The organism is Pseudoalteromonas lipolytica (genome assembly GCF_900116435.1).
Taxonomy (GTDB): Bacteria; Pseudomonadota; Gammaproteobacteria; order Enterobacterales; family Alteromonadaceae; genus Pseudoalteromonas; species Pseudoalteromonas lipolytica.
This window is the reverse complement of record NZ_FPAZ01000025.1, coordinates 1-44,936: the sequence shown is the minus strand read 5'-3', so window position 1 is coordinate 44,936 and position 44,936 is coordinate 1. Positions and strand designations below refer to the sequence as shown.

Below are 44,936 nucleotides of genomic sequence, written 5' to 3'. Positions count from 1 at the left end.
TAATTTTTTCAACATAGCTTTGCAGTTGATTAAACCAAAGCTGCTTATCGTAATCGGGTACAGGAACCTTAATTTTCTCTAATCTTTTCATCGCTAAGGTTCGGTTTCGGTCTGCACTACCTGGCGAAGCGGCCTGTACTTGCTCAATACCCTCTTGAGTCAGAAGATAAAACGCCAGAAAGTTAGCAGTTGTTACTCCTTCTACAGGAACACATGTGATATACCTGTGCGATCCAACTCGACCGTGATCATTGTCTCCAGCAGCAGCAATAGCACCTTCCCAAGCCTTAATATTACTTAAGACCAGATCACCAGAGTGGACGGTATACAGCTTTTGCCAATCGAGTTCCGCACCGATTAACGTCGGCTTGTGGAAAATACCTTTGCCAAAAGACCGAGCGCCCAGTTCTGGATATTCACCATCAACTGTAATTTCAATTTGTCTTCTAACAATCGGAGCCACTTCCGACATCGGCTTATAAACAGCGCCTTCAATTAATTTATTAAAGGCACTACTCAGCATTGCTTGCGCATCATCTAACAATGATGATCTAAGAAGCTTTATCTCTTCAAGCTTGTCCAGTGCGAAGTCGACTTTGTCAATGACTAATTTTTGGACAGCTATGTCAGGTAGGGGTATTTCAATATCAAAGAACCGTGGTTCTTTAAGACGTACTCGGTTTGTCGTTCCCTCACTCGCTCTTTTACACGCATCAACGAAAAAGTGGGTTTTGCTAATCAGTTCAAGATACCTAGGTAAAATCTTATTCTCTTTAGGCGTATAGACAGGAAAATCATTTGTAACCACGGCACCATCAAGGTTTTTTGGAACGAGTCCGCACGCACCATGTCTCGCATCAATACGAGAAATAATGAATTGCCCTTCTGAAACAGAAAGTCGACGAGACGACCCAATTTCACTGCCGATTTTGGTTCCTCGCAAGTTCACGCCTTTACCCCAAAGCCTAACTGTGACTTCGCTATACTCTTTGTCAGGCTGCACTTCGATCCAGTTTTCTGATTTATCGAGCACTGAACCTAATTTCTCAAGGGGCCAAGCTCTCATTGTTTTGAACCTTGTGCTAGTAAATCAGCAATTTCACCAATTAGATCAGTAATTTTTCGCTCTTTTTTCGCCATGCTTGCTAACAACTCTTGAGGGTCTTTATATTCCATCGCCTCAAGACTATTTGGGTTCTTAATATCTAAGTTGACAGAAACCAACTTGCCGCTATCGTCATACAGGATAACGTCTTGTGCTTTCACTGACCAAGCTTGGGCGTTTTCCACACGGCTAGCCCACCACTGTAAGCAGTCTTCAAATTCGAAGTACTCCATTGGTTTAGTCTTGGTGTATTTTTTTCTGCCTTCTGGCGTCGATATTTGGTAATACCAAATATCCTCGGTTGGGCCAGAACGATCGAAGAAGAGTAAGTTGCCTGCAATATCGGTATAAGGCGCGAATACCCCTTCCGGCAAACGAACAATGGTATGCAGATTAAAGTTCTTTAACAGCTCTTCTTTAATGCGTGCGCTGATACCATCACTGAATAACGTGCCATTTGGTACAACAACCGCCGCGCGACCACCATTGTCTGAACCATGACCAGGGCGCTTGAGTTTACGCATGATCAATTGAAGGAACAGCATTGCGGTTTCGGCGGTTTGCATGTCTTCTGGGAAGTTGCCAAGAATGCCTTTCTCCTCCTCACCGCCAAAAGGTGGGTTGGTTAAGATCACATCTACACGATCTTTGTCACCCATCTCTCTTAGTGGAAAGCGCAGGCTATTTTCTGGGTCAATTCTTGGGTATTCCAAACCATGCAGTAACAGGTTCATTTGTACCAGCAGGTAAGGTAACGACTTGGCTTCACCACCAAAGATACTGCTTTCTTGCAATACTTCGCGGTCTTCGACTGTTTTACACTGGCGCTCCAGGTGTTCGAACGCTTCAACCAAAAAACCACCCGTGCCGCAGGCTGGGTCCAATACGGACTCACCCAACTTCGGGTCCATCACCTCTACCATAAAGCGGACCACTGGGCGCGGGGTATAAAACTCGCCGGAGTCACCGGCGGCATCACGCATTTCACGCAGCATGGTTTCGTATAAGCGGCTTAAGGTGTGCATCTCTTCAGATGAGTTGAAATGAATGCCGTTTATTTTGTCGACAACATCACGTAACAAATAGCCGTTGATCATGCGGTTTTGCATGCCTTTAAACACGGTCGCAATCACATCTCTGCGATCACCACCGTTGTCACCTTGCAGGCTACGCAAGTAGGCAAACAAACCGATGCCACGGGTACCATCAGGTCGCATTGCTTCATCATTATTAATAAAGGCAATCAGCTCGTCGCCGGTGATACCACCTTCAATTGCTGCCCAATCTCGCCAGCGGTATGGCGCTTCGATGGCTGGCTGAAAGCTTTTTCCTTCTAGCACGGCTTCGGTTTCTCGCATTTGTTCTAAGTCGTCGAGAAACTTCAAAAACATGATCCAAGTGAGCATTGGCAGGCGATCGAGGTCGCCATTTAAGCCTTTGTCTTTACGCATGATTTGCCGAGACGATTTAACAATCGCACCTAATTGCTGGGCGGTGGTCATCGGCTGATCTGCTTTCTTTGTTCGTGCCATAAATCGTGTCGTCACTTCTGTTATTGCTGGCTATAGAGCAGCGTTTGTAATTGGTCCACGGCGGTTTTCATTTGCAATGCGCCGCCAAAGAGATTGGCTATTTCCATCACATTGCCATATTCAGAAATAGGCGGTACCTGTAGCGAATCCGGAATACTGAATTGCTTGGGGCCGTGGTCGGTGTATTTGTCCAGTAAAGACGTTAAGATCGCGCGGGCCTCTGGGCCGTACTGATCAAAAAAGTCCGGTTTGTTTTTCTTCAAGTAGTCCGCGCGCTCTTTTCTGGTTCGCAGCGGCACGTTGAATGCAATATGGCAAAGTAAATCCAATGGATCTGCATCGGTTTTGCCCGACTCTGCGACCAAATCATCAAACTGGATCCCGCGTTCTTGTAATTCGAGAATGATCTCTTCTCTCTTTAACGGATTAGCCCAGCTATCTTTTAGTTCGTCCAGTGAGGAAAAGAGGGTCTTTACCTTTTCTGCGGTGTAGTCGGTATATTGGATGACGCGAAGCTGTTTACCGTCTTCGTCTAGCTCATAGACCAAATGAGACGTAATTTTAACGCTGCCACCGTCTACGTAGTACTTTCTCGGTTCGTGCTCCTCTTCATCATCAGCGCCTTCACCTTCAGTGTTCACTTCGTATTCACTCGTCTCTTCAGCAACCTCTAACTCTTCACTCTCTGGTGTTAAAGTGTCATCTACCACTTCTTCACCGTCTTCATCAATCACCACTTCATCTTCAATTTCTGGGTAACCGTCAAAGTCAGGATCAGCAAAATTTTGTGTGGCGGAGCCGGTATAATCAATGATGTTGAACCACAGCTTGCCGTAATCTTCGCGCAGGCGAGTACCACGACCAACAATTTGCTTGAACTCACTCATTGAGTTCACAACACGCGCAAGCACAACATTTTTACAGGTTGGCGCATCGACCCCCGTTGTTAATAACTGTGAAGTGGTCAGTATCACTGGAGTACTGGTTTCCAACTCTTGAAAACGACTGAGGTGCCCTTTGCCAATTTTCCCTTCTTCTGATGTCACGCGTGCAACGTAATCTGGATGCTTGCGTGAAAGGTCAGAATTCAAGTTATTAAGCGCCCGACGCATTTCATCGGCGTGTTCTTGGTCGACACAAAACACGATCGTTTTTGCAAAACGATCGGTTCGCTTCATAAAGTCGGTGAGATGCTTAGCAAACGCATCTGTTCGAGCCTTTAACGCAATAACCCGTTCAAAGTCCTTGGTTTGGTATTCACCATCTGGGATTTCTCGTCCAAAGCGGTCTACATCGCCTTTGCTTGGTCGCCAACCTGCCGCATCGACTTCCGAAATAACTCGGTGTACGCGGTATGGCGCAAGAAATCCGTCATTAATACCTTGGCGCAAACTGTAGGTGTAGATTGGGTTGCCAAAATAACGATAAGTATCGCGGTTATCTTCACGCAGCGGCGTCGCCGTCATACCGATTTGAAAGGCTGGCTCAAAATACTCCAGAATTTCTCGCCAGTTACTGTTGTCGCGGGCACTGCCTCGGTGACATTCATCAATGATAATTAGATCAAAGAAGTCTTGCGGAAATTCTTTATACAAGCCTGGACGACGCTCATCACTGGCAATGGACTGATAAATGGCAAAATAAATTTCACGACTTTTAACAACTTTGCCACCTTCAATTTTGTGCCTTGCATCACCAAACGGAGTAAATGTTTTATCCTTTGGATCATCGACCAACACATTTCTATCTGCCAGAAATAGAATCCTAGGCTTTCTGTAGTCTCCCGTACGATTCCAGCGAGCACTCCACAGCTTCCAACTAATTTGAAAAGCGACGACAGTCTTACCCGTACCCGTTGCCATCGTAATTAATGAGCGCTTTTTACCTTGAAGCACCGACTGAACTGCGCGGTTTATAGCTATTTGTTGGTAGTAGCGCGGGGAATATCCCGAAACATGGTGGTAAGGGGACAGCAAGGTATCAAGATCTTCATCCTTTAAACCTTCATCGCCACAAAGACGCTTGAATAACTCATCAGGGGTTGGAAAGCGCGACAACAATTGCTCTTCACCAGTGGTGTAGTCAAATTCTAAGATCTCATGGCCATTGGTTGAGTAAGCAAACTTTAGCCCTAAGATTTCTGCGTAATCTTTTGCCTGTTGCATCCCTTGGCCGACAGGGCTGTTTTCAGGTTTAGCCTCAACAACAGCAATAGGAAAGTCGCGAGTGTACTTAAGTAAATAATCCGCTCGCTTTTGCTCCCCACGTTGAACTTTACTGCCCTTAAACTGAACACGACCATCGGTAAATGTGTACTGTTCAGTTATTGTGCTAGGATTGTTTTCCCATCCAGACTCTTTGAGCTTTGGCGTCACGTAGACCCGGCAAGTATCTGCTTCGTTTAAGGCCATACTATTTTTCTTCCTTGCTGTCATCTGATGCGCCACCAGATCTAACCCACTGATCCACCTCATCTGCTTTAAACTTCCAAGGCCGACCAATTCTATGAGCTGGCATACCCTTTTTACTTATCCATGAGTACACAGTATCTTTGCTTACGCCAAGATATTCGGCTATTTCTTCAACAGATAACCAGCGGTCTGAATTCACAAAAGGTACCTAACGTTATGAGCTTGAGGCTTTAGTAAAATAGTCACATATTCGCTCAGCAAAGTAAACTTGATTTAAGCTGAATAGTGAGGATTTAAGAGGATTAAAAAGTAATCCATTTTACCTTGGCGGTACACAACCAGTACACTAGCAGTATTGTCCGCCTTAGCCTTTAATCCTCGCCCAGCCCTTAGGTTGACTGTCGGCACACTGCAAGGCGACAAGCCTACACAGGATTCATCGCCATTTTAGTCATCCAAGATGCTGCCTTTCACGCAGTACATTCGTGGGCGGGTGTTATCGGGGAGGCTGACTTTGCGCTGTGGCCGATTACCATCGGGGACTAGGTAGCCTGCGGCCATCAGTGCTTTGGCGGCGCGATCTGGGCTTAGGCCTTCGGTGGCTTCACGCCAGCCAGTTGGGTAAAACAGGTAGAGGGTTTGTGGGCCAGAAGTATCAAGCCAACCCGCGCGCTGGCGTACTTGGCTGCTGTAACCGGTTTGTTTAGGCGTAAAGCGGCTTTCGCCATGCTGCTCAATAAAGCTACGCACTTGGCGAATGGCTTGTTGGTCTTCATTGGCGGCCACACCACCGCGGGCAAGTATCCATTGGTTAAGCTGGCTTAAACAGGCAGCTTCGACACTTTGAGCTGGCCAATCAAGTACTTCGGCTTGAATGGCTAACAGGCCTGCGCTGGCCAGTAAGGCAAATTTTTCGGCGACTCGGCGCACTTGGCCGTCAGCCTCGGGTGGTAAACTGGCTAAAAAGCGTTGGCGTACGTTTTGGAAAACGGGTCGCACCTGCGCGCTGTGCTGCGTTAAATAACGTAACCAGTCCAAGGCCAAGCAGCCGTAGTGTTGGCGACTTTGTTGTTTTAGGTGGTCGGCTAAATCGGCGGCGTTCATACCATGACTCTGGTTAAACACGCCCATTTGCGATCCGGCATCGGCACTGAGATCAATTACGCGCACTTGCTGGCCAGCTTTTACGCGCTTGCCGATACTGGCAAGATGGCTTTCAAGCGTCACTTCGCCAGTGGATAAAAACACTAAACGCCAACGCGCGGGTAAGCGCATTTCACCGTATTTGCCTGCACGGGTTTTACCTTGGCCATTGGCAAGCATATAAGCGACATCGCCCGCCTCTTTTGGGTCAACTTCGCCCATTTCATCGAGCGCCAGCAAGGCATCGTTATGCGCTAAGGCTGTGCCTTCTAAACCGTTGGCCGTGGCGCGCCAACTGTGGCGTAGCTGATTAGGCTCTCCCCACACCGATAATGCTGGATACAGCGCTGCGGTTTTACCAGTACTGCTGGCACCGTAGAGGTGTAAACCAAAACCATCCACCCCGCACAAATGCAACAAAGGCGCGGCCAGTGCAGCGCAGACACCAACAATTAATAACGGGTTATCTAGGCAATAGCGGCCAACGTGCTGCCGCCAACTGTCGCTACTACCTTGCTGAATAAAGCCTTCTATCGGGTGCATGGTTTGCAGCACCATGCGCGGGTTGTTGCTGTGTTCGCTTGGGTAAAAGGTGAGGCGCGGATGCACATAAGCGTTATGATGCCAGCCAATGCAGTTGACGCTGATGGCCTTTTGCGTGGCCAGTTCGCCCATTTGTTGAATAAACAGGGAGAGCAACTGCCGCGCTTTGACACTGTTACTTAGCCGCATGCCTCGGCTGAGTAGGGTTCGACGGTACTCGCTGCCGTCTCCGGCCAATAGTTCTGCGGGCATAGCCCAATAGCGATGGCGATTGTCATCGTCTAACCAGTGCAATAAATAGCCGTAGTTGTCCCCTTGCGGATCGCGAGTACGGGCGGCCACTTGCAACCAAGAGCAGATTTTAACTGGGCTATCTTGCCCCGCAGGTTGCATCACCAGCCAGTTTTGCGCGTTATAGGCAAAACCTGGCGGTAATGTTGGCGCGTTGTTATGCATATCACTGGCAGGTAATTGGTTTGATGCTGATGGTTTATCCACGGCCATAAGCAGCACCGATACGGCGGGTTTCAATCCACTGGTCGATATCGCTTTCTAACCAGCCCACGGCACGCGCGCCAATACGAATGGAACGGGGAAATTCACCATTGGCCATCAGGGCATAAATGGTACTGCGGCCAAAGCCTGTTTTTGCCTTTACCTCGGGCAAGCGCAAAATCCGCTGCTGACGCGCTGGGTGTAATGTGTTTGTGGGTGATTGTGTGGTTGGGTTCATCGTTTGCTTCCTCACTGATCTGTTAAGTTCAGTTAGGAGTTTGCCAGTACTAAACGGACGCAGTAGGCAGATAAATGCCCGGATCGTGCAGCTTTCTGAGGGTACAAGTAGCTACTTGCCCCAGAATTGACATAATGCCCCAAGTCATAAATACCGTATGGGCAGGGTTAGTGTGTGCCTAAGTGGCGTGAACTAAGGCTTTGCCCAGACTGCCCCAAAAGCCCAAGGGATGAGTGCCAAAAGCTTTTTCAAAAAGGGAGAGTCTTGCTCAATTAGAACGCCACAACACTTTTACGCGCATAAAAATGTAAAATTCCTCACTTTTCTGCGCGTAAAAGTGTAGACTGAGTTATACTACAGGCAGTTAACAGTCTTAATTGGCGGGAAATGACAATGCAGCGCAACTTACTAAACGCCCTAATAGCATGGAAAAATCAACCGGTGCGCAAGCCATTATTGATCGATGGTGCAAGACAAACAGGTAAAACCTATCTGCTACAAGAGTTATTTGGGAACACCTTTGCCAACATCCTTCGTATCGACTTCCTTGAAAACCCAGCTTACAAAGAAGCGTTCGATGGCTCGTTGTCACCTGACGAGCTAGTAATGAACATTGAGTTGTTAACCAACCAAGCGTTCAACCCAGAAACCGACTTGCTGATATTTGATGAAATTGGCGAGTGCGAACGTGCCGTTACTTCGCTTAAGTATTTTGCCGAAAAAGCACCGTCTTATTTTGTCGCAGCCAGCGGCTCAAATATTGGCTTGCTCAACACCTTCCCTGTGGGCAAGGTAGAACAGTACAATTTACGACCACTGACCTTCCAAGAATTTATTTACGCATCCAACGAGCAAGCACTGATCAAAGCATTTGATAGTCAAGCAAGCACACCGGCGGTGCACACTAAATTGATGGATAAACTAACCGACTATTTTTTTACCGGTGGTATGCCGGAAGCCGTTTCTGCTTGGTATCAGTATAAGGATTCAAGCATTCTAGAGCGTGTTGAAAAAGTCACAAAAATTCATGCCGACTTAGTTGAAGGTTATCGCCGCGATTTCGGTAAGTACGCGGGCAAGGTCGATGCCACACTGATTGAATCGGTGTTTAATAGCATTCCAGCCCAGCTATCACTTGTCAGCGATGAGTCAGTTAAACGCTTTAAATTTAAGCATGTGCATGAGCGTAAATCTCGTTATAGCGATTTTGAAACCGCGATCCATTGGCTTAACTGCTGCCGCTTAGCTTTGCCAAACTACCCTATTGAAGGATTACCGAAGTCTCCGTTGGCGGCCTATAAAAAAGACAATATGGTTAAACTATTTCTGTTTGATGTGGGCCTGCTCAATCATATGCTGGGCAGCAGTTATAAAGAGATTAAGCAACAAAACTATGAATACAAAGGCTATGTGGCTGAAAACTTTGTGCAACAAGAGCTCACAGCTATTGGCGTTGACCCAAGCTATTCATGGAATGACGCCCGCGCCGAAATCGAATTTATTTTGGCGACCGATGAAGGCGATATCATCCCTGTGGAAGTCAAAAGTGGTAAACGTACAAGAGCAAAATCGTTGGCATCCTACGTTGAAAAATGTACTCCAAATAAAACCTTTAAGTTAACGGGTACACAAGGCTCTTCAGCGTTAGAACAAACCAATATCGTGATGCCTTTGTATTTCACGCAGTATTTACCAGAGAGATGGTAAAGGCGCGTTGCCTAGCCCCGAAGGTCTACACAAAGTTACCTTAGGGATAACAATTTGTAGACCTGATGCTTATCATTCGACACTCAGTCTTATCTCTCTTGGATACCATAGTATCCATATTGAGCTTATTCCTATTAAAATGGACACCATAATGTCCATTTCAGGCTAAGTGAGCTTTCTGCTGACTCATTACTATTGTGTAGAACCAGTGAAAAAATGGCAAAGCTATATTGACAGAAATCGTGCTCGATAAAGCCTTTCAAAACTGCTATTTTTAAACCCTAACAGCAGCATAAAAACGGCACTGTTTTTCCATTGCTAACCACTAAGATTTCGTAAAAGCCATAGACAAGTGGTGGGCAGTTTGGTGGGCAAACAGGCATTTTTGAACGGTTTATTCTCGGTAAGTTATTGAGTTTGTTAGGGTCTAGGCCGCTACTCAATGAGCAAATTCAGAATATTGAATAGTATTTCAAGTCATATCTAGTCACTACATAACTGGCTAAAATCATTGTACTTAGCCAGTTTTACACTTCTAATCATTTCCATTCACTTCATAAATCATCTAAAATTTCGGTCACCTAACTGGTTACCTAATTTTTAGTTATGACTGATAAAAGACAAACACGTAAAAGAAAAGCAAACGGCGAAGTTAATAAAGGGCCGCTAACGCAAGCTGAGATACAGTCATATATAAAAGATGGTCGCCCAGCACAAATCTCAGATGGTAATAGTTTCTACTTTGTTATTAACGATGCAGGACACCCTTTTTGGGCGTTAAGGTACACAAAGCCAAATGGTAAACGCGCCTGGACTTATTTTTCATCACCGAAAGAAATGTCTTTAGCTGAGGCTCGAGCTGAGGCCGCAACTATAAAATTAAAGATAAAGCGTGAAGGCTTAGACCCTGCATCTGAAAAGAAGAAAGCTAAGTCCCAGAGACTTCATACCGTAGCGGACTTATGGGATGACTTTTATGAAAGAGAATCGAAGCGCATAGAAAACCCGAACATTATCGCCTCACTGTATAAGCGTGAAATCCAACCTGTTATCGGTAAGTATGAATTAGCAAAAGTAGAGCCTACTGATATTCGCTTTATCATCGAAAGAATTAACGAAGGTTATGGAAGCAAAAAGCCACGTAAAACAGTTGCAAATAAAACCTTGTACCTGCTAACCAAGATCTTTAACCATGCTCAAAAGCTCAATTTAGTCCAATATAATCCAGCCTCTATCTTTACAGCAAAAGACGCTGGAGGCACTGAAAAGCCTAAGGAGTTTTCCCTTAACGTTGAGCAGGTAGCTGAACTTTTTAATGCTTTACGTAAAAACATTGGAAAAATTGCCATCCAAGACTATTGGGGGTTAGCATTACTTCTCTCTACAGGGGTACGCAAAATGGAACTATATGCAGCTCAATGGAGTGAATTTGATTTAGACAATGGAACTTGGCACCTTCCAGCTGAAAGAACAAAGTCAAGACGAAGGTTTACCCAGCCCTTAGCACCACAAACTATTGAGTGGCTGCTACAAATTAAAGCCTATTCAGGGAACTCAACCTACTTATTCCCCAGTAGAAAAAAAGGCAAATTAGATAATACGCATGTGTGTGAAAACACAGTTAATCACTCTTGCTTGAAGTTAAAGAAAGAAGGGAAAATTCCTTGGCCAGAATTTGACCCTCACTCGCTTAGACATACCTGCCGCTCTTTACTGTCAAAGTTAAAAGTTCCTACTGATGTTGCTGAACGTTACATAAATCACTCGTTTGTTGGGTTACAAAAAGTGTATGACAACCATGATTATTATGAGGAACGCAAAGAGGCAGCTGTTAAGTTAGCTGATATCTTGGCCCCTCTTATAAATATAGATAACTTGCATAGGAAGTAGTAGAGGTAGTAGAGAGGTAACTTTAGCACAAGAATAACCTGTATTGCTTCGCCTACAAAAAATACAAAAGATAATTAGGTAAGTGCTACCCACATATTAAGTGCGTGATCGAATATGAATTATTACAAAGTATTGTACAATGATTTGAAATGTTATTAATAAGGACTTGAAAAAGATGACCACAGCCAACCAGATCAATCAGGATGATATCAACAAGGCGGTATGGGCTGCTTGTGACACCTTCCGTGGTGTGATCAGTGCCGATACTTATAAAGACTTCATCCTCACCATGCTGTTTTTAAAGTACATCTCTGATGTTTATAAAGACGAATATAAAAAACTAGTTGCGCAGTATGGTGATAACCCTGAGCTTATCCACGCCATGATGTCGAAACAGCGCTTTGTACTGCCAGAAGGCGCAAGTTTTTGGGATCTATATGAAAAGCGTTATGAAGCAGGTAATGGTGAGCGCATCGATAAAGCCTTACACGCTATTGAAGAAGCTAACGGAAGTAAGCTTAAAAACGTATTCCAAGACATCAGTTTTAACACTGACCGATTAGGCCAAGAAAAACAAAAGAACGACTTACTTCGCCATTTACTGGAAGACTTTGGTAAAGATATTTTAAACCTAAGCACAGAGCGTGTGGGTAGCTTAGATATCATCGGTAATGCCTACGAATACCTTATCAAGCACTTTGCTGCTGGCAGTGGCGCTACCGCTGGCGAATATTATACCCCGCCAGAGGTTTCTACCCTTTTAGCAACCGCTTTAGAGCCAGTTGAAGGCGACCAAATATGTGACCCATGTACAGGCAGTGGCTCGCTGCTATTAAAGTGTGGTGCGATGGTACGTAAAAACTCTGGCTCAAAAAAGTACGCCTTGTTTGGGCAAGAAGCGATAGGTTCAACATGGGCATTAGCCAAAATGAACATGTTCCTACATGGTGAAGATAACCATCGTATTGAATGGGGCGACACCATTCGTAATCCACTGCTAAAAGAGAAAGACGGCAACGGCTTATTGCACTTTGACGTAGTTACGGCCAACCCCCCATTTTCACTCGATAAGTGGGGACATGACGATGCCAGCAACGACCCTTATGGGCGCTTTAGACGAGGTATTCCGCCAAAAACCAAAGGCGACTATGCGTTTATCAGCCATATGATTGAAACGTTAAAACCCGAAACGGGCCGAATGGGCGTGGTAGTGCCTCATGGTGTGTTATTTAGAGCATCAAGCGAAGGCAAAATTCGTAAGCAACTGATTGAAGAAAACCTACTAGATACCGTAATAGGTTTACCAGAAAAGTTGTTCTTTGGCACGGGTATTCCAGCCGCCATTTTAATATTTAAAAAGCACAAAACAGACAAAAACGTATTGTTTATTGATGCCAGTCGTGAGTTTAAGTCAGGCAAAAACCAAAATCAGCTAACTAACGAAAATATTCAAAAAATCATCGACACCTACAAGGCTCGTGAAAGTGTTGATAAATACGCCTACCTTGCCAGTTTTGATGAGATCAAAGAAAACGACTTTAACCTAAACATCCCTCGCTACGTTGATACCTTTGAAGAAGAAGCGGAAATTGATTTAGTGGCAGTGCGCACTGAGCGCCTGCAACTGAAAAATGAGCTGCAAACCCTCGAAGTAGAGATGGAAGGCTACTTAAAGGAGTTGGGTTATGGTGCCTAATAAAGAAATAAAAAAATTGACCGACTTAACTAGTCTTATTACTAAGGGATCTACTCCAACAACATATGGTTATCAATTTGTTGATGAATCAAAAGGTGAAGCAACATTTATTGGTGCGTATAACTGTTCGTTTGATGGTGTAGCAAAAATGGATACAAAGAAATGGATTACATCAGAAGCAAATGAGATGCTTAAACGTTCCAAATTGGCTTACGAGGATTCAGTTCTATGTATTGTAGGAAATACTATCGGCTCAAGCTTTATGGTAGAACAGTCGATACTACCAGCAAATATTAATCAAAATGTTGCTCTCATTAGGCCAGTAAAAGAGAAAGTATTTCCTCCTTATCTTAAATATGCAATTCGTTCACCATTCGTGCAATGGCAAGTTATACAAGAAGCGTCAACTCAAGCTCAACCAAGTCTTAGTTTAAAGCAAGTTGGTGATTTTAAAATATTCAGTCCGCCCCTCCCCGAACAACGCAAAATCGCCAAAATCCTATCCACTTGGGATAAAGCGATTAGCACCACCGAGCGTCTAATCGACAACAGCAAACAGCAGAAAAAAGCCCTGATGCAACAACTGCTCACAGGCGCTCACACCCAAAGAAAGCGCCTACTTGATGATTCAGGTAAACCGTTTGAGGGTGAGTGGGAAGAAAAGCGCCTTTCAGAATTAGGAGATATTTCTTCTGGTGGCACACCAAGTACAAAACAGCCTGAATACTGGGATGGTGATATAAACTGGGTAACACCTACCGATATTACTAAGCAAGATAGTATCTACATTGAGTCAACTGCTCGACTAGTTTCTTTAGACGGCATTAAAAATAGCTCTGCAAAACTTCTCCCTAAGGGGACATTGTTAGTTTGTACTCGTGCAACGATAGGTGAAATGGCTATTGCAAGTCATGAAATGAGCACTAATCAAGGTTTTAAAAACATCGTTCCAAATGAGAATACAAATATTGAGTTTGTGTATTACCTTCTAAATTTCTATAAGCATAAACTAATTAGCAAAGCGAGTGGTTCAACTTTCTTAGAGCTTTCTAAGAGTGCTTTTGAAGGACTCCACTTTCATATCCCTAAATTTCAGGAGCAGCAAAAGATTTCGGCAGTATTACTGAACGCTGACCAAGAAACTGTGTTGTTGGAACAACAGCTTGCTGACCTAAAACAAGAGAAAAAAGCGCTGATGCAGCAACTGTTAACGGGTAAGCGCAGAGTGAAAGTTGATGATGAGGCGGTGGCATGATTTCGCAAAAGCGACCTCGCACCATTCAAATATTTTTGCCTACGGGCGACCCTGCGGGTATTCGCATTGCCGAGCAAACCACGTCGATTATTCGCTTAATAGAAGTGCCGCGTAGTGATATTGCTGAATTTGTGAAAATGCCAGAAGCCAAGCAGGTTGGGCTTTATTTCTTGGTTTCTGGCGATAACACGTATACAGATAACGACGAGCTGTATATAGGTCAGTCGGGCGATGTGGGCAGCCGCTTGATGCAGCACTACAAAGACGAAAAAAAAGATTGGGAGCGTGCGTTAGTGTTGGTGTCGCTCACCAATAACTTAACGCAAACTCATGTGCTGTATTTAGAATCGCTGTCGATAGAAAAAGCAAAGCATTGCCAGCGTTATGAACTACTCAATGGTAATGGTGGGCAAAAGCCACATACACCTGTGCCGCTTAAAGCCGATTGCGATGAAATTCATGAAATTGGTAGCTTGTTATTAGCGACTCTTGGCTACCCCATTTTTGAACCACTGACAGAAATATCACCAACCAAAGCAGAACAAGTTTTTTCTTGTAGCCGCACAGGTGTCGATGCCAAGGGTATTTATACCAATGAAGGCATGGTGGTATTAAAAGGCTCTTCCGCCCCTATGACCACTAAGCGTAAAACCGAACAACGGTTTTATGATAAGCGTGACCAGCTATTAGCCAAAGGGGTAATTGCAGAGCAAGGTGGTCGTTTTGTATTTCAACGTGATTATTTATTCCCTACACCAAGCGGTGCCTCGATGTTTTTGCTACTAGCCAGCTCTAATGGTTGGGTAGACTGGAAAACAGAGCAAGGGGTAACGCTACACGATCACCAAGGTCGAACATTAGAATCAGCCAGTGAGCAGGTAAGTAATATTAATTAGGCAGTAAAGGATTAAGAATTAATGAAAAAAATTTTAATGACAGGCCACTTAGGATTGGTTGGCCGTCATTTATCTCCCCTATTATCTCAACTAGGTTATGAAGTGGTTGGTTTTGATATTGCTGATGGAACGGGTGATATTTGTAATACAGGGCAGTTAAGCCAAGCGCTCAATGAATGCTGTGGCGTAATACATTTAGCGGCTGTTTCGCGCGTTGTATGGGCACAGAACGCCCCTGAAAAGTGCTGGAAAACTAATGCATTGGCTAGTGAACAACTTCTTAAATTAGCGGCAAACAGTGCGCATAAACCTTGGGTGCTGGTTGCCAGTAGCCGCGAGGTTTATGGCGAACCAAAAACTTTACCCGTTACAGAAACCATGCCTTTAGCGCCCGTTAATATTTATGGTCGCTCTAAGCTTTTTATGGAAGATGCCGCTTTAAGCGCACGAAATGCAGGTATTAACACCGCCATTGTTAGGTTAGCTAACGTGTATGGCTGTACGCTTGATCATGAAGATAGAGTATTACCCGCATTTTGTAAAAACGCCGTATTGGACTTGGATTTACGTGTTGATGGCTTTGAGCATTTATTTGATTTTACCCATGTAGATGACACCGTAGCGGGTTTAGTAAAAGCCATAACCTTACTGAGTGAAGGTGAAAAGCAATTGCCTCCCATTCATTTATTACCTGGACATGGCACAACTTTAAAGCAAGCCGCACAAATGGCCATTAAGGCCGCAAATAGCTCTTCAACTATTGTTGAGGCGGCGTCTCGTGATTACGATGTTGCGCGGTTTATCGGCGACCCGACTCGTGCTAAATCGCTATTAGGCTGGCACGCGAGTGTTTTACCAGAACAAGGGATTGCAAGGTTAGTTGACGCATATAATAAAAAATTAAAATTAGGAGCGCATTCGTGAAAATATTAAAAGTAATACATGGCTACCCTATGTTGTATAACGCGGGTTCGGAAGTTTATTCACAAACTATTTGTCATGGGTTGGTTAAAAAAGGCCATGAGGTTCGTGTGTTTACCCGTGAGGAAGATGCATTCAGGCCAGATGGCGATATAAGAATTAGCCACGACGCTGATGTGCCAGAAATTACATTACACCTTGTGAATAATCCTCGCCACAGAGATAGATATCGCTTGGCAATTATTGATCAAAGATTTGCCGAGTTACTCGATGAATATTGTCCTGATATTGTGCACATTGGTCATTTGAACCATTTATCGACCTCTTTGGTGTTTGAAGCCAAAAAGCGCAATATTCCTGTGGTTTACACGTTGCATGATTATTGGTTAATGTGCCCGCGTGGGCAGTTTATGCAAATGCATTCTGCTGACGATAATCTGTGGGCTGCATGTGATGGACAAGAAAATAAAAAGTGTGCCACCCAATGTTACGCCCGTTACTTTTCAGGTGATAAAGAAGAGCTAGACCAAGATATTGCTTATTGGGAAAACTGGGTTGAACGCAGAATGCGCCACGTAAAAGAGGTTGTTGAGCAGGTTGACCTGTTTATATCTCCTGCCAAATATTTAAAAAACCGCTACGAAAAAGATTTTGGCTTGCCAACCGATAAAAGCATTTACTTAGATTACGGTTTTGATCGTTCCCGTATGTTAGGCCGTGTTCGTAATGAAGGCGAACCTTTCACATTTGGCTATATTGGTACGCATATTCCGGCTAAGGGTATTCACCAGTTAATTGAGGCATTTGGAAAAATAAAAGGCGATGCTATTTTACGTATTTGGGGGCGAGATAGAGGCCAAGATTCACGTGCTTTGCGTGCCATTGCTGCAACATTACCACCCGAAAAACAAAACAGTATTCAATGGATGCCTGAGTACAAAAACCAGCACATAGCTGTTGATGTATTTAGCAAAACCGATGCAATTGTAACGCCCTCGGTTTGGGTTGAGAATTCTCCGCTTGTGATACATGAAGCGCAACAGTCTAGAGTACCTGTGATTACAGCTAACGATGGCGGTATGGGTGAATACGTTATAAATGGCGTAAATGGCCTGACCTATGAACATAGAAATGTTGATGCACTGGCTGAAAAAATGCAGGTGTTTGTTGACGACCCACAATATGCGAGACAACTTGGAGAAAAGGGCTATGCATATAGCGAAGATGGCGAAATTCCATGTATTGACCAGCATATTATTGATTTAGAGGCGCGCTACAAGGAGTTAATGCAGTGAGGGAAACTGATTTTTGGCGCATTACCTTGGACACCAACCCAGATACCTGTAATTTAAACTGTGTTATGTGTGAGGATCATTCGCCTTATTCTGATAGCCCTAAATTGCGTAAACAGCAAGGGCGATTGCGCCCTAATATGGATAGAGTGATGCTTGAGCAGGTGATCCGCGACGCGGCTGCAATGGACATTAAAGAAGTGATCCCCTCAACAATGGGAGAACCATTACTTTATCCGCATTTTGATGTGTTTTTAGATTTATGCCATGAGTTGGGGTTATCGTTAAATTTAACCACGAATGGCACTTTTCCAAGCCCCGATAAACACCACAATGTTGAATACTGGGCTAATCGTATTGTACCTATTGGTAGTGATGTAAAAATTTCGTGGAATGGGGCAACCGACACCACTCACAGTAACATAATGCTTGGTGCTCAATTAAGCGAACATATTGAAAATGCGAAACGCTTTATTGCTGTTAGAGACAGCTGGGCCGAGCGTCATTATTGTTCAATAACAATGCAGTTAACGTTCTTACGCAGCAACCTAGAAGAAATTCCTCAAATGGTTGACCTTGCTATTGCTCTGGGGTTTGACCGTATAAAGGGTCACCAGTTATGGGCGCACTTTGATGAAATTGCAACTGAAAACTTACGTAACGATATTGTGTTTGCAGAGCGTTGGAATCAAATAGTTAAGTACTGCCATGAGCGCGTTGAATCACACAATAAAACTGCAAGCAGACCTTTTAAGCTAGATAATTTTTCTGAGCTACACCTAGATAATTTAGACGATATAGCACCGAATGGTCACTGCCCATTTTTAGGTAAAGAGATTTGGATTGATCCATCGGGTCGTTTTAATGTGTGTTGTGCTCCGGATCAAGAGCGTAAATCATTAGGGGATTTTGGCTCAGTTGCCGAGTCGTCACTATCAGAATTAGCACAGAGTGAGCAGTATGTTGAGTTGATGAATACATATCAAAATCACCCTTTGTGTAAGCAGTGCACTATGAGGCGCCCGTAATGAGCATATTAGCTAAACTCTCTGTTTCGGGCGATGGTAAATACCATACTTTTGCTGATGGCACTCCAGCTTACTCTGCACGTTTTGATGAAGTTTTATCTTTTCATGATATAGACAACGCCTACCAAGTTGCGCCTGTTTGCTTAAATGGCCAAGCGTGGCACATAAACGAAACAGGTGAAGCAATTTACCCGCACAAATTTAATCGTACTTTTGGTTTTTACTGTGGCTTAGCTGCTGTAGTAGAAAACGATGATTGGTTTCATATCTTGCCAAATGGCTTTGCAGCTTATGCGCAGCGCTATGCCTTTGTAGGTAATTATCAACAAAACATTGCTGTTGTATGTAATAAGGACGGTTTTTACTTTCATATTGATAAATTAGGCCAGCCTCTTTATGAAAATAAGTGGATTTACTGTGGCGATTTTAGAGAAGGTATTGCCGTTGCTCAGGCTGAAAATGGCCTGAGTACGCACATTGATAAGCAAGGTCGGTTTATTCATTCAAACTGGTTTTTAGACTTGGATGTTTTTCATAAGGGATTTGCAAGAGCCAAGAGCGATGATGGTTGGCATCACATTGATAAAAGTGGCAAACCTATTTATGCACAGCGCTACGCAAGTGTTGAACCGTTTTATAATGGGTTTTCGCGCGTTGAAACGCACTCAGGTGCACTGCAAATTATTAACGAGCAAGGCAATGTAATTAGAGAGCTTAGAGCTGCAAAGAATGATGACTTTGGCGCTTTATCTGCTGATATAGTTGGCTACTGGCGAACCTTTACTATTGCAGCCGCCGCTGATTTAAAAATATTTGATTACTTACCTAACAACACAGCTCAATTAGCCATACACACAAATACACTAGAAAAACGGTTAACTCGCCTACTTAATGCCTTGGCAGAGTTAGGGTTGGTAAAATGTGAACAACACATTTGGCATGTATTACCCAAAGGGGCTTTTTTAAATACAAACCATCCTATGTCGCTTGCGAGTGCAGCGATAGAGTATCGTGGTGAGTTAATGCAAAGGTGGCATAGCCTCACACAATTAATGCAAGAAGACATTAAAGCTGATGATATTTTTAAACAAGTAAGTTTGTCCAAGGAGCATACCCAAAGGCATCACAATATGCTGCGCAGCTACGCTTTAAAAGATTATCAAGAGCTTGTTTGCTATTTAGATATTGATAAAGGCGATGTTGTTTTTGATGCTGCGGGTGGCAATGGTTTATTAGCGCAGCTTATTCTTGATCAGTTCCCGTCTTCAAATGTGATTTTGGGTGACCTTGCAGGTGTTATTGATTCTAGTGAATTCAATAATAAGAGAGCCTTTGACCTTTTTGAAACATGGCCTGTTAAGGCAAATAAAATAATGCTTTCGCGTGTGCTTCATGACTGGAACGATACCAATGCTTTGCAAATTCTTTTAAATGCAGCAACCTCGTTACAACATAATGGGGCGATTTATGTGTTTGAAATGTTACTTGATGAATACAGTTTTGGTGGCTCCCTCTGCGATTTACATTTACTCACAGTGACAGGTGGACAAGAAAGGACGCAAAGCCAATTTGAAGCGCTATTTAAAAAAGCAGGGCTTTGCATTGATTCGGTTATTAAAAAAGATGGCTTAGTAACTGTAATGAAGTTAATACGGACATAAACAAATGAAAAGAGTGCTCATTGTAAGACATGCTGCTCGGCCCGATATTTCACCGAACACTGTGGGTAATGATGTAATGCTGACTGATGAAGGTATTGAGCAGAGTAAATTATTTGCTTCGCTAATAAGCGGTCAAGTATTGAGTATTAGAACCAGCCCTATTGGTCGATGTGTGCAAACAGCCGAACTAATAGCTCAGGCGACTCACTTTAAACCTAATGATATACAGCAGTGCCGCCTATTAGGCGATCCTGGTTTTATTATTAAAGATGGTGACTTAGCTTGGCAACATTGGCTGAAAAAAGGTCATAAAGCAGTAAATTTACATTTGCTTTCAGGTACTGAGTCATGGGATGGTTTTTATGATTTAAACAATTCGGCTGCACGTATTTTTAGTGATATTAAAGCACTGTTGAATAACTCGGCTGATGGAGTACATATATGGGTTACTCACGACACCATATTAGCCACCTTAGCGGCTCGTATTGGAGACAAACGATTAACGCTTCAAGATTGGCCTGACTTTCTGGGTTACTTGGAAATAAAGTTAAGTGATGAGCAAATATATGTAAGTTATTCGCAAAAACCTAACTTAGTAGGCGATGTAATTTAAGGATGATTAAGCATAATGACAACCATTAAGTTTCAAGAAGAATTTAGCGCAAAAATTCCCGCGCTTACACTGCTAACTAACTTAGGCTATACGTTTATTCCACCGAGTGAGTGTGAAAGACTTCGCGGTAATACGTTAGCAGGTAACAAAAGCACCCATCAGGTGGTGTTGTTACCTGTAATGCGTGCCTTTTTAGCCAAACAGACATTTTCGTTTGCAGGTAAGCAGCATACGCTCTCAGAAGCGGCTATTGATAAGGTAATGCATGAGCTGAACCCTGCCATGAACCTTGGGCTAAAAGCCGCTAACGAAAAAATTTATGATGCGCTAATGTATGGCGTGAGTGTGACTGAATTTATTGATGGTAAAAAAGCATCCCCCACTATTAAGCTGATTGATTGGCATAATATTGATAACAATGCGTTTCATTGTACCGAAGAATTAGTAGTACAAAATACTGAGGGTACGGGCAACCGCAGACCTGATATTGTGTGTTTTGTAAATGGTTTGCCATTAGTGGTGATTGAGGCAAAACGCCCCGATTCAAACAAGGAAGGTAAATCGACCAATGCAGAGGCAATTTCGCAGCACATTCGTAACCAAAAGCAAGATGAAATTCCTCACTTATATGCCTATAGCCAATTATTGTTAGCCATAAACGGGCATGAGGGCTTGTATGCAACGTGCGGCACCCCTGAGAAGTTTTGGGCGAAGTGGAAAGAAGAGCAAATAACGGAGGCTGAATTTGTCAGGCTTAAAAACCATACGCTACGAGATGAGCAATTAAATGCGCTCTTTAATCATCGCCCTGCAAAAGATAAAGATGATTACCTTTCACTTGTTGCTGCGGGTGAGCTGACGATAACTGACCAAGACAGGCTGATTGTAAGTTTATTACGCCCTGAGCGCTTACTGGATATGACCCGCCTGTTTACTTTGTTTGATAAAAAAGCAGGCAAAATTGTTGCGCGTTATCAGCAAGTATTTGGTATTAAGGCGCTGATAGAGCGTATTAATACGTTTGATGACACTGGCGCACGTGAAGGCGGTGTTATTTGGCATACCACAGGTAGTGGTAAGTCGTTTACTATGGTGTTTTTATCTAAGGCGCTTATATGGCTTGAAGAGCTTGCGCAGTGCCGCGTAATTATTGTTACTGACCGCGTTGATTTAGAAGACCAGCTAAGCCGTACTTTCGCCTCTGGTGGTGTACTCACTGACCGTGATAAAAAAGATGCTATGGCGACCACAGGTAAGCGTTTGGCTGAGCAAATTGGTCAAGGTAACGAACGCGTTATTTTCTCGATTATTAATAAGTTTGGCTCTGCCATAAAGCACAAAGACTGTTACAACGATAGCCCTAATATTATTGTGTTAGTGGATGAAGGTCACCGCAGCCAAAACGGTGAAAATAATATCCGTATGCAGCAAACCCTGCCTAAAGCTGCTTTTATCGCCTTTACAGGTACACCGCTATTAAAAGACGATAAGACTGAAAACAAGTTCGGTAAAATCATTCACTCTTACACGATGCAGCAAGCAGTTGAAGATAAAACCGTGACCCCACTTTTGTATGAAGAACGTATTCCTGAGCTAAACGTTAACGACAAAGCCATTGATGCATGGTTTGATCGCAGTACCAGTAAGCTGAGCGACAAACAAAAAACTGATTTAAAGAAGAAATTTTCACAAAAAGGGCAGATTTACCAAACAGAAGGTCGTATTGAGTTAATTGCTTACGATATTGCCGACCACTTTCAAAACTTTAAACAACAAGGTTTAAAAGGCCAGTTGGCATGTGACTCAAAAGCCTCTGCAATACGCTACAAAGAGGCGTTAGATAAAATTGGCACTGTGACATCAGTTGTTGCAATGTCGGCTCCTGACACACGTGAGGGCCATGATGTAGTTGATCAAGAAAGCAAAGACATTGTGCAAAATTGGTGGAAAGCCAATGTTGATAAAATGGACGAAAAAGCCTACACCAAAGCCATTATTGAAGACTTTGGCAGGGATGACGGCCCTGACATCATGATAGTGGTTGATAAACTGCTAACGGGCTTTGACGAGCCAAAGAACACCGTACTGTATATTGATAAACCTCTAAAAGAACATAACCTTATTCAAGCCATTGCCCGTGTAAACCGTTTACATAGCAAAAAGCAGTTTGGTTACTTAATTGATTACCGTGGCATATTAAAAGAGCTTGATACCACCATTGAGAAGTACCAAGACCTTGCGGAACGTACCCAAGGCGGCTTTGATATTGATGATCTGAAAGGTTTGTATAACCGCATGGACACGGAATATAAGAAGCTTCCGGGGCTGCATAGCGATTTATGGGCAATATTTGAAGGGGTTAAAAACAAGCTTCAGCCCGCAGCATTGAGTCAAGCACTAGCACCTAAAATACAGGACGTTAACGGGAGCCTAGTTGATACGAACCTGAAAAAGCGTGAAGATTTTTATGATGCACTAAAAGCTTTCTCAAGCTGTATGAAGGTAGCGCTGCAATCGGCTACCTACTTTGAAGATAAGTCGTTTGACAACAAGCGTGACCTTTACAAACGAGATCTAAAGGTTTTTGTGAGTTTACGTAAAGTCGTAATGGAGTTAGCGAACGAAACCATTAATTATGACGAATACGCAGAAGATATTCGAAGCCTTCTAGACAAGCATATTGCAGGTATTGAAGTTAAAGAGCCTGACGGTGCGTACTTGGTTGGTAATTTAGGGAAAGACGTTAAGCCACAGGATATGAGCGATGACGAAGCTCGTAACCAGACTGATAAAATCACTGGCCGAATCACTAAGATGATCGAGCAAGACTTAGCAGATGATCCTTACGCTCAAGAATATTTCTCGAAGATGCTTAAAAAGGCAATTGAAGATGCCAAAGCAATGTTTGATGCGCCTGTTAAGCAATACATCCTTTTTGCAGATTTTGAACAAGAAGTGAAAGACCGCAAAGTCGCTGATGTTCCCAATGACTTTGTAGATGACTCTGGCAAGCTAAATAAACATGCACAAGCCTACTTTGGTTTGTTTAAGCACTTATTTGATGGTGACTTCTTGACTGACAAAGCCTTAGATAACGATAAGCTCGTAGCGTTGGCGTTTAATATTGATGATGTAGTGAACACCGCTGTTGCTGAGTATTCAATCAATCCTGCGGAGATTGAAAACGCCATTCACATGAAGTTATTACCCATACTGTTTACTGAGCTTGGCCTTGATAACGCACAAAAGCTGATTGAAGAAGTGTTAAAACGAGCAAGGTTAGGATTATCACGAGGTGACTTTTAGTGTCTAATTTGACATTAGCTGCTGAGATCAGAACAACAACAAATGAGCGTGGTGTTTTTACCTATGGTAACGACACCATTCACTATGATGTTATTCGTAAAACCAAGCCTGCTGAAAATGCTAAAAAAACAGCACGCAAGGTCGTTATTAAGGTTCACCCTGATCAGCGTGTTGTCGCTACAGTGCCTCATGATGCAAGCGAAGATGCTATTCAAGATGCTATGCATAAGAGAGCAAGATGGATTTGGCAAAGCATTGATGAATTTGCTAAGCAAAAAGAGTCGGTTTTACCTAAGCGTTGCGTGAGTGGTGAAACGCAATTTTATTTGGGTAAGCGTTATGTATTAAAGATCATCACTGATGCAGAGCAAGTGCCCAATGTGAAGCTAAGCCGTGGCAAATTGAACGTCACTATCAAGTATGACATTAGCAAAGATAATGATGATCGGCTGGTGAAAATTAAACCACTAATCGACAAGTGGTATCAACATAAAGCAAAAGCAATTTTCCATGAACGACTAGCCGAGCTTCTTCCGAAAGCGACTTGGGTAACAGGTATTCCTTCATTTCGTGTAATGGCAATGAAAAAGCAATGGGGAAGCTGCTCAAGCAAAGGCAACTTGATGCTCAACCCTCACCTAGTTAAAGCACCGAAAGAATGCATTGATTACGTGATATTACATGAGCTTTGTCACATTGCAGAACACAATCACAGCGAGCGTTTCTGGCGTTTATTAACCCAAGTAATGCCAAACTGGAAAGAAGTAAAAGCCAAATTAGACGACATGGCGGAGATGTATTTGAATGAATAAGGACTGCTGAATGAAATGCCCAACTTGTGAAAAGTATATTGGCTGGGATTGGCTAGAAGATGAATGCATTGAGCCTAATGAAACCTTTGATTGCCCACACTGCGATGAAACCTTGCGCTATGAAGTCGATGAAGGTACGTACTTTGGTGCCCAACATGTAACGATTGAAGTTGTGGATGATTAAAGGTGGCTATGGCAAATTTTGAGTTGAGTCGTCGCAGATTAAAAAAGCTTAATACAGTAAAGTATTAAGCTTGAGAAAGTTATTAGCTATTTACGATATCAGCAACTTTCAAGCGATAGTGCTTAACCGATCCCATACCAGGAAGGGTAGAGTTAAACTGATAGCCCTTCTGGCTCTTCTGGCCCAGCGCCTCCGACGGCTTCTGCATTAAACCATTTTGGACACAAACTTTTGCAAGCTCAGTTGGTTTAAGGCCTGAGCGCTCTGCAATCGTACGCCAACCATTAGGTGGAATCTTCAAGGTTAACTGCTTCTCTTTCGTTTGAGGACATTCCTCTGCTTCTTTCCAACCGATTAGCTGAGTATTTTTAGCATCCACATCAGTCACATATGCAAAGTGACTGTTAAGGCGAGAGTAAATAAAGTCACGAACATGCTGTAGCGCCTTAATGTGTTCTTTATTACCTTTAAAGCCGCGGTTATTTAACCATGAATTGAAACATACTTTAGCTGCCCATAGAGCTTGTCCTTCATCCCAACCTGTAATACCAAACTTAGTGGCTAGCTCTCCCGCAACTCCAACAAGTGCAAAACGATTGGCAACACGAAGTACCTGACTTTCTACTTCACTTGTATTCCAAGATTCAATTAACTCAGCCATTTGTTGATTAATGTCTGATGTATATTGTTTTAAATTTACAGTTAGGTGCTGTAGATAAGCCTCTAAGGCGACACCGTAGTTTTTAGCAGCGTTTACTTTCAATTGTTCGGCAAATTCTTTAGGTGACTCGAACTCATGAAAGTGTTCAAATGCACCGAAATGTCCTGTGCTGCTTGGAATTTCAGGGAAACGCACTTCAATGCCAGCAAAAGACTCCTGATTAGCATCTTTAATCATTTCATCAAAACCGAGCTCTCCAGTTGACAGTGCTAGAAGGTTCCATTCTTTAATCTTATTCAAGTCGCCATTTCGATTAGCTCTAGCCTTACCTTTACCATTAGCAAGCATATAGGCTGTCGCTGCAACTTCATTACTATTAGCCTGTTTAATTTCATCCAATGGCAGAAGCATATCGTTGTATTTACATGCAGTCGCTTCAATGGCATTCCCTGTCGTTCTCCAACTTTGTAAGGCATTAGGGCTGCCAAATACCGAAGACGCGACATACAAACAAGTTGTCTTACCGTCACTTGAAGCACCACCGAAGTGAAACCCTCCACCCTCCATATGCATAAGTGTGAGCAAAGGAGCTGCAAATGCTGATGAAACAGCGAATAATAAACGACTATTACCAGAACAATAGCAACTTACTGATTCTTGCCACATTTCCAAGCTAGCATTAGTCGAAGTGCCACATGGATTATCATGTAGTACTTGTGGATCCATACGAGTCGCTTGAGCATTTTCACCGAAAGACTGATGTGGCAGAACGAACGTATGCCCCCCTTCTTTACTGACATGCCAGCCTGCACGTTTTGTGAAAGTTAGTAACTGTGGCCCTTCATTCTCCATAAAGAATTTACGCATATGTTCAGATGTCCACCCTCTTGTATTAGCTACATAGGGCATTCCCTGAGACACTAATTCACTCATAGCTTCTGTCAAGTTACCCGTGATTGAATTTAATGGGAGACATGCCTGCTTGAACTCTCCTAATCTATCACGAAATTTAACTAACACCTTCCAACAACTACCTTGAGGGTCTCTTCCATATCCTTCAACTGTAATAGGCGAAAAAATTCTCACATGACTTGCAGTATCCTCAATGGAAGACTTACTAACATATACGCCATCAGGTTTATAGATAAACTCCCCCTGTTGCTTTGTGGTATTTTCAAGGCTAGGGTTGTCAGTCTTTTCACATGCAGGTTTGAGTGTTACTTTAATCGGCTCGAAAATCGCATTAGTAATTAACTCTTTTAATTTGCTACTTGTTTCTTCTTGGCCATATAACTGTCGAAAGTCATCCCAATCTGAATATTTACGTTTAGTGCCTTTTTTCTCCCCTTTCTCATTGCCGCTGAAAGGCGGTAGCAAAACAGCACCACCGACTAACTCTGCCGACTTATTTGCGGCATTAACACCAGGGTTATTGCCGCCATCAACCTCGTCATCATCAGCCATAAAGATAAACTTAATATCTGGGTATTTTTCTCGTAGAGCCTCAGCTACTTTATGCATGTTATTTGCTGCAAAAGTTACAACAACAGGATAGTCTAAACATAACCTTAAACTTACACCGCTAGCGTAACCCTCTGTAACTAATATGACCTCAGTATCATCTGAAATGTTACCGATACAGTGAAAGCCAGCACCTATTGGCGCAGGAAAAAAAAGCTTATTTCCATCTTCATCAATTACTTGGCAGTTCATCAATCTGCCGCGGATGTCATAAATAGGAACAACAATTGAACCTCGTCCCATGATCATTTTTTTGAAGTTAACAGTCTTTTCACTAACTAAAACGTCAAAATCTTTAATACCTTTATTTAGCATATAAGGGTGTTTAGATGAGAGTTTTGCTGAACTAACAATACGCTTTACCCTGTTTGCCAGAGGCTTCTTCGATCGAACAGCTTTACGCTCTTTCTGTTCGTGTACATATTTTTTTTTAGTATACGAATTAGGAGTTCCTCCTAAATACTCTTTTAAATTTTCATTCAGCTCTTTGGTTGTCCAGCCCTTATACTCCATCGCTAGCTGGCTACCTGTACGTGCTTTATCCCCACCATCACACTTTCGGCAAAATGAACTGCCTAGTTCATTCTTATCATCAAAGACAAATCGGTCGGTACCACCACATAAAGGGCAAGGGCTTGCTTGGCCTATCGCTTGCAATGGAACTCCTATGCTTGACAAATATGGGTGCCAGTCAACATTTGAATAGTCGATTTCATAACTCATGTTATTCAATCTCCGCATTAGAAGATTTTGATTCATACAGCCACTCAAGAATGTCACTGAGTAACCATATATTTGTGCGAGCACTCACCTTGGTAGGTTTCGGAAACTTGTTTTGAGATTCAAGTCTCCATCTGGCCAATCTAGAAAGGCCTGTCAATTGCTCACACTCTTTTTCATTAACTCCCCGATCAGGGATGTTCATTTCATTCATCAACAACTGATGATATTTATTGGATAAGTTTGTTTTCATTGTTCACTCAAAGGCTATACTGCTGCTGTATCAGCTGAGCCTAATTAATAGATCGAGAAAACGTAAACGGAGTCGTGCGGAGGGGAAGAGTTAGACGCTCGAGTTATCGTGCTAATGCATACTCGCTAAGGACTGGGTCTAAACTATTCACATAAATGCGTAAGGTTTCAAAACGCTTCACAGCAGTGACGTTGATGTGGAATTTACACATCATAATTAAAGCTGTCAACAATAAAATCAAAACTATAATACATTGATTATTATGAAAAAATCGTTGTACAACGATATACCCCTTGATACATAAGGAGGGGTTGCAGTTACCGAAGGATATTACCCCTAGTAAATATCCATATTCCCAAAAGTGTCTAAACCGATATCGAGACGAAATCACTTATGCCCTAGCTAGTTACAAGAGTTTACGCTTAGTACTACTTTAAGTATGACCTTGTCCTCAGCTGCACAAAAGCATATAAAGTTAGCTTTTTACCACTAGAATACAGTGAAATTTTACAGTCTCTAGGTGTAAGAGAAATCTCGTCGTAAGGCCTATTCTACTGCGCCTCAAGGAAGTAAGTCGCAAAATAGATACCATTCCAGTTCATGAGACTGCTAATAATTTTATATTTTTGACAAATTCTAGTTATGAAAACGGTTGCGCTGTAGTTGATTACATCGCATTGCAGTCTCTAAAACGAGGTGTATTTTTGGTAATTATTTACGAACCGATCAATAAATCTAAGTAGTAGAGCTACAGAGCAAGCCAATCAAGGGCTCTACTACCTCTACTACTAAAATTAAACAAATAGTATATAATGTAGTGAGAAGTTTAGATTCATTATTAATGGCTATAAGCAGAAACCAGCCTACCAAGAAACAAATCGGTTACCTAAGCGGTCACCTAAAACATTAAACAGCCACAAAAAAACAACATTATCCCTATAGAATCAAGGGTTTAAAGAATAAACCTAATAAGCAGATCCAGAATGTTGAATAATTCTGTTGTTATTTTAAAATAAGAAAGACCCAGCTGTTGCTGGGTCTTTTGTTTTAAAAACCACTCTACAGGGGAATAAAGTGGTATTAGCATCGGTGAAGGGAGGCTAATTATTGTAAAAACGTGTTGCAGCTACAGCGTAGTCAGCACGCGTTACCGATTCATCACCATTGAAGTGTACGGTTACTTTTGGCTCTAAGTCGAAGCGGCCTTGGTGTACATCAAAGTACGCATTCAAAATGCCAAGGTCTAGCGCCAGCTGTACATACCCTTTTAGGTGGTCAGGAATGGTATGTTGATCTTCCAGTGTATATCGCTCATCGTTGTAAACCACTGTAATATCACCGCTAAATGTAGCTGCTGTTTCTTGCAGTGCTAATGATTGCACGAGTGAGTAAGCAAGTTCACTTCGACTCACCTGCTCTGTTGGTGAAAACATCGTTGTATCAGTCAACATTACAGGCGCTTGATCTTGTGCTGTATTACGAAGCGCAGCCCCTTTTTGTGTTACTGCATTAATTGCTGCGCTATACGAGGCATCAACATCGGTATAGCTTACTTGTGTCGCTTTGTTTGATTGTCTCACTCCTGCACCGAGTGTTAAAAAGTCGGCTAATTCTTGGCGAAGTAAAAAGTCATCGGGTTTAAATCCATTCTCTGTTGCATCGACTAACTGCTCACTCACTGCCATTTCAATAAACGCTTTTGCAGGGTGATCAGCAGCTACATCATCAAGTCCAGTGTAACCATCTGTTTTAACTATTTTTACTTTAACAGGAATCGAGCCTGGCACAGCATAACCATTGGTTACACCAAGGGGGTCAACATCTACCCCAGACAAACCACCAATACCACTGGCTTTTAGCACCCATTCGCCGGCTTCTGCAGGGGCTGTTACAGCAATATTTTGGCCCAGTACTGGCAACGCAATACTCGAGCCATAACGTTTACCCGAAGGACTGGTGAGTGACAACCCAATGGTGTTGTCAGAAACATTGGCACTCACCATCAACATTGACGCATCTGGGCTAACATTAATAAGGGTGCCTGAATTATCACCCACGGGGCTAAAATCAACGGTGTCATTGTACTCAGCCTGCACTGATGTTTGCGCTTGAGCATTAAAGTTACGGTTAAGTTTAGTCGTGGTACCAAACGTGCGTTGTTGATCAACGACTGACTGTACTGCGGCATAAGCATTTGCATAACCTGCCCCAACTTCCCAATCTTCAAGTCCGGGCATATTTGTCGCGGTTTCTTGCAAAATGGTTTTCACTTCACGCCATGTCAGGTTTGGATTCGCCTCTAACATCAGCGCGACAATACCTGAAATATGTGGTGCAGCCATTGAGGTGCCGCTCATTGATGTGTAATACGGCACATGATTAATATCCATAATTTCACTATCATCAGCTAGACTCAAGGTGCTCAAGCTTGAAAGTGAAGCTCTTGCTGAAATAACATCAACACCTGGCGCCGTAATTGTTGGTCTATCTTGCCATTCGAGCTGTTCACCATTAATGCTAACAACGCCACCTTTACCTTTCACACCGCGAGAACTAAAGCTGGCCAAATTACCGGTTTTATCACCGGCTGCCACAGTAATAACCCAAGGTGCTTTTTTGAAGTTGCCTGTAATCGTACCTTCACCGCTTCCTGAGTTACCCGCTGAGAAAACAACAATTACCCCATTGTCTGCCAGCTTTTTGGTTGCGATATTTGTTGGATCATCTGGGTTAAAATCTGTGCCTGTGTCGCTTGTATTACCAAACGAGTTTGAAATAACACGAATGTTATAATCGAATTGATGTGTTAAAGCGTAATCAAAACCACCCAGTGTATCTAGAATAAATAAGCCCGCACCCGACCCATAACCGATAATTTTTGCACCCGGCGCGACCCCTTGATACTTACCACTCGACATTGCACCATTACCACCAATAATGCCCGCTACATGTGAACCATGACCGCCCGCAATATCAGTGTTATCAACGTCTTCTTGGTAAGTAATGGGTAATACACTCGACAACGAGTTTAAGTTTGTTTGTGCCAGCACGTTTTGTACTACGTGGTTAGGGTATTTGATGTCGCCATGCGTTCCATCCACCCCTGAATCATTAACGACAACACCAATGCCGCGACCAGAATACGGCATGCCTTTATGTCGTAAAGAGCTATCGGCACGTAATCGGTCAACACCAGTAATTTGAGTTGAACCATCATTTTCTAGTGATAGTGGCGCGTTGTACCAAATTGAACGAACTTTGTCTGATGCGTAGATAGCCTCGATTTGAGCTTTAGTTGCCGTAATACCGACCATAGGCAGGCTTTTTAAACTCACACCGCCTAACACACCTGCCGACTGAATGATGCTCATCAGTTCAGAGTCGACCGCTTTATTACCTTCAAACGTAACAATAACTTCGAACACATCTTGTTCTGTTGCTTGGGTCAGTAACTGACTAATTTCTGGCCCCAAAGATTTAGCTGATAAATTCAGTGACATTAAGCTTAGTCCTGCGCCAACAAGACCCGCGAGTAGTTTTTGTGATTTTAATTGAGTGTTAAGCATGAGAGTAAACCTTAATTTGTTTTGACTCACTCAGCATGGCAAACACGCAGGCTTTTAAAAATGGGGGAAAACCCCTAGAGCAAGAAGGTTAAAACACCTTTATATGAGTAAATTATATTTTGCAGCGTAACGGACCAGTTCAGCCGCATTGGCGACTTGTAACTTATCAAGCACTTTACCACGATGATTTTCAGCCGTTTTTACACTGATATCTAATGAGCGAGCAATGTCTTTGGTGGTTTTACCTTCGATAATAAGATGAAAAACTTCACGCTCACGACTGGTTAAATTACGATAAGGGTCATCCCAGGTTTCAGCCGGTTTTAATGACATGGTTGCTAATACACTGGCAGCGTATTGGCTAAAATAGGTTTTCCCTTGAGCAAGTGCTTTTACGGCATCAATAAGCTCATCACTGGCGCTGTCTTTTAACAAGTAACCAGATGCACCAGCCCGCACCATATGTATTACGTATTCTTGCTCTTCATGCATGGTTAACACCAGTACTTTAGCTTCTGGTAACTGCTCATGAAGTCGTTTAACCGCTTCCATGCCGTTTAATTCTGGCATGCTAATATCAATAACAATCACCATTGGCTTTAATTCAAGTGCTTTTTGTACGGCAGATAAACCATCTGCCGCTTCAGCAAGTACTCGAATATCAGGGTCATTGCTCAGTAAACTCACCAGACCTTGGCGCAAAATAGTGTGGTCATCAGCAATCAGTACGCTAATCATATTAATTATTTCCTGTTACTAGCACTTTAATTTCGCAGCCCTGCTGTGGCGCAGTCGTGACCGTTAGCTGACCACCGTATGCCATAACTCGGTCTCGCATTGCCCCTAAGCCAAAGCCTGTCGTTAGATCATCAGGTTGTAGTTCCATACCTTGACCATTATCTTTTACTTTGACCATTAACATGCTTTTTGTTGCTATCACATTAATGGTAATTAGGCTTGCCTTTGCATGTTTAATGGCGTTGGTCAGCGCTTCTTGTACCACTCTAAATACCAAGGTTTGTATATCACTGGCTAGGTTATTATCAACTTGGTGATGTAAGTTAATAGTAAACGCCTGCTGTTCAGACATCACTCTTACCAACCACTCAAGTGCAGGCACAAGGCCTAAATCGTCTAATATGCGCGGTCGCATAAGCCGTGATATAACCCGAGTATCTGATAATGCTTGGCGAGCTAATTCAATACTCTCATTGAGAGCATGGCTGGGAGCTTCATTTTTTGCTTGCTGTAATTGATTTATTAAAGCGGTGAGTAGCTGCCCAACCCCATCATGCAGCTCTTGTGCTATTTGCTTTCGCTCATTCTCTTGCACCTGCCAAACACGCTTTGCTAAACCACGCATTTGCTCATTAGAGTTTGAAAGTTGCTGCGAAATTTGCTGCTGCTTTTGGTTAAGCTCTGCCACCAGCGAGGTGATATCCTTATCATTATTCATAACCAGCCAAGTCCTGTAACGAATCATCAAGTTGAAAATAACTTTGATAGTTTAAAAATTCAGCCTTTCTGTCTTTAGGAAGATTGGCCAATAAAGTGTTTAACTCTGAATTAAGCTTTGCTTTTAAGCTACTGGGTGCTTGCTCATTGTGATAAGCAAACTGCACTCTTAATCGATCAAATTGAAAACTCCGCCAGTACCCTCCCATCTTACGAAGCAGAATATCAGCCTGTTTTAGCGTTGCCTGAAAATCAGGCCATTGCTGTTGCATAAACTGCTGTACAGCAAGCAGCTCTAAATACTCAAGATAGGCGTATTGATATAAGGTAAAATCAACATTACCCAGCGCCGCTAAATGAGCACTAATATCTTGCTGTTGACGCAGTGCTTCACGAGCCGCATAAATGAGCTTGGCAATATAAATAGCGCCCTGGCTATAATCTTTGCTCATGGGCTCACTCATTTGTTGTTGAGTGATCATCTCACCCGTTATGAGCTCACTGTAAAATGCAAGTCGGCTAACATACTCACGGTTGCCCTTATCGGCGATATCTTGTTTTAAGCTCGCGATTGTTGACGCTGCGCCGGTGATATCACCTAATTGATACGACCAATCAACAAGCCACAAGCCAAATTCACTCATCGCGCGAATATCTTGCAATGACTTTGCTTGCTCATAAATGGCGCTTAACTCAGTGATGCTATTTGCAAAATTTCCTTGTAAAAAGGTCAATTTAGATAAGTAACTACGCGATACCCATTGCTCAAAGGTGCTATTGAGTTGTTTAGCATCTGCCAGTGTATTATTGAAAAGATGGTACGCGTTTCGCCAATTTCCCTGTGCTAATTCAATTTGCCCTAAATTCTGCCTTACATGGATGATACCCAAGGGGTATTGAATACCTTGATACAGTTGCTCAGCCTGACGCCAATAAACCAACGCATGCTTTTTATTTAACAGCATAAAATACATAAAACCGATGTTATTCATACTCTCGGCTTGCAGCATTTGGTTGCCAAGCGTCATGCGTATGTCGAGGCCTTGCTGATAATATTCAAGTGCTTTTTGATACAAAGCCTGCTCTTCTTCAAGCACCCCTAACTCGTTAAAGGTATGCGATAGTCCTTCTTGATCGCCTAGTTGCTCGTACAATGAAATGCTCTGTTGTAAATAGCGTTCTGCTTCTGTGTACTGTGCTTTAGCAAGGTGCAATGAAGACAGGTTACCCATGGTGGTTGCCATTCCAGCAATGTCGTCAATGTTTTCGCGGATAGCGAGTGCTTGACGGTAGTAATCAAAGGCTAAATCAATCTCCCCGAGTTGATTGTAAACAACACCAAACGCATTCAGCGCTTCGCCTTCTTGATACACATTTTTCGATTTTTTGGCAGTTACTAAGGCTTTAACAAAATACTCATCAACCGCTTTTTGATACTGCCCTTGTAAAAATGCAGCTCGGCCAAGCATAAACCATGCATCGGGATGGTAAGGGTCAAGGTTAACGACCTCAAGCAACAGCGCTTCCATTTTTTGATGTTGCTCTGTCAGAAAATAAAACTCTGCAAGGGCTATTTTTAATTCCACATCATAAGGAAATGCCTTTACAAGGGCTGCATAGTCAGCTTGAGCTTGCTCTGCTTTACCGGCGAGATCATTAAGCCTCGCACTGGCAAATTTTGCTGTGTAGGTTTTATCTTCAGCAAACTTAAGGGCCTGATTGTAAGCATTCTCAGCATCGAAAAATTGCTGGGTGGCAAGCAATAATTCACCTTGCAGTAACCACCCTAGTCCTGAATTTGGGTGCTTGGTTAAAAACTGCGATAACGATGTTTGCGCTTTTTCAAACTCACCTTTTTGCAGGAACGACTTCACAATAAACAACTCACCTGCTGGTTGAGGGTCAACTTGTAATGCCTTCACTTCAGTTGATAATTGCAATTGCTGTGAAAAACGCTCGGTAAAACTCGACACGCTTTGTTGCCAATTAGCTTGGTTAAAATTGCTCGTTAAGAGTGTATTTTGCTGTAATGTGTGTCCTTCAAGCTGATAAACATTAAATTTAATATCGTGTTGCTCTGAACCACTTGGGTATAGTTGCGGAGCAATCAGGTAGCTTACATTTAATAAGTCAGCCACCAGCGCTAGCTTTTGCTCATCTAACGGCATTGTAATTCCAAGTTGAGAGAGCAACTGACTTAACCTGCCTTGCTCTACTACTCGTAAATGACCTAATTCATGCAGTTGATAGTTAATATATTCAGCAAGCCCTTGTGCAACGCTATCGTCGCTACTTTGTAAAGGTAAAACAGCCACTGCATAGTATTCTTTCTCAGGCTGTTGGGGAGTATCGTGTGGCATGCTTAAAAATACCGCAGCCATAATAAACAAGCCTATAACCACCACGACAGCCATCAACATAGAGTGTTTTTTAATGTTGTGCGGTTTTTCTTTAATTTGTTTTAAAAATGCCGTTTGTGCCTCAGTGGCATTTTTAAAACGTGCGTTAACTTGAGAATGAATAAGTTTGTTGATAAATGGCGCAATAAAAGCCAGTTGTTTATGCTTTACGCGACATTTTGCTTTATTAAGCTGCTTTGCCGTTAATACCTCATCAAGGCTTTGTCCAGTAAAGGGAAGTTCACCACAACACAGCTGATACAACACCACGCCAACCGCGTATAAATCAGTAGTCGAATTTACAGCCCCAAACTGCAAATACTCTGGGGGGGCATAATGAACCGTCCCCACAATATCACCCACATCTGCGCTGCCTTCTAACACCGATAAACCAAAGTCTGAAATATACAGTCGTCCCTTTTTATCGAGCATAATATTGGCGGGTTTAATATCTCGGTGAACAACATTGGCTTGCTCCACAAAAACCAATGCTTCTAATAACTGGCTTACAAATGTAATAAGCTCTTCACGACTCTGAAAAGTTAGGCTAGCCTCTTCTAGCGATTGGCCATCAATCCAATCCATCGTTATAAAATGTAGATTTTGCCAATGATAATATTCATGAACGCGTAAAATAGTCGGGTGGCTTAATTGACGTAAATGCAGTAATTCTTGTTTGAACTTTGCAATCGCATCTGATTGCTGACTAATTGATTGATTAAGTACTTTAATGGCAATGTGTGTATCAAGCTGTTTGTCGTAGGCGCGGTAAACACACCCATACTGACCTTGACCACACATGGCTTCAATCTCAAAACGGCCAAGTAAACATTCGCCAGGCTTAAGATAAGTCGGTGAGCTAATTACCTGAGTTTCATGCAATTCATCACTGCTATTTTTAGAAACGTCGTTATTGCTCATATCACCTATTTAACAGGGGTTAATGACATAAATTAAATAAAGTATAGCCAGTATTTTCGTTAACGTGCTTATCTGTAACCACTTTTTGTAAGTTATCAATAGATTGTTGCAACAGTAAGGCTTGCACTGCGGCCTCAATTTGAAGTCCCATGCTGTGGAAAATTTCGATGTCTAAATCAGTCAGTACTTTTCCCGCTAATTGGCTGTCGGTATACACAACCCCAACAACTCGACCGTCAAATAGTAACGGGATACACGCTAGCGAGGATATTTTTTTCAACTGAATACTGTCGCGGTGTTTGAGTAAGTCATGTACCGACACATCCATAGCCACCACGGGTTCTGCTTTTTCAAAGCAACGAGAGATTGCACCAACACTGCCTTCAAAGCGTTTCAATTTAAAATCACCCGTTTTGAAACCTTGTGCGATACATACTTGTAATGAATCTAATTGTTCGCCTAATAGCAACACACCACGCTGCGTGCCTGTTAACGTAATTAGGTTATGTAATTGGGCAATTAAGCTTTCTTTTAAATAGTCTGTGTTAGAAGACGGTGAGGCTAACTTACTTTGTGTTAATCGCCAGGTGTTATGCTCATTAATGGCCGCTATTTGCGACATTGACTTTGCTTCAAACAAGCAATCTAAATCACCAATCGAAATGATTGCATCATCAGCAAGGGTTGAGTGAGTGACAACGGCACCGTTTACTTTCGTGCCGTTTAAACTGCGTTGATCATTAAGTTGCCATGCATCATTACTGTGCGACACACGAGCATGCTGACGTGACACCGTTGGGTGTTCCAAAATTAACTGACACTCTTTCGCACGTCCTATGAGGTATCCACTCTGTTCGTATAAATAGCTTTCCATCGCAGGCTGATCAGTATAACAAACCGTAATTCTAGCGGGCATACACAACTACTCTACAAACCTTATTATTCTTAATTGGCAAGTCTCAAACTAAAGCGTAACGTATTTGCATAAGCTATGAGCTCACCCATCACGTTATCGACATCTCGGCTTGAGCGCCACACATCTGGAATTGCTTGGCCTCGATTAGCTTTCACATTATTAATAAACTGGCTAACTTTGCTACTCGCTGAGCTGTAATCAAGCGTCATAATTGCTTGATTAATATCGGCGACGTCTTGCAATAGTGTTGAATAAACAACACTGTCAATCTGGCTAGAAAAAGCATTTAACGCCGTTTGTAAGTCGTTAAACTTTGTATTGATCACAACGGTTGCAGGGCGTAAGTCAGCGACAATTATAAACTGTGAAAAGCGGCCTGTTGAACCGCGAGCACGGTAACTCCCCGCCCCCATTGTTGTAGTAATATCTTTAAACTCACCGCCCAAAGGCGCTTTAAAAAAGCGTAGCGGCGTACCCGCTGTGTACTCTAAATTGTGCGTATGAATGTCAACACTCGCGACTCCCGAAAACGAAAAACCGCCACTGGTATCAGGCTCAATAGTAATCATCATTGGAAAAAGCGCTTGCAAAGAAATATTGCTACTGTTTGGTAATCGCTGCAAAAGATTAAGCGACGTGATATCAATAATTTCGGCTGTAATACCTATATTATCAGCGGTAAGGCCTACTGCATTTTCAAATTCAAGGGTGATATCTGCTGAAATATTTGCAGGGAGGTTAATCACGGCCTCAACAGTATTACCTTGAACATTGACACTAACTAATTCTGTGCTGTGTGATACTGGGCTTGAAAGCATCATTATTAAAGCAAATGCAATGATGTAAAACGTCTTGAACTGGCTCATATTCTCAACTCTCTCGTGACGACGGCAAGCCGAAGTGACACGTTTATTTAACAAACTACAACATTAAACTTACTTTCGACTGGGGTATTTCGCAAGTTTTTAATGAAAAATAACGAATAAAAACCAACCATTTTTCAGGTTGGTTTTTATTCATCAAGGACTTAACTATCTTAAATATTGATTGAACACTCGACCAATAATCACCGCGTAATCACCCCGGCTTACTACGGTGTTTGGTTCAAAGTAAGCAACAAGCGTCGGTGTTAAATCATAGCGACCCTGTTCAAGCTCAAAACGGACACCTAACAGCGACATATCAACAGCCAATTGCACATACCCTTTTAATTCGCTAGGTATCGCATTGCTATCACGAAGCGGGATTTGTTCGCCGTTGTAAGCAACCGTGATATCGCTCGTCTGATTGCCAGCCTGCGATTGTAAGCCAAGTGCTTGCACTAATGAGTACGCTAAATCGGTTTTGCTAACTGTGCCCGTCGGATTAAATGACTGCCCCGATACTGACATTACTGGATTTTGCTCTTGTTTACGGTCTTTTAACGCTGAGCCTACTGACGTAACGGCATCGACAAACGCTTCGCTACCAGACATAACATCCGCAAAGGCCGGTTTTTGTGTCGCCAGAATGTCACGTTGTTGTCTGATTGCCATTCCCATCACAAGATACTGAGCAAGCTCTGCACGTGATAGGTTTACATCAGGTCGGTAGTAGCCATCATCGTGACCATCAACGAGTCGTTCACTAACCGCAAACTCAATCGCTTTTCGAGCTGGGTGAACAAAAATATCATTAAGCCCTTGGTATCCACCTGACTTCAAAATACTAATTTCACCACTAATAAACTCAGGTAAGCCTGGGCCATTTGTGACTCCTGTAGGATCGGCTTCTACACCTGATAACGAGGTCAAACCAAATGCAGATAACTTCCACTCTCCGGCTTGTGCTGGCGCTGAAACACGCATTGAAGTATCAAGTACTGGCAAGGTTAAGTTGCCAAAATAAACCGTGCCATCGGGTGCTTCAAGTTTGAGTTTAGTGGTGTTCGCCAGCACATCTGCAGCCACATTGATAAACGCAGCATCACTGCCAACAGTAAAGGTAAATTCCTCTGGTTCACCCACTGGTGAGTAGAACACTTCAAATGGGGTGGGTGAGCTGTCATCCACAATAATGGCATTCGCATTAAAGTCGTTTAAGTTATTTACTGTGACACTATTTTCAGCGTTATAACCCAATGCGCCAGCTACAGCGGCATACGCATTGACATAACCAGCGCCCACTTCCCATGCCTGATAGCCCGGCATGTTTGTCGCTGTTTCTTGCATAATTTGTTTAATTTGCAGCGGTGTTAAGTCGGGGTTTGCTTCCAGCATCAGCGCAGCCACACCCGCAACATGGGGGGTGGCCATTGACGTGCCTGAAATCATTGTGTAATAAGGTAAGTATTCAGCTTCAATTGCGTCAATGTCATCTGCACCGCCGTTCGATACGATGTTCGTTTTTGCGCGTGTCGAAATAATATCCACTCCCGGTGCGACTATTGTTATTTCATTTTTATACTGCCACTCACTGCCGTCTGGCATAGTAAAGGTGCCTTGTTCACCACTTTTACCCCGTGATGAAAAATCAATTAAATCACCTTGCTTGGTGCCTGCACCCACCGACATTCCCCATGGAATTTGTGCATATGGGTTGTGAGTATCTTCGCCTGAACCTGAATTACCCGCAGCAAACACTGATAACATACCCAACTTGTAAGCTTTGTAAGATGCCAATGAAATAGGATCATGGCTTTCGAACTTACCACTGCTTCCCCATGAGTTACTCATGATACGAATCGGCGAGTTAAAATCCCAAATATGGGTAATGGCATAGTCATAACCACCCAGAGCATCCAAAATAGAAATACCTGCGCCAGAACCATAACCAATTAAATCAGCACCCGGTGCTGCACCTTGGTACTTACCATCAGAATGACTTCCCCAACCAGCCACAGTGCCCGCACAGTGTGTGCCATGACCTACATTTAAATCGGTGTTAAGTTGGCCTTCAATCCACACACCACTTGCGCCGGTAATTGAAATAGCACTGGCATGAGTAATCCCTTGCACGTTTTCAATGACTTTAGCGCCATACTCTAAATCAGCGAGTGACGCATCAATGCCAGAATCATTGACAAGAACGGTGACGCCTTTACCTGTGAACGTCATCCCATTATTAGCCGTAAATTCGTCTGATTGAAGCTTTTCGACCCCCGTAATTTCTCGCGCTTCTAGGTTGTAATAAGTTAAAGGTCTATTTGCAAAAATAGAGCGAACCCCTTCCATTGCTGCTAACTTTTTAATTTGTGTAGGTGATGCAACAACACCAATCATTGGTAATGACTTAAATTGCACACTTTGTGTGATACCTAGATTAATTAACTTACTTATTTGTGTGGCTTTAAGTGCTTCCATTTGCTCGTAACTTACAACCACCATCGCTTTGTCTGTGAGCGACATAGTTTTAAGCTGTTGCTCTAATTGAGAGCCTATCACTGCGGCTGCCGCTGCGTTTAAACTGAATCCTGCAAGCGTTAAACCAACCGCCATATTTTTCATTAATAGTTTCATCTGACACCTACCTTGCGTGAATTGACGCCTAAAATGGTTAATGTTTTATTTACATTTCTAATTAAATAGCCGAATGAAGTTGGCAGCTATCAGGATCAATCCCTACATGGCATGAGGGAAATCCCCTATTAGGTAAGGTATTAAATGAATTTTTACGGGCACTACCTAGTAAAGGTTAAGCGTTTTCTATCCCCTTTGAGGAATATCTTTCGTCCTATGTTTCAACTAGATTGATTAAACCATTCGTCATTTAAAAGTAAGGATTGAGAATGTCTGCTCGTACAGAAACATCAAATGATATAGCGAGCGAAAGCGCTAATGCTATTGACCTTGTCAATGAAGATAACTCAACCACCAAGCAACACACTCATATTGGACAAGCTATTTCAGGCAGTAACATAAACTGGGAGGCACAATCGCCCATCAAGCTCATTGCGCATATCATCGATAATTTTCATGAAAAGCACAGAATGCAATTTCAACAATTGATCCAATTAACCAAAGCAGTGAAATTAAAAAATACTGATCATTGTGACTACCCTCATCATCTGGAATCTCATTTATCGCAAATGAAATATGAACTTGAAGAACATATGATGAAAGAAGAGGCCATTTTATTCCCAATGATCATGAAAGGTTATTATCCATCGGGTCCTATTAGTGTGATGGAAGCAGAACACTTAGAGCACGAGAAGGCACTCGAAAAATTAACCACACTCACCAATAAGTTTACTCCTCCGCACGATGCTGATGAAGACTGGCAGCGTCTTTATGCCAAAATACATGAGCTCTACAACGATTTAAACGAGCACATTCATTTAGAAAATAATATTCTTTTTATGCAAGGTTAAGGCAAAAGGGGCAGTAGACGCCCCTTTACATTGTTAGGCTAACGCTGATTGTTGTACTTTTGTGCATTGGTAATGTCGCAATTTGTGCTCTTTGCGTCGGCCATGACTAAATGACGACACTCTTTTTAAGTAGCCAATCACGCGTGTGCCATAATCAATATCTGTTGAACCACACTGTGAGCATGATTGCCTTGAGCGTTTGTCGATATACTCACAGTGATTACAAATGGTGATCCTCACATTAATGCAAAAATAATTGCACCCCGTTCGCGCTGCCACATTAAATAACTGCATATATTGCTCAGTGTCTAAATGCTCTTCTAAGTTCAAATGAAGTGCTGAGCCACCATCTAAAAACTCTGTCATCGATTTACCATGCAATATAAACTTATCAAGGTGATTTAGTGTTGTGTCTTCTACTAAATAGAAATAACTGTTGTAGCATTCTCTTGGCGTGAAGTAGCCATCTTCGCTATCCCATTTGGCATTTTTTATCCCTAAATTTTCAGCAGGAACAAACTCAGTGTTAAATAAAAAGCCGGTCTCTTTTGTTGCTAAGCGATTCTCTTTATAAATCACTTCTAACTGACTTTTCACCCACTCTTTATACGCATCATTAACCCCCACTTGAATACCTAAATACTCTGCGGCTTCAACCATGCCATTAATACCAATGGTTAAAAATTGCTTGTTAAAGGAAATAAACCCTGCGTCGTACACCGGTAGCATGCCCGCTTGCTGGTACTCTTCCATTAAGGTGCGATACGCGATTTGATAAGCATGTATTTTTCTTATTTCTGTTGCTAGGTCTCTGCCATCTTGCACCAATCGATTCATATTCAGTGTAATAACATTGATAGAGCCCGTCGAAACGCCCCCCGCGCCTAAACTATACGAAAAACTATGATCGCTAATTTCATTACGAAGTCGACAGCATGAGGCTAATGAATCAGCATCGGTTGATTGATAAACAAAAAATGAGCCGCCTTGACTTAAGTTTTCGGCACACATCAATGCAAATTCTTTATCTTTAGGTTCATTGTCTTCTACTAGCATGGCAGCGGTGACAACAGGAAATGTTAAAACAGCTTTGTTTCGCTCTTGGTTAAACCAATTTAAAAACATGTCTTGCAGTGCCTTTAAAGACGACCAATCGGGAGCCGTCATATCAGGAAACACAAAATGACCAAACATAGCCTCAAAGTATGCACTATCGTACAACGAGATATTCCAAAATACGCTTTGATAACCTCGTGCAGCAGCGGGTTGATTTAAAGCGTACACGACGTGCTGTAAGTGATTTTCTATCTGTTTATAGTGAGTAACTAAATAGTCTTCGCCGTAATCCTTACGCGCAAAGTAATCAAAATACATTAAAAATTCGACCGTCGCGACAGCCCCTGCAAACTGCGCGCTAATTGCAAAAACAAGATTCACAAAACTGCCGCAGAACGATTCTAAATGTTTGGGTGCCTTAGACTCTCCCCCTAATTTGGTTAGCCCATCCAATAAAAATGGATACATGGTGATAGAAGTACAGTAAGGCTTTAAGCTCGTTTCATCATGCACATAAATTTCATGATTCTCAATTTGTCGAAGGTACTCTTTGCCCAATGACTCGCCGAAAAGCGCGGTTATTTTATTACTCATCTGAGTGCGATTAACGTGAATGAAAAAGTCTTTCATTATTTCTGATTCTAGCGTCGCTATATTTTTTAATGTCACATTTGCATTCGCATCCACTTTAGAACCATCGGCCGCATTCTTGGCCTGTGTATAGTTTTCGATGAAACGCATTTTTTCTTTTAATTGTTCACAATTCAGCATAGACATTTTTTTTATCCTTTTAAAAATAATGAGTTAAGTACCTTACCCGAAGCAATTTCAATAAATCGTTGATTAGTTAAATGGCTCGCCAGGCCACCTAATTCAGCGACATAACGGCCCGTTTTTACATAAGTCAGCTGTGCTTTTAATTGCTCCGACACATCCTCAAGCCCGGTATACAAACACGTTGCTAAGCCTTGCTGCGTTGCTAACTTTAAAAAATAAACTAAATCACCTTCCTGCCATTCTCCGCCAAAAAACACCACACAAGTCATCAAGTGCTTATAGCGCTCAAGTAACCCTAGAAAGCGTTGCGATGTTAACCGCTCACCATGCTTTGGATCCCATGTATCAACGCTATGACACCCAGGACAGCGCAAGGGGCACCCCGTGCATACAAAGCCTAACGCAATGTGTCCGGGGACTTCTTGAAAGCAAACTTGGGGTTCTAATACATTAAACATAAACCACTACATATTGTGTTTTAGATTTCAATATTATCAATATATAGTACCAACACCGTTTTAAGCCAGTTTAAAACTTGATCTAGATCAAAGCAGCTTAGTTCTGCCAAAAGAACAAAATGGGTAGCCAATCAAAACCCCGCTCCTGTCAAAAATAAAATGCAGCGAAACGGAGCGCCACCCAGACACCTCTACCTACTTTGGAGGAGTTACCTTTACCCATCACTTTGCTAGAGTGCGAATAAATGAATTGTAAAGAGATGAAAATGACTGCGAAAATTGGAATTTTGACTGTTAGTGATCGCGCAAGCCGAGGCCAGTACGATGACTTATCGGGACCCGCTATCACCGATACATTAAATGACTATTTAAGTTCACCATGGCAGGCATGCTATCGATTAGTCGAAGACGAGCAACATTTAATTGAAGCGGCATTATGCGAGCTTGCCGATCAAGAACAATGCGCTTTAATCATTACCACAGGTGGAACGGGTCCCGCCAAACGAGACATAACCCCCGAAGCCACAGAAGCGGTGTGTGACAAAATGATGCCAGGATTTGGTGAGTTAATGCGTACTGAAAGCTTAAAATACGTGCCAACGGCTATACTCTCTCGACAAACAGCGGGGATAAGAGACCGCTCATTAATTATTAACTTACCGGGCAAACCCAAAGCGATTCGTCAATGTCTTGATGCCGTATTTCCTGCGGTGCCTTATTGTATTGATTTACTTGAAGGGCCTTACTTAGAATGTGATGAATCTGTGGTTCAAGTATTTAGACCTAAGTCATAAATAAGGTTTGTCATAACGTTAAAACATCCCCTTAGTTAATAACGAAAAAAGCCAGCTTAAGCTTAATGCAGATCAGTTAAGCATATTTTTATGATCACTTGACTGATCTTTTCATAGCTTCACAATCCGATATTAGAAATAGTATCGGATTTTTTTTATGTCTCTAATTCAACACTTTGATGATATGTCCTCCTTTTTAGATGATGTACATACACTCGACAAACTTAAGCAGGTTCTTGACCCTGATATTCTTGAACAAGCATTTGAACATGCGGGAGTTGCCACTGTTCGTAAAAGGCGGTTACCGCTAGAAGCTATTATGTGGTCTGTAATTGGTATGAGTTTATTCCGAAACGAAACTGT

The 44,936-nt window shown here is 42.6% G+C and carries 33 protein-coding genes; 16 read left to right on the top strand and 17 right to left on the bottom strand.

All coding sequences use genetic code 11. From position 1 onward, the window contains the following. From BM378_RS20685 to BM378_RS19160, 6 genes are all read right to left on the bottom strand, one after another. Positions 1-1,066: restriction endonuclease subunit S domain-containing protein (locus BM378_RS20685; RefSeq protein WP_074989814.1), on the bottom strand; the 1,066-nt coding region annotated here is incomplete at its 3' end. Then, on the bottom strand, positions 1,063-2,637 hold the full coding sequence (locus BM378_RS20680; protein WP_222726853.1) for a class I SAM-dependent DNA methyltransferase: 1,575 nt from the start codon (positions 2,635-2,637) through the stop codon (positions 1,063-1,065). The genes BM378_RS20685 and BM378_RS20680, both read right to left, overlap by 4 nt. Before the next feature lie 20 nt (positions 2,638-2,657). Next, the gene (gene hsdR / locus BM378_RS19175) at positions 2,658-5,048 is read right to left on the bottom strand and encodes an EcoAI/FtnUII family type I restriction enzme subunit R (protein ID WP_074989813.1); all 2,391 of its coding nucleotides are present in this window, start codon (positions 5,046-5,048) and stop codon (positions 2,658-2,660) included. A 1-nt stretch (position 5,049) separates the two neighbouring features. Further along, the gene (mads1, locus tag BM378_RS19170; RefSeq protein WP_001083515.1) at positions 5,050-5,247 is read right to left on the bottom strand and encodes a methylation-associated defense system helix-turn-helix domain-containing protein MAD1; all 198 of its coding nucleotides are present in this window, start codon (positions 5,245-5,247) and stop codon (positions 5,050-5,052) included. A 248-nt stretch (positions 5,248-5,495) separates the two neighbouring features. Then, positions 5,496-7,238 (bottom strand): DUF927 domain-containing protein, encoded by a 1,743-nt coding sequence (locus tag BM378_RS19165; RefSeq protein ID WP_074989812.1) that lies wholly within the window; start codon positions 7,236-7,238, stop codon positions 5,496-5,498. Then, positions 7,225-7,482, bottom strand: coding sequence for a helix-turn-helix transcriptional regulator (locus BM378_RS19160; RefSeq protein WP_439895771.1), 258 nt, complete (start codon positions 7,480-7,482; stop codon positions 7,225-7,227). The genes BM378_RS19165 and BM378_RS19160 overlap by 14 nt, the downstream gene beginning before the upstream one ends. Positions 7,483-7,860: 378 nt before the next feature. Here BM378_RS19160 and BM378_RS19155 point away from each other — a divergent pair, with 378 nt between their 5' ends. The 13 genes from BM378_RS19155 (at position 7,861) to BM378_RS20490 (ending at position 24,728) form a co-directional block, all read left to right on the top strand. Next, entirely contained in the window at positions 7,861-9,174 is a 1,314-nt protein-coding gene (locus BM378_RS19155) for an ATP-binding protein (RefSeq protein WP_074989819.1), read from the top strand. A gap of 606 nt (positions 9,175-9,780) precedes the next feature. Then, on the top strand, positions 9,781-11,064 hold the full coding sequence (locus BM378_RS19145) for a tyrosine-type recombinase/integrase (RefSeq protein ID WP_083422947.1): 1,284 nt from the start codon (positions 9,781-9,783) through the stop codon (positions 11,062-11,064). Positions 11,065-11,239: 175 nt separating this feature from the next. Further along, positions 11,240-12,760 carry a type I restriction-modification system subunit M gene (locus tag BM378_RS19140; RefSeq protein WP_074989811.1) on the top strand — a complete coding sequence of 507 codons (1,521 nt, stop codon included), beginning with the start codon at positions 11,240-11,242 and terminating at the stop codon, positions 12,758-12,760. Beyond that, positions 12,750-14,015 carry a restriction endonuclease subunit S gene (locus tag BM378_RS19135; RefSeq protein WP_074989810.1) on the top strand — a complete coding sequence of 422 codons (1,266 nt, stop codon included), beginning with the start codon at positions 12,750-12,752 and terminating at the stop codon, positions 14,013-14,015. Before BM378_RS19140 ends, BM378_RS19135 begins: the two co-directional genes overlap by 11 nt. After that, the gene (locus BM378_RS19130) at positions 14,012-14,911 is read left to right on the top strand and encodes a GIY-YIG nuclease family protein (RefSeq protein WP_074989809.1); all 900 of its coding nucleotides are present in this window, start codon (positions 14,012-14,014) and stop codon (positions 14,909-14,911) included. Before BM378_RS19135 ends, BM378_RS19130 begins: the two co-directional genes overlap by 4 nt. 21 nt (positions 14,912-14,932) lie before the next feature. Then, complete coding sequence (locus BM378_RS19125; RefSeq protein ID WP_074989808.1) at positions 14,933-15,835, top strand: NAD-dependent epimerase/dehydratase family protein; 903 nt, start codon at positions 14,933-14,935, stop codon at positions 15,833-15,835. Next, entirely contained in the window at positions 15,832-17,127 is a 1,296-nt protein-coding gene (locus BM378_RS20555; RefSeq protein ID WP_074989807.1) for a glycosyltransferase, read from the top strand. Before BM378_RS19125 ends, BM378_RS20555 begins: the two co-directional genes overlap by 4 nt. Next, positions 17,124-18,152 (top strand): radical SAM protein, encoded by a 1,029-nt coding sequence (locus BM378_RS20550; RefSeq protein WP_074989806.1) that lies wholly within the window; start codon positions 17,124-17,126, stop codon positions 18,150-18,152. Before BM378_RS20555 ends, BM378_RS20550 begins: the two co-directional genes overlap by 4 nt. Then, complete coding sequence (locus BM378_RS19110) at positions 18,152-19,813, top strand: methyltransferase (protein ID WP_083422946.1); 1,662 nt, start codon at positions 18,152-18,154, stop codon at positions 19,811-19,813. Before BM378_RS20550 ends, BM378_RS19110 begins: the two co-directional genes overlap by 1 nt. A 4-nt stretch (positions 19,814-19,817) precedes the next feature. Further along, the gene (locus BM378_RS19105; RefSeq protein ID WP_074989805.1) at positions 19,818-20,426 is read left to right on the top strand and encodes a histidine phosphatase family protein; all 609 of its coding nucleotides are present in this window, start codon (positions 19,818-19,820) and stop codon (positions 20,424-20,426) included. Between the two features lie 15 nt (positions 20,427-20,441). Then, positions 20,442-23,732 carry a type I restriction endonuclease subunit R gene (locus tag BM378_RS19100; protein WP_074989804.1) on the top strand — a complete coding sequence of 1,097 codons (3,291 nt, stop codon included), beginning with the start codon at positions 20,442-20,444 and terminating at the stop codon, positions 23,730-23,732. Further along, positions 23,732-24,544: a M48 family metallopeptidase gene (locus BM378_RS19095; RefSeq protein ID WP_074989803.1), complete on the top strand. Its 813-nt coding sequence runs from the start codon at positions 23,732-23,734 to the stop codon at positions 24,542-24,544. Before BM378_RS19100 ends, BM378_RS19095 begins: the two co-directional genes overlap by 1 nt. Positions 24,545-24,554: 10 nt before the next feature. Next, entirely contained in the window at positions 24,555-24,728 is a 174-nt protein-coding gene (locus BM378_RS20490; RefSeq protein ID WP_177222598.1) for a hypothetical protein, read from the top strand. 82 nt (positions 24,729-24,810) lie between these two features. Here BM378_RS20490 and BM378_RS19090 read toward each other — a convergent pair whose 3' ends face one another. The 9 genes from BM378_RS19090 to BM378_RS19050 all read right to left on the bottom strand — a co-directional run bounded on the left by BM378_RS19090 (position 24,811) and on the right by BM378_RS19050 (position 40,637). After that, positions 24,811-27,633: a DUF927 domain-containing protein gene (locus BM378_RS19090; protein WP_074989802.1), complete on the bottom strand. Its 2,823-nt coding sequence runs from the start codon at positions 27,631-27,633 to the stop codon at positions 24,811-24,813. Between the two features lies 1 nt (position 27,634). After that, positions 27,635-27,883: a helix-turn-helix transcriptional regulator gene (locus tag BM378_RS19085; protein WP_218158199.1), complete on the bottom strand. Its 249-nt coding sequence runs from the start codon at positions 27,881-27,883 to the stop codon at positions 27,635-27,637. Between the two features lie 1,100 nt (positions 27,884-28,983). Further along, positions 28,984-31,449, bottom strand: coding sequence for a S8 family serine peptidase (locus tag BM378_RS19080; RefSeq protein ID WP_036973005.1), 2,466 nt, complete (start codon positions 31,447-31,449; stop codon positions 28,984-28,986). A gap of 99 nt (positions 31,450-31,548) precedes the next feature. Further along, positions 31,549-32,187 carry a response regulator transcription factor gene (locus tag BM378_RS19075; RefSeq protein WP_036973006.1) on the bottom strand — a complete coding sequence of 213 codons (639 nt, stop codon included), beginning with the start codon at positions 32,185-32,187 and terminating at the stop codon, positions 31,549-31,551. Position 32,188: 1 nt separating this feature from the next. After that, a complete protein-coding gene (locus tag BM378_RS19070; protein WP_036973007.1) occupies positions 32,189-32,905 on the bottom strand; it encodes a sensor histidine kinase in 717 nt (238 codons plus the stop codon). Further along, complete coding sequence (locus BM378_RS19065; protein WP_036973008.1) at positions 32,898-36,224, bottom strand: serine/threonine-protein kinase; 3,327 nt, start codon at positions 36,222-36,224, stop codon at positions 32,898-32,900. The genes BM378_RS19070 and BM378_RS19065 overlap by 8 nt, the downstream gene beginning before the upstream one ends. 19 nt (positions 36,225-36,243) lie before the next feature. Beyond that, positions 36,244-37,140: an FHA domain-containing protein gene (locus BM378_RS19060; RefSeq protein ID WP_051501919.1), complete on the bottom strand. Its 897-nt coding sequence runs from the start codon at positions 37,138-37,140 to the stop codon at positions 36,244-36,246. Between the two features lie 29 nt (positions 37,141-37,169). After that, positions 37,170-38,006, bottom strand: a complete 837-nt coding sequence (locus BM378_RS19055; protein ID WP_036973011.1) for a DUF6689 family protein — start codon at positions 38,004-38,006, stop codon at positions 37,170-37,172. A gap of 165 nt (positions 38,007-38,171) precedes the next feature. Beyond that, complete coding sequence (locus BM378_RS19050) at positions 38,172-40,637, bottom strand: S8 family peptidase (protein WP_036973012.1); 2,466 nt, start codon at positions 40,635-40,637, stop codon at positions 38,172-38,174. 269 nt (positions 40,638-40,906) lie between these two features. Between BM378_RS19050 and BM378_RS19045 the strand changes: the two genes are divergently transcribed. Beyond that, positions 40,907-41,488 (top strand): hemerythrin domain-containing protein, encoded by a 582-nt coding sequence (locus BM378_RS19045; protein WP_051501920.1) that lies wholly within the window; start codon positions 40,907-40,909, stop codon positions 41,486-41,488. A 33-nt stretch (positions 41,489-41,521) separates the two neighbouring features. Here the strand turns inward: BM378_RS19045 and nrdD are convergent, their stop codons facing one another. Then, on the bottom strand, positions 41,522-43,321 hold the full coding sequence (gene nrdD / locus BM378_RS19040; protein WP_074989801.1) for an anaerobic ribonucleoside-triphosphate reductase: 1,800 nt from the start codon (positions 43,319-43,321) through the stop codon (positions 41,522-41,524). 5 nt (positions 43,322-43,326) lie between these two features. After that, entirely contained in the window at positions 43,327-43,779 is a 453-nt protein-coding gene (gene nrdG, locus BM378_RS19035; protein ID WP_074989800.1) for an anaerobic ribonucleoside-triphosphate reductase activating protein, read from the bottom strand. 266 nt (positions 43,780-44,045) lie between these two features. On the opposite strand from nrdG, the gene mog reads away from it, so the two are divergent. Both mog and BM378_RS19025 read left to right on the top strand, forming a co-directional pair. Next, positions 44,046-44,573, top strand: a complete 528-nt coding sequence (gene mog / locus BM378_RS19030; RefSeq protein WP_036973017.1) for a molybdopterin adenylyltransferase — start codon at positions 44,046-44,048, stop codon at positions 44,571-44,573. A 157-nt stretch (positions 44,574-44,730) separates the two neighbouring features. After that, on the top strand, positions 44,731-44,936 hold a 206-nt coding region (locus BM378_RS19025), incomplete at its 3' end, for a transposase domain-containing protein (protein WP_177222597.1).

Bases quoted from the DNA above. Each gene is read 5' to 3' on its own strand.
- BM378_RS19105 (WP_074989805.1), top strand. From the start codon at position 19,818: ATGAAAAGAGTGCTCATTGTAAGACATGCTGCTCGGCCCGATATTTCA.
- BM378_RS19135 (WP_074989810.1), top strand. From the start codon at position 12,750: ATGGTGCCTAATAAAGAAATAAAAAAATTGACCGACTTAACTAGTCTT.
- nrdG (WP_074989800.1), bottom strand. From the start codon at position 43,779: ATGTTTAATGTATTAGAACCCCAAGTTTGCTTTCAAGAAGTCCCCGGA.
- BM378_RS19055 (WP_036973011.1), bottom strand. From the start codon at position 38,006: ATGAGCCAGTTCAAGACGTTTTACATCATTGCATTTGCTTTAATAATG.
- BM378_RS19065 (WP_036973008.1), bottom strand. From the start codon at position 36,224: ATGAGCAATAACGACGTTTCTAAAAATAGCAGTGATGAATTGCATGAA.
- BM378_RS19165 (WP_074989812.1), bottom strand. From the start codon at position 7,238: ATGGCCGTGGATAAACCATCAGCATCAAACCAATTACCTGCCAGTGAT.
- hsdR (WP_074989813.1), bottom strand. From the start codon at position 5,048: ATGGCCTTAAACGAAGCAGATACTTGCCGGGTCTACGTGACGCCAAAG.
- BM378_RS19075 (WP_036973006.1), bottom strand. From the start codon at position 32,187: ATGATTAGCGTACTGATTGCTGATGACCACACTATTTTGCGCCAAGGT.
- BM378_RS19130 (WP_074989809.1), top strand. From the start codon at position 14,012: ATGATTTCGCAAAAGCGACCTCGCACCATTCAAATATTTTTGCCTACG.
- BM378_RS19060 (WP_051501919.1), bottom strand. From the start codon at position 37,140: ATGCCCGCTAGAATTACGGTTTGTTATACTGATCAGCCTGCGATGGAA.
- BM378_RS19070 (WP_036973007.1), bottom strand. From the start codon at position 32,905: ATGAATAATGATAAGGATATCACCTCGCTGGTGGCAGAGCTTAACCAA.
- BM378_RS19090 (WP_074989802.1), bottom strand. From the start codon at position 27,633: ATGAGTTATGAAATCGACTATTCAAATGTTGACTGGCACCCATATTTG.
- BM378_RS19100 (WP_074989804.1), top strand. From the start codon at position 20,442: ATGACAACCATTAAGTTTCAAGAAGAATTTAGCGCAAAAATTCCCGCG.
- BM378_RS19050 (WP_036973012.1), bottom strand. From the start codon at position 40,637: ATGAAACTATTAATGAAAAATATGGCGGTTGGTTTAACGCTTGCAGGA.
- BM378_RS20490 (WP_177222598.1), top strand. From the start codon at position 24,555: ATGAAATGCCCAACTTGTGAAAAGTATATTGGCTGGGATTGGCTAGAA.
- mog (WP_036973017.1), top strand. From the start codon at position 44,046: ATGACTGCGAAAATTGGAATTTTGACTGTTAGTGATCGCGCAAGCCGA.
- nrdD (WP_074989801.1), bottom strand. From the start codon at position 43,321: ATGTCTATGCTGAATTGTGAACAATTAAAAGAAAAAATGCGTTTCATC.
- BM378_RS19155 (WP_074989819.1), top strand. From the start codon at position 7,861: ATGCAGCGCAACTTACTAAACGCCCTAATAGCATGGAAAAATCAACCG.
- BM378_RS19125 (WP_074989808.1), top strand. From the start codon at position 14,933: ATGAAAAAAATTTTAATGACAGGCCACTTAGGATTGGTTGGCCGTCAT.
- BM378_RS19145 (WP_083422947.1), top strand. From the start codon at position 9,781: ATGACTGATAAAAGACAAACACGTAAAAGAAAAGCAAACGGCGAAGTT.
- BM378_RS19080 (WP_036973005.1), bottom strand. From the start codon at position 31,449: ATGCTTAACACTCAATTAAAATCACAAAAACTACTCGCGGGTCTTGTT.
- BM378_RS19085 (WP_218158199.1), bottom strand. From the start codon at position 27,883: ATGAAAACAAACTTATCCAATAAATATCATCAGTTGTTGATGAATGAA.
- BM378_RS19110 (WP_083422946.1), top strand. From the start codon at position 18,152: ATGAGCATATTAGCTAAACTCTCTGTTTCGGGCGATGGTAAATACCAT.
- BM378_RS20680 (WP_222726853.1), bottom strand. From the start codon at position 2,637: ATGGCACGAACAAAGAAAGCAGATCAGCCGATGACCACCGCCCAGCAA.
- BM378_RS19045 (WP_051501920.1), top strand. From the start codon at position 40,907: ATGTCTGCTCGTACAGAAACATCAAATGATATAGCGAGCGAAAGCGCT.
- BM378_RS19140 (WP_074989811.1), top strand. From the start codon at position 11,240: ATGACCACAGCCAACCAGATCAATCAGGATGATATCAACAAGGCGGTA.